The 53,744-nt window shown below is 65.8% G+C and carries 58 protein-coding genes and 1 tRNA gene (1 of these 59 only partly in view); 29 read left to right on the top strand and 30 right to left on the bottom strand.

Annotation, left to right across the window (positions count from 1 at the left end; genetic code table 11):
* Positions 1 to 76: 76 nt before the first annotated feature.
* From KW845_RS23045 to KW845_RS23025, 5 genes are read left to right on the top strand one after another with little or no spacing between them, the layout of a single operon-like run.
* Entirely contained in the window at positions 77 to 553 is a 477-nt protein-coding gene (locus tag KW845_RS23045) for a MarR family winged helix-turn-helix transcriptional regulator (protein ID WP_218371698.1), read from the top strand.
* Complete coding sequence (locus KW845_RS23040; protein ID WP_218371697.1) at positions 550 to 2,601, top strand: FUSC family protein; 2,052 nt, start codon at positions 550 to 552, stop codon at positions 2,599 to 2,601. Before KW845_RS23045 ends, KW845_RS23040 begins: the two co-directional genes overlap by 4 nt.
* The gene (locus tag KW845_RS23035) at positions 2,598 to 2,807 is read left to right on the top strand and encodes a DUF1656 domain-containing protein (protein WP_218371696.1); all 210 of its coding nucleotides are present in this window, start codon (positions 2,598 to 2,600) and stop codon (positions 2,805 to 2,807) included. Before KW845_RS23040 ends, KW845_RS23035 begins: the two co-directional genes overlap by 4 nt.
* A gap of 4 nt (positions 2,808 to 2,811) precedes the next feature.
* Positions 2,812 to 3,690 (top strand): HlyD family secretion protein, encoded by an 879-nt coding sequence (locus KW845_RS23030; protein WP_218371695.1) that lies wholly within the window; start codon positions 2,812 to 2,814, stop codon positions 3,688 to 3,690.
* Positions 3,687 to 5,132 (top strand): efflux transporter outer membrane subunit, encoded by a 1,446-nt coding sequence (locus KW845_RS23025; protein WP_218371694.1) that lies wholly within the window; start codon positions 3,687 to 3,689, stop codon positions 5,130 to 5,132. The genes KW845_RS23030 and KW845_RS23025 overlap by 4 nt, the downstream gene beginning before the upstream one ends.
* A gap of 31 nt (positions 5,133 to 5,163) precedes the next feature.
* On the opposite strand, the gene ypfH is transcribed toward KW845_RS23025, so the two are convergent.
* A complete protein-coding gene (ypfH, locus tag KW845_RS23020) occupies positions 5,164 to 5,874 on the bottom strand; it encodes an esterase (protein WP_218371693.1) in 711 nt (236 codons plus the stop codon).
* Between the two features lie 354 nt (positions 5,875 to 6,228).
* Here ypfH and imuA point away from each other — a divergent pair, with 354 nt between their 5' ends.
* The 3 genes from imuA to KW845_RS23005 are packed head-to-tail and all read left to right on the top strand — an operon-like array spanning position 6,229 to position 11,499.
* The gene (gene imuA / locus KW845_RS23015; protein WP_218371692.1) at positions 6,229 to 6,933 is read left to right on the top strand and encodes a translesion DNA synthesis-associated protein ImuA; all 705 of its coding nucleotides are present in this window, start codon (positions 6,229 to 6,231) and stop codon (positions 6,931 to 6,933) included.
* Positions 6,863 to 8,329, top strand: a complete 1,467-nt coding sequence (locus KW845_RS23010; RefSeq protein WP_218371691.1) for a DNA polymerase Y family protein — start codon at positions 6,863 to 6,865, stop codon at positions 8,327 to 8,329. Before imuA ends, KW845_RS23010 begins: the two co-directional genes overlap by 71 nt.
* Before the next feature lie 11 nt (positions 8,330 to 8,340).
* Positions 8,341 to 11,499, top strand: coding sequence for an error-prone DNA polymerase (locus tag KW845_RS23005; protein ID WP_218372142.1), 3,159 nt, complete (start codon positions 8,341 to 8,343; stop codon positions 11,497 to 11,499).
* Positions 11,500 to 11,526: 27 nt separating this feature from the next.
* On the opposite strand, the gene KW845_RS23000 is transcribed toward KW845_RS23005, so the two are convergent.
* The 3 genes from KW845_RS23000 to hmpA form a co-directional block, all read right to left on the bottom strand.
* Positions 11,527 to 12,774, bottom strand: a complete 1,248-nt coding sequence (locus tag KW845_RS23000; RefSeq protein WP_218371690.1) for a D-amino acid dehydrogenase — start codon at positions 12,772 to 12,774, stop codon at positions 11,527 to 11,529.
* A 182-nt stretch (positions 12,775 to 12,956) separates the two neighbouring features.
* Complete coding sequence (locus tag KW845_RS22995; protein WP_218371689.1) at positions 12,957 to 13,394, bottom strand: Rrf2 family transcriptional regulator; 438 nt, start codon at positions 13,392 to 13,394, stop codon at positions 12,957 to 12,959.
* An 18-nt stretch (positions 13,395 to 13,412) separates the two neighbouring features.
* Positions 13,413 to 14,636 (bottom strand): NO-inducible flavohemoprotein, encoded by a 1,224-nt coding sequence (gene hmpA, locus KW845_RS22990; protein ID WP_218371688.1) that lies wholly within the window; start codon positions 14,634 to 14,636, stop codon positions 13,413 to 13,415.
* A gap of 146 nt (positions 14,637 to 14,782) precedes the next feature.
* Here hmpA and KW845_RS22985 point away from each other — a divergent pair, with 146 nt between their 5' ends.
* Positions 14,783 to 15,244: a GatB/YqeY domain-containing protein gene (locus tag KW845_RS22985; RefSeq protein ID WP_218371687.1), complete on the top strand. Its 462-nt coding sequence runs from the start codon at positions 14,783 to 14,785 to the stop codon at positions 15,242 to 15,244.
* On the opposite strand, the gene dinB is transcribed toward KW845_RS22985, so the two are convergent.
* Positions 15,225 to 16,343, bottom strand: coding sequence for a DNA polymerase IV (gene dinB, locus KW845_RS22980; protein ID WP_218371686.1), 1,119 nt, complete (start codon positions 16,341 to 16,343; stop codon positions 15,225 to 15,227). The two genes, KW845_RS22985 and dinB, sit on opposite strands and share 20 nt — an antisense overlap.
* 94 nt (positions 16,344 to 16,437) lie before the next feature.
* Here dinB and KW845_RS22975 point away from each other — a divergent pair, with 94 nt between their 5' ends.
* Together KW845_RS22975 and KW845_RS22970 are read left to right on the top strand one after the other, a co-directional pair.
* Positions 16,438 to 16,851 carry a PaaI family thioesterase gene (locus KW845_RS22975; RefSeq protein ID WP_218371685.1) on the top strand — a complete coding sequence of 138 codons (414 nt, stop codon included), beginning with the start codon at positions 16,438 to 16,440 and terminating at the stop codon, positions 16,849 to 16,851.
* Between the two features lie 129 nt (positions 16,852 to 16,980).
* Entirely contained in the window at positions 16,981 to 17,259 is a 279-nt protein-coding gene (locus KW845_RS22970) for an acetate uptake transporter (protein ID WP_218371684.1), read from the top strand.
* Here KW845_RS22970 and KW845_RS22965 read toward each other — a convergent pair.
* Positions 17,171 to 17,623, bottom strand: a complete 453-nt coding sequence (locus KW845_RS22965; RefSeq protein WP_255592871.1) for a BPTD_2524 family lipoprotein — start codon at positions 17,621 to 17,623, stop codon at positions 17,171 to 17,173. The two genes, KW845_RS22970 and KW845_RS22965, sit on opposite strands and share 89 nt — an antisense overlap.
* A gap of 143 nt (positions 17,624 to 17,766) precedes the next feature.
* Here KW845_RS22965 and KW845_RS22960 point away from each other — a divergent pair, with 143 nt between their 5' ends.
* From KW845_RS22960 to KW845_RS22945, 4 genes are all read left to right on the top strand, one after another.
* Positions 17,767 to 19,638, top strand: coding sequence for a S9 family peptidase (locus KW845_RS22960; RefSeq protein WP_218371683.1), 1,872 nt, complete (start codon positions 17,767 to 17,769; stop codon positions 19,636 to 19,638).
* 113 nt (positions 19,639 to 19,751) lie between these two features.
* The gene (locus KW845_RS22955) at positions 19,752 to 22,370 is read left to right on the top strand and encodes a penicillin-binding protein 1A (protein ID WP_218371682.1); all 2,619 of its coding nucleotides are present in this window, start codon (positions 19,752 to 19,754) and stop codon (positions 22,368 to 22,370) included.
* 202 nt (positions 22,371 to 22,572) lie between these two features.
* A complete protein-coding gene (locus tag KW845_RS22950) occupies positions 22,573 to 23,745 on the top strand; it encodes a PepSY domain-containing protein (protein ID WP_218371681.1) in 1,173 nt (390 codons plus the stop codon).
* Positions 23,742 to 23,924, top strand: coding sequence for a hypothetical protein (locus tag KW845_RS22945; protein WP_218371680.1), 183 nt, complete (start codon positions 23,742 to 23,744; stop codon positions 23,922 to 23,924). The genes KW845_RS22950 and KW845_RS22945 overlap by 4 nt, the downstream gene beginning before the upstream one ends.
* A 24-nt stretch (positions 23,925 to 23,948) precedes the next feature.
* Here the strand turns inward: KW845_RS22945 and KW845_RS22940 are convergent, their stop codons facing one another.
* Both KW845_RS22940 and KW845_RS22935 read right to left on the bottom strand, forming a co-directional pair.
* Complete coding sequence (locus tag KW845_RS22940; RefSeq protein ID WP_218371679.1) at positions 23,949 to 24,776, bottom strand: aldo/keto reductase; 828 nt, start codon at positions 24,774 to 24,776, stop codon at positions 23,949 to 23,951.
* 120 nt (positions 24,777 to 24,896) lie between these two features.
* Entirely contained in the window at positions 24,897 to 25,649 is a 753-nt protein-coding gene (locus KW845_RS22935; protein ID WP_218371678.1) for an IclR family transcriptional regulator, read from the bottom strand.
* 269 nt (positions 25,650 to 25,918) lie between these two features.
* On the opposite strand from KW845_RS22935, the gene KW845_RS22930 reads away from it, so the two are divergent.
* The 3 genes from KW845_RS22930 to KW845_RS22920 all read left to right on the top strand — a co-directional run bounded on the left by KW845_RS22930 (position 25,919) and on the right by KW845_RS22920 (position 29,274).
* Positions 25,919 to 26,884: a tripartite tricarboxylate transporter substrate binding protein gene (locus KW845_RS22930; protein ID WP_218371677.1), complete on the top strand. Its 966-nt coding sequence runs from the start codon at positions 25,919 to 25,921 to the stop codon at positions 26,882 to 26,884.
* A gap of 109 nt (positions 26,885 to 26,993) precedes the next feature.
* Positions 26,994 to 28,796, top strand: coding sequence for an ABC transporter ATP-binding protein/permease (locus KW845_RS22925; RefSeq protein ID WP_218371676.1), 1,803 nt, complete (start codon positions 26,994 to 26,996; stop codon positions 28,794 to 28,796).
* A 64-nt stretch (positions 28,797 to 28,860) separates the two neighbouring features.
* Positions 28,861 to 29,274 (top strand): Rieske 2Fe-2S domain-containing protein, encoded by a 414-nt coding sequence (locus tag KW845_RS22920; RefSeq protein ID WP_218371675.1) that lies wholly within the window; start codon positions 28,861 to 28,863, stop codon positions 29,272 to 29,274.
* On the opposite strand, the gene KW845_RS22915 is transcribed toward KW845_RS22920, so the two are convergent.
* From KW845_RS22915 to KW845_RS22890, 6 genes are all read right to left on the bottom strand, one after another.
* Positions 29,258 to 29,473, bottom strand: coding sequence for a hypothetical protein (locus tag KW845_RS22915; RefSeq protein WP_218371674.1), 216 nt, complete (start codon positions 29,471 to 29,473; stop codon positions 29,258 to 29,260). The genes KW845_RS22920 and KW845_RS22915 overlap by 17 nt on opposite strands.
* 83 nt (positions 29,474 to 29,556) lie before the next feature.
* Entirely contained in the window at positions 29,557 to 30,663 is a 1,107-nt protein-coding gene (locus KW845_RS22910; RefSeq protein ID WP_255592869.1) for an AGE family epimerase/isomerase, read from the bottom strand.
* A gap of 138 nt (positions 30,664 to 30,801) precedes the next feature.
* Positions 30,802 to 31,014 carry a hypothetical protein gene (locus tag KW845_RS22905; RefSeq protein WP_012249539.1) on the bottom strand — a complete coding sequence of 71 codons (213 nt, stop codon included), beginning with the start codon at positions 31,012 to 31,014 and terminating at the stop codon, positions 30,802 to 30,804.
* A gap of 181 nt (positions 31,015 to 31,195) precedes the next feature.
* Positions 31,196 to 31,420 carry a hypothetical protein gene (locus tag KW845_RS22900; RefSeq protein ID WP_218371672.1) on the bottom strand — a complete coding sequence of 75 codons (225 nt, stop codon included), beginning with the start codon at positions 31,418 to 31,420 and terminating at the stop codon, positions 31,196 to 31,198.
* Positions 31,421 to 31,485: 65 nt separating this feature from the next.
* Positions 31,486 to 32,232, bottom strand: coding sequence for a sulfite exporter TauE/SafE family protein (locus KW845_RS22895; RefSeq protein WP_218371671.1), 747 nt, complete (start codon positions 32,230 to 32,232; stop codon positions 31,486 to 31,488).
* 217 nt (positions 32,233 to 32,449) lie between these two features.
* A complete protein-coding gene (locus tag KW845_RS22890; RefSeq protein WP_218371670.1) occupies positions 32,450 to 32,698 on the bottom strand; it encodes a hypothetical protein in 249 nt (82 codons plus the stop codon).
* Positions 32,699 to 32,788: 90 nt separating this feature from the next.
* Here KW845_RS22890 and KW845_RS22885 point away from each other — a divergent pair, with 90 nt between their 5' ends.
* Entirely contained in the window at positions 32,789 to 33,175 is a 387-nt protein-coding gene (locus tag KW845_RS22885) for a VOC family protein (RefSeq protein WP_218371669.1), read from the top strand.
* A gap of 38 nt (positions 33,176 to 33,213) precedes the next feature.
* On the top strand, positions 33,214 to 33,660 hold the full coding sequence (hpaR, locus tag KW845_RS22880) for a homoprotocatechuate degradation operon regulator HpaR (RefSeq protein WP_218371668.1): 447 nt from the start codon (positions 33,214 to 33,216) through the stop codon (positions 33,658 to 33,660).
* Positions 33,661 to 33,682: 22 nt separating this feature from the next.
* On the opposite strand, the gene KW845_RS22875 is transcribed toward hpaR, so the two are convergent.
* From KW845_RS22875 to hpaE, 3 genes are read right to left on the bottom strand one after another with little or no spacing between them, the layout of a single operon-like run.
* On the bottom strand, positions 33,683 to 34,471 hold the full coding sequence (locus KW845_RS22875) for an SDR family NAD(P)-dependent oxidoreductase (protein WP_218371667.1): 789 nt from the start codon (positions 34,469 to 34,471) through the stop codon (positions 33,683 to 33,685).
* On the bottom strand, positions 34,468 to 35,334 hold the full coding sequence (hpaD, locus tag KW845_RS22870) for a 3,4-dihydroxyphenylacetate 2,3-dioxygenase (RefSeq protein ID WP_218371666.1): 867 nt from the start codon (positions 35,332 to 35,334) through the stop codon (positions 34,468 to 34,470). Before hpaD ends, KW845_RS22875 begins: the two co-directional genes overlap by 4 nt.
* Positions 35,335 to 35,383: 49 nt before the next feature.
* Positions 35,384 to 36,850 (bottom strand): 5-carboxymethyl-2-hydroxymuconate semialdehyde dehydrogenase, encoded by a 1,467-nt coding sequence (gene hpaE / locus KW845_RS22865; protein WP_218371665.1) that lies wholly within the window; start codon positions 36,848 to 36,850, stop codon positions 35,384 to 35,386.
* Positions 36,851 to 37,096: 246 nt separating this feature from the next.
* Here hpaE and KW845_RS22860 point away from each other — a divergent pair, with 246 nt between their 5' ends.
* Complete coding sequence (locus KW845_RS22860) at positions 37,097 to 38,752, top strand: FAD-dependent oxidoreductase (protein ID WP_218371664.1); 1,656 nt, start codon at positions 37,097 to 37,099, stop codon at positions 38,750 to 38,752.
* A gap of 51 nt (positions 38,753 to 38,803) precedes the next feature.
* Here KW845_RS22860 and KW845_RS22855 read toward each other — a convergent pair whose 3' ends face one another.
* A complete protein-coding gene (locus KW845_RS22855; protein ID WP_218371663.1) occupies positions 38,804 to 39,700 on the bottom strand; it encodes a LysR family transcriptional regulator in 897 nt (298 codons plus the stop codon).
* 119 nt (positions 39,701 to 39,819) lie between these two features.
* Between KW845_RS22855 and KW845_RS22850 the strand changes: the two genes are divergently transcribed.
* A complete protein-coding gene (locus KW845_RS22850; RefSeq protein ID WP_218371662.1) occupies positions 39,820 to 40,215 on the top strand; it encodes a 5-carboxymethyl-2-hydroxymuconate Delta-isomerase in 396 nt (131 codons plus the stop codon).
* Positions 40,216 to 40,261: 46 nt separating this feature from the next.
* Here the strand turns inward: KW845_RS22850 and KW845_RS22845 are convergent, their stop codons facing one another.
* On the bottom strand, positions 40,262 to 41,230 hold the full coding sequence (locus tag KW845_RS22845) for a tripartite tricarboxylate transporter substrate binding protein (protein WP_218371661.1): 969 nt from the start codon (positions 41,228 to 41,230) through the stop codon (positions 40,262 to 40,264).
* A 70-nt stretch (positions 41,231 to 41,300) separates the two neighbouring features.
* Between KW845_RS22845 and KW845_RS22840 the strand changes: the two genes are divergently transcribed.
* Positions 41,301 to 42,116: an IclR family transcriptional regulator gene (locus KW845_RS22840; RefSeq protein ID WP_370628278.1), complete on the top strand. Its 816-nt coding sequence runs from the start codon at positions 41,301 to 41,303 to the stop codon at positions 42,114 to 42,116.
* Here KW845_RS22840 and KW845_RS22835 read toward each other — a convergent pair.
* The 3 genes from KW845_RS22835 to KW845_RS22825 are packed head-to-tail and all read right to left on the bottom strand — an operon-like array spanning position 42,113 to position 45,152.
* The gene (locus KW845_RS22835) at positions 42,113 to 42,715 is read right to left on the bottom strand and encodes a 3-phenylpropionate/cinnamic acid dioxygenase subunit beta (RefSeq protein ID WP_218371660.1); all 603 of its coding nucleotides are present in this window, start codon (positions 42,713 to 42,715) and stop codon (positions 42,113 to 42,115) included. The genes KW845_RS22840 and KW845_RS22835 overlap by 4 nt on opposite strands.
* A gap of 29 nt (positions 42,716 to 42,744) precedes the next feature.
* A complete protein-coding gene (locus KW845_RS22830) occupies positions 42,745 to 44,097 on the bottom strand; it encodes an aromatic ring-hydroxylating dioxygenase subunit alpha (RefSeq protein ID WP_218371659.1) in 1,353 nt (450 codons plus the stop codon).
* A gap of 59 nt (positions 44,098 to 44,156) precedes the next feature.
* Positions 44,157 to 45,152, bottom strand: coding sequence for a 2Fe-2S iron-sulfur cluster binding domain-containing protein (locus KW845_RS22825; protein ID WP_218371658.1), 996 nt, complete (start codon positions 45,150 to 45,152; stop codon positions 44,157 to 44,159).
* A gap of 213 nt (positions 45,153 to 45,365) precedes the next feature.
* Here KW845_RS22825 and KW845_RS22820 point away from each other — a divergent pair, with 213 nt between their 5' ends.
* The 4 genes from KW845_RS22820 to hpaI are packed head-to-tail and all read left to right on the top strand — an operon-like array spanning position 45,366 to position 48,456.
* A complete protein-coding gene (locus KW845_RS22820) occupies positions 45,366 to 46,061 on the top strand; it encodes a fumarylacetoacetate hydrolase family protein (RefSeq protein ID WP_218371657.1) in 696 nt (231 codons plus the stop codon).
* A complete protein-coding gene (locus tag KW845_RS22815; RefSeq protein ID WP_218371656.1) occupies positions 46,058 to 46,807 on the top strand; it encodes a fumarylacetoacetate hydrolase family protein in 750 nt (249 codons plus the stop codon). Before KW845_RS22820 ends, KW845_RS22815 begins: the two co-directional genes overlap by 4 nt.
* 30 nt (positions 46,808 to 46,837) lie before the next feature.
* Positions 46,838 to 47,638 carry a 2-oxo-hept-4-ene-1,7-dioate hydratase gene (gene hpaH / locus KW845_RS22810; RefSeq protein ID WP_218371655.1) on the top strand — a complete coding sequence of 267 codons (801 nt, stop codon included), beginning with the start codon at positions 46,838 to 46,840 and terminating at the stop codon, positions 47,636 to 47,638.
* A gap of 11 nt (positions 47,639 to 47,649) precedes the next feature.
* Positions 47,650 to 48,456, top strand: coding sequence for a 4-hydroxy-2-oxoheptanedioate aldolase (gene hpaI / locus KW845_RS22805; protein WP_218372139.1), 807 nt, complete (start codon positions 47,650 to 47,652; stop codon positions 48,454 to 48,456).
* Positions 48,457 to 48,520: 64 nt separating this feature from the next.
* On the opposite strand, the gene KW845_RS22800 is transcribed toward hpaI, so the two are convergent.
* Positions 48,521 to 48,946, bottom strand: a complete 426-nt coding sequence (locus KW845_RS22800) for a hypothetical protein (RefSeq protein ID WP_218371654.1) — start codon at positions 48,944 to 48,946, stop codon at positions 48,521 to 48,523.
* A 164-nt stretch (positions 48,947 to 49,110) separates the two neighbouring features.
* On the opposite strand from KW845_RS22800, the gene KW845_RS22795 reads away from it, so the two are divergent.
* Positions 49,111 to 49,308: a DUF3606 domain-containing protein gene (locus KW845_RS22795; protein ID WP_218371653.1), complete on the top strand. Its 198-nt coding sequence runs from the start codon at positions 49,111 to 49,113 to the stop codon at positions 49,306 to 49,308.
* Between the two features lie 22 nt (positions 49,309 to 49,330).
* Here the strand turns inward: KW845_RS22795 and KW845_RS22790 are convergent, their stop codons facing one another.
* The 3 genes from KW845_RS22790 to KW845_RS22780 form a co-directional block, all read right to left on the bottom strand.
* Positions 49,331 to 49,597: a hypothetical protein gene (locus KW845_RS22790; RefSeq protein ID WP_218371652.1), complete on the bottom strand. Its 267-nt coding sequence runs from the start codon at positions 49,595 to 49,597 to the stop codon at positions 49,331 to 49,333.
* 269 nt (positions 49,598 to 49,866) lie between these two features.
* Positions 49,867 to 50,052, bottom strand: coding sequence for a hypothetical protein (locus KW845_RS22785; RefSeq protein WP_218371651.1), 186 nt, complete (start codon positions 50,050 to 50,052; stop codon positions 49,867 to 49,869).
* Positions 50,053 to 50,531: 479 nt separating this feature from the next.
* A complete protein-coding gene (locus KW845_RS22780; protein ID WP_218371650.1) occupies positions 50,532 to 50,930 on the bottom strand; it encodes a hypothetical protein in 399 nt (132 codons plus the stop codon).
* A 125-nt stretch (positions 50,931 to 51,055) separates the two neighbouring features.
* On the opposite strand from KW845_RS22780, the gene KW845_RS22775 reads away from it, so the two are divergent.
* Entirely contained in the window at positions 51,056 to 51,460 is a 405-nt protein-coding gene (locus KW845_RS22775; RefSeq protein WP_218371649.1) for a hypothetical protein, read from the top strand.
* Between the two features lie 102 nt (positions 51,461 to 51,562).
* On the opposite strand, the gene KW845_RS22770 is transcribed toward KW845_RS22775, so the two are convergent.
* From KW845_RS22770 to pheT, 4 genes are all read right to left on the bottom strand, one after another.
* Positions 51,563 to 51,639: transfer RNA gene (locus KW845_RS22770), tRNA-Pro, on the bottom strand.
* A 77-nt stretch (positions 51,640 to 51,716) separates the two neighbouring features.
* Positions 51,717 to 52,124, bottom strand: a complete 408-nt coding sequence (locus KW845_RS22765; RefSeq protein ID WP_218371648.1) for a MerR family transcriptional regulator — start codon at positions 52,122 to 52,124, stop codon at positions 51,717 to 51,719.
* A gap of 57 nt (positions 52,125 to 52,181) precedes the next feature.
* Complete coding sequence (locus KW845_RS22760) at positions 52,182 to 52,526, bottom strand: integration host factor subunit alpha (RefSeq protein WP_218371647.1); 345 nt, start codon at positions 52,524 to 52,526, stop codon at positions 52,182 to 52,184.
* Between the two features lie 3 nt (positions 52,527 to 52,529).
* A protein-coding gene (gene pheT / locus KW845_RS22755) for a phenylalanine--tRNA ligase subunit beta (RefSeq protein WP_218371646.1) crosses the window boundary here: on the bottom strand, positions 52,530 to 53,744 show its 3' portion. It continues 1,203 nt past the right edge of the window; only the last 1,215 of its 2,418 coding nucleotides appear in the window; the start codon falls outside the window, past its right edge — the gene reads right to left on this strand; it ends in the stop codon at positions 52,530 to 52,532.

Below are 53,744 nucleotides of genomic sequence, written 5' to 3'. Positions count from 1 at the left end.
CAGACACTTGGTAAATATTGCCGGCTTTGTTTTTGGATATTGATAGGATGCTAATAGATAGGATACAATCAATATCATGAACCCGCCTTCCGACTCCCGCCTCATGGCCGCCACGGCCAGCCTGATGGTCTTGTCGCGTGCCTACCGCGGCGCTGCCGATGCTGCCTTGTCTGAATACGGCCTGTCGCAGGCCACGGCATGGCCGGTGATCATTGCCGGCCGCCTGGGCGACGGCGTGCGCCAGGGTGCCCTGGCCGAAGCACTGGGGGTCGAAGGCCCTTCCCTGGTGCGGGTGCTCGACCACCTGGTCTCGGCCGGCCTGATGGAGCGCCGCGAAGATCCGAACGACCGCCGCGCCCGCACCCTGCACCTGACGCCCGACGGCCAGGCCTTGCGCGAACGGGTCGAGTGCGTGCTGGCGACCCTGCGCCGCCAATTGTTCAAAGATGTCAGCGATACCGACCTGGAGGCCTGCCTGCGGGTGTTCGACATACTCAAGACCACCTTGGGTCGGCAGTCGGCCTCGGCCACCGAAGAGGACACCCGGCCATGAAACTGCCCAATGCCGACGAACTGCTCTTCTCGGTGAAGTGTTATGTGGGCGCCATCACGGCGCTTTATCTTTCGTACACCATGGGCCTGTCGCGCCCGTTCTGGGCCATGACCACCGCCTACGTGGTGTCGCAGCCCTGGGCGGGCGCGGTGCGCTCGAAAGCCGTGTTCCGCCTGGGCGGCACCTTCTTCGGCAGCGCCGTGATGGTGTACCTGGTGCCGCGCCTGTCCAATGCGCCCGTGCTGATGATCCTGGCCATGGTGCTGTGGGTGGGCCTGTGCCTGTATATCGCGGTGCTGGACCGCACCCCGCGCTCGTACCTGTTCATGCTGGCGGGCTATACCGCCGCCATGATCGGTTTCCCCAGCGTCACCGATCCCGGCACCGTGTTCGACACCGCGCTGGCACGGGTCGAGGAAATCAGCCTGGGCATCGTATGCGCCACGCTGGCGCACAGCCTGGTGCTGCCGCGCGGCATCGCCAAGCCGTTGATGGCCCGGCTGGACGCCACGGTGCGCGATGCGCGCAACTGGATCCGCGAAACGCTGACGCAGCGCGACGACGCGCGACGCGGCAAAGAACGCCGGGTATTGGCCGAAGACATCACGCTGCTGCGCATGCTGTCGACCCACGTGCCGTTCGACACCGGCAATATCCGCTGGACGGCTGGCGCCGTGCGCGCCATGCAAGACCAGATCGCCGCCCTGACGCCGCTGGTATCGGCCGTGGACGACCGCTTGCAGGCGCTGCAGGACGGCGGGCGCGAACTGCCGGGGCCGGTGGCCGAGGCCCTGAACGATATTGCCGCCTGGATAGACGCCGGACCACAAGCCGAACGCGCCCAGGCCGCCACGCTGCGCGCCGCCCTGTCGCGGCTGGCGCCCGAGATCGGCCCCGCGGCCAGTTGGCGCGACGCCCTGCTGGCCAGCCTGGTGGTGCGCCTGCGCGAACTGGTCGACGCCTATGACCGCTGCCTGGCGCTGCGCCACGATATCCGTGCCGGGCTGGCCGGCACGCCGCGCCACGGCGCCCGTCCTGTCCGCCTGGCCGCCGGCGCGATCCTGCACCGCGACCGCGGGCTGGCTCTGCTGTCGGCCCTGGCGGCCGCCTTGGCCATATCGGTGTGCTGCGTGTTCTGGATCGGCGCCGCCTGGACCAACGGCGCCACCGCCGCCATGATGGCCGCCATCTTCAGTTGTTTCTTCGCCGCGCAAGACAACCCCGTGCCCGGCATCATGCAGTTCCTGGTCTACACGATTTATTCGATTCCGCTGTCGGCCCTGTACCTGCTGGGCATCATGCCGGCCATTCACTCGTTCGAGATGCTGGCGTTGTCGATCCTGCCGGTGGCGCTGGTGCTGGGTGCGCTCATCCCGCGGCCGGCCTATACCCTGCGGGCCATGGCGTTGCTGTTCGGCTTTCTGGGCACACTGGCGCTGCACGACACCCACACCGCCGACCTGGTGTCGTTCGTGGACACCATGGTCGCGCAGATCATCGGCGTGGCCACCGCCGCACTCATCGCGGCAATCTTCCGCACCATCAGTGCCGACCAAAGCGCGCGCCGCATCCAGGCCGCCAACTGGAAAGAACTGGCCGCGCTGGCCAGTGCCAGCCGCGCGCCCTCGCGGTCGGCCTACACGCTGCGCATGCTCGATCGCATAGGCCTGCTGCAGCCGCGCCTGGCGATGGCCAAGCGTTCCGACGACCAACTGGCCGCCGATGCGCTGAAAGACCTGCGCGTGGGCAACGACATCGCCGAATTGCAGCGCGCGCGGCGTGTGCTGCCCGCGGCCGAGAGCGCCATCCGCCCCGTGCTGGGCGGCCTGGCGGGGTTTTTCCGGCAACGCTCGGCAGCCGGCCACAACGCTACCGACTTTCCTGTCTTGCTGGCCGACATCGACCGCGCGCTGGCGCGCGTCACGGCCACGCCGGGCGCCCTGGCCGCACGCGACCGCGCCGTGGTGGCGCTGGTGGGCATCCGACGCGCCCTGTTCCCGCAAGCCCCTGACTATCAGTCCGACATATTGCCGGCGCACGCATCATGATTGGCGAATTCAATTTCTACGGCATTTATTTCCCCTGGCTGCTGGTGCTGGGGCTGGCCACGCTGGGCGTGGCCTGGGCCGTGCGGCGCCTGCTGGCGCGCGCGGGTTTCTATCGGCTGGTGTGGCATCCGGCGCTGTTCGATGCCGCGCTCTACGTCGTACTGCTGTACGGCGTCTACCTGATTTCACCTTACGTACTGAAGTAGCACCATGAATATCCTCAACACGTTGCGCCGCCCCATCGTGGGCAAGTTTCTCGTGACGGCATTGACCGTCTGCGCGGCGGTCTATGCCGGCTGGCACCTATGGACGCACTACGAAGTCGAGCCCTGGACGCGCGATGGCCGCGTCAAGGCTTATGTCGTGCAGGTCGCGCCCGATGTGTCGGGCCTGGTCACCGCCGTACCCATACACGACAACCAGGACGTCAAGGCTGGCGATGTGCTGTTCGAAATCGATCGGGCCCGCTTCCAGCTGGCCTACGACCAGGCCCAGGCCGCGGTGCGCGCCCAGCAAGTGGCGCGCGACCAGGCCGCGCGCGATGCGCGACGCAACCGGTCGCTGGGCAAACTGGTATCGGCCGAAGTGCTGGAACAAAGCCAGGCTCACCTGCAACAGGCCGAGGCCGCGCTGGCCGAAGCCCAGGTGCAGCGCGAGACCGCCAAGCTGAACCTGGCCCGCAGCCGCGTGGTGGCCCCCACTGACGGGCGGGTCACCAACCTGGACCTGCGCGTGGGCTCATATGCCACCGCGGCGCACGCCGTCATGGCGCTGGTCGACGCCAGCTCGTTCTACGTGGAAGGCTATTTCGAAGAAACCAAGCTGGTGCATATCCATGAAGGCGATACCGTGTCCGTGACGCTGATGGGCGAATCGCGCCAGATCCGCGGCCACGTCGAAAGCATTGCCATGGGTATCGCCGACCGCGACCGCAGCACCGGCGCCAACCTGCTGCCCAACGTCAACCCCACTTTCAACTGGGTGCGCCTGGCGCAACGCATTCCGGTGCGCGTGCAGATCGACCAGGTGCCCCAAGGGGTGCGGCTGGTAGCAGGACAGACCGCCACCGTGGAGGTCGACGCATCATGACCCTGCGCCCGCTTCCTGCACTGGCCCTGTCCCTGGCGCTGGCCGGTTGCGCCGCCGTCGGCCCCGATTACCACGTACCCGAGAACGCCGCCGTCAATCGGCCCACGGCCTCGGCGGGCTTTCTGCAAGCCCGCGAGACGGCATTCCGGCAAGACGCCGTGCCGGGCACGTGGTGGCGGCTATATCAAGATCCGGCGCTGGATGCGCTGATCGGCCAGGCGCTGCAAGCCAATACCGACCTGCGCATCGCGGCGGCCAATCTGCAGCGGGCCCAGGCTGCCACGCGCGAAGCACGCGGGCAGCAGCAACCCACCGTGGGCGTGAATGCATCCCCGACGTTCGGGCATGCTTCGGGGGTGCAAGCCGGCGCCCCCGATACCCGGCCCACCGACCGCTGGTCGTATTCCAGCGGCATCAGCGTGGCCTACCAGGTCGACCTGTTCGGCCAGATCCGCCGCGCCATCGAAGCGGCGTCCGGCGACGAGCAGGCCGCCCAGGCCGCCTACGATGCCGCGCGCGTGACCGTGGCGGCCGAAACGGCGCATGCCTATGCCGACATTTGCGCGGCCGGCATGGAACTGGCCTCGGCCCGGCATTCGGTCGACCTGCAGCGCGATTCGCTCGATGCCGTGCAGCAGTTGCAGCAAGCCGGCCGCGGCACCGTGCTGGATGTCACCCGCGCGCGCAGCCAGCTTGAGCAACTGCAGGCCGAATTGCCGCCGTTCCAGGCCAGCCAGCGCACGGCCTTGTACCGCCTGGCCGCGCTGACTGGCCATACCCCTGCCGACATGTCTGCCACGCTGCTCGATTGCGCCCATCCACCGCGCCTGGCGCAGCCCATCCCGGTGGGCGATGGCGCGGCACTGCTGCGCCGCCGGCCCGACATCCGCCAGGCCGAGCGTGCCCTGGCCGCCGCCACCGCCCGCATCGGCGTGGCGACAGCAGATCTGTATCCCACTGTCACGCTGGGCCTGTCCGGCGGATCGGCGGGCCCCGCCTCTATCGTGGGCGAGCGCGGCACATTCAGTTGGAGCGTCGGCCCGCTGATTTCCTGGACCTTGCCCAACACCGGCGCGGCACAGGCGCGCATTGCCCAGGCCCAGGCCGGTGCGGGTGCAGCGTTGGCGCGCTTCGATGCCACGGTGCTGGGCGCCCTGCGCGAAACAGAAAGCGCGCTGGTCACGTACGCGCGCCAACTCGACCGCGATGCCGCATTGCAGGCGGCACGCGATCAAAGCGCACTGGCCGCGAGCCAGGCCGAGCAATTGTTCCGCGCCGGCAAGACCGACTACCTGACCATGCTGGACGCCCAGCGCACGCTGGCCTCCAATGAAAGCGCACTGGCTGCCTCGCAGGCGGCGCTGAGCACCGACCAGATCGCGTTGTTCCTGGCGCTGGGCGGCGGCTGGCAAGACCCGCCCGCCGCCGCCGCGGGCGCATAGGCAAGAGGCAGCCGGTCGATGGGCCGGCCGCTCAATGCAGGGTCGACCCCGCGGGCGGCGCCTGGTTCAAACCCAGCGCGGCCTCCCAACTGCGCAGCGGCACGCAGGTTTGCAGGCGCTCAATGGCACGCCGCATCAGCGCCGGATGCAGCACATGCCCCACGCGGCTGGCCACATCGATCGTGGCATCGCCATGCAGGCTATCGAGCCGCGCCTGGGCCGCCTGGGCATGCGATACCGCCATCACTGCGTCATCGGCGCCATGCAGCAAATGGATCGTGGTGTATTGGGGCGCGCTCTTGGGCAACTGCGCATAGCGGCCAGAAAAGGCCAGCACGCGCCCGGCCAGGCCATCGTGGGCCTGCACGGCTTCCAGCGCCATGACGGCCCCTTGCGAGAACCCCGCCAGCGCGGTGTCGGACTGCAGCAACCCCAATCGCGCCTGCGCCGCCCGGATGTAGTCGACCAAGGCAGGCAAGGCGTGCGCAACGCGTTCGATGCGGTTGCCTTCATCGACCCCGCGCGTCGAAAACCATTGGCGCCCGCGGGCTGCGCCGTCATAGGGCTCGAATCCGGGCGGCACGAGAATAGCGGCCTGCGGAAATGCCGCGCGCAAGGCTTGCGCCAGGGGCTCCATGTCTTGTGGCATGCCGCCCACACCGTGCAGCAGGACAAACAGCTGCTTGATCTCGGTGCCGGAATCAGGATCGGGCAGGAACTCTAGGGCGGCTGCAGTGGACATGCGGGGCTTCCTGGCGTGCTGTGTACCGGGAGTGATTGTAGAACGGTGGACTCTTCAGGCGTTCTGGCCGGGCAAGCGGGCTGTGGCTAATGGTTGAGGCAATGACGCGGAAGGAATGTTGATCGTGTTCCGTTTGCGCCTACAAGTCGCCTCGCCGTCCTGGGCGTGGGGCCGGCGAGGCTGGCAGTGTCGTGCAATGTCGCACAGAAGCAGTCCCGTGTCGCTCGGGACAGGGCAAGGAGAGGAACAACCCCGCAAACCCAGCTCTCCTTCCCCGCTATCAGCCTAGCCATCGCTCTACCGCACCAGCCCCACAAATACTGTATATTCATACAGTATAAATACACCCCCATCATGAAATCCCCCGAACACATCCACCCCGCCCTCTGGCGCGCCACGCAATTGGCGCGCAGCGCCGATCGCGGCGTTCCCACCGGCCATGCCGGGCTGTCCGCCCAGTTGCCCGGCGGCGGCTGGCCGCAGGGGGCGCTGGTCGAACTGCTGTCCCCGCATCCGGGCATTGGGGAAATCCGCCTGTTGCAACCCGCCCTGGCCCAGCTCGACAGCCGCCATGCCATTGCGCTGGTGCAGCCGCCGCACGTACCGCACCTGGCTTGCTGGCAGGGCTGGCGCCTGGACCCTCGCCAATTGCTCTGGGTGGCACCCGAACGCCCGGCCGACGCCTTGTGGGCCGCCGAACAGATCCTGAAGCATGGCAGTTGCGGCGCGCTGCTGTGCTGGCTGCCCCGGGTACGCCCCGAAGCGCTGCGTCGTCTGCACCTGGCCGCCCAGGGCGGCCACACGCTGTGTTTCGTCCTGCGCCCCGCCACGGCCGCGCAGCAGGCCTCGCCCGCCCCCTTGCGGCTGGCGCTGGCCCCCGCGCCGGGCGGGCTGTCAGTGCATATCCTGAAGCGGCGCGGGCCGGCTTGCGCCGAACCCCTGAACATCGTTTTCGAGCCCGCCTCGCCGGCTTCCGTACCGCCTCGCCATGCCCCTCTGGATCACCGTCTTCCTGCGCTGCCTGCCGCTGGACACCGCGCGCCCGCAATGGCCTCGTGACGCGGCATTCGCGGTGCTGGAACAAGAACGCATCGCCGCCCTGACGCCCGCGGCCATGGCCGCTGGCTTGCAGGGCGGCATGCGGCGCGCCGGCGCAGCAGCCATGGCGCCAGAAATCACGCTGCTGGCGCGCGACATCGCGGCCGAAAACCGTGTCCTGCACGAAGCGGCGCTGGCCCTGCTGCAATACACGCCAGAGATCGCCCTGGCCGAACCCGATGCCATCCTGCTGCAGGTCGGCGCCAGCCTGGCGTATTTCGGCGGCCCGCGCGCGCTGCACCGGCGTGTGGCCGCCACGCTGCATGCCATGGGCCTGCATGCCTCGCTGGGCCTGGCGCCTACCGCCCAGGGCGCATGGCTGCTGGCGCGCCAGGCCGCGCCCCGGGCACCGCGCAAGGCGCTGCGGGCGGCAACGCTGGCACGCCGGCTCGACGCCCTGCCTTGCGCCCTGTTGCCCGATGCCCAACCGCGCCTGGACTGGCTGCATGACATTGGCTGCCACACGCTGGGCGCGCTGCGCGGCTTGCCGCGCGCCGGCCTGCAACGGCGCTGCGGCACCGAACTGGTGCGGGCGCTCGATAGCGCCTATGGCGCCACACCTGAATGCCATGCCTGGATCCAGCCCCCGGCGCGTTTCCGGCAACGCCTGGAACTACCCGACTACATCGAGCACGCCGACGCCGTGCTGGCCTCAGCACGCCGCCTGCTCGAACAATTATGTGGCTGGCTGGCCGCCGGCCGGCGCGCCGTACAACACCTTACGCTGGTGCTGGAACATGAACGCGGCCGGCGTGCGCGGCCCCCTTCCGAACTCCCCCTGAGCCTGGCCCAGCCGGCCTGGCAGCAGTCGCACCTGCTGGACTTGCTGCGCGAAAAACTCGGCCGCCTGCAACTCGAGGCACCGGTCATTGCCTTGGTGTTGAACGTGGCTGAAACGGTCGAGCAGCCGGCCGCCAGTACCTGCCTGTTTCCCGAACCCGGCGGCACGCCGGCCGAGCACGCACGCCTGCTGGACCTGCTTAGCGCCCGGCTGGGCCGCGAACGCGTGCTGCATGCGCGGCCCGTGGCCGACCATCGGCCCGAGGCCGCCAATGGCTGGCAAGCGGCGCAAGACGGCGCTGGCGGCCCAGACACCTTGCCCGGACCGCTCGACCGCCCCTTCTGGCTGCTGGACCCGCCCATCCTGCTGCAGGTGGTCCGGCACCGTCCTGCCTATGCCGGCCAACCGCTGCGGCTGGTGCGCGGCCCGGAACGCATCGAAAGCGGCTGGTGGGACGCCGCCCTGACGGTACGCGACTACTTCGTGGCCGAAGACGCCGCCGCCGCACGCTACTGGATCTACCGCGAGCGCGATACCGAGCACGCCCGCTGGTTCCTGCACGGACGCTACGCCTAGGCTGCCGCATGATGCCGTCCCCATCCCTGCCCGGCCTGCTGCCGGCCTATGCCGAACTGCAATGCCTGTCCAATTTCTCGTTCCTGCAAGGCGCCTCGCACCCCGCAGAATTGGTCGAACAGGCCGCTCAACTGGGCTATGCCGCGTTGGCCATCACCGACGAATGCTCGCTGGCAGGCGTGGTGCGCGCGCTCGTCGCGGCCGAGGCGTGCAAATTGCCGCTCATCGTCGGCAGCACCCTGGCCTTGCAGCACACCGCCGATGCTCCTGCCCTGACGCTGGTGCTGTTGGCGCAGAATCGCGAGGGCTACGGCAACCTGTCGGAACTGATCACGCTGGGTCGCTCGCGCGCGCCCAAGGGCGAATACCAGTTGTTTGCAGATGACATCGCCGCGCCCGGCCCGGGCCATGCCCACCTGCGCGGCATGCCCGATTGCCTGGCCATCCTGGCGCCGCCCGATGGCGTCGATGCCGAAGCGCTGGCCCAACAGGCAGCCTGGCTGGCGCGCACCTTCCCTGGACGCGCCTGGGTCGGCCTGGCCCAGTTGCATCACGCGCGCGACGACCTGCATCGCACCGTCGTGCAGCAGGCCGCACAGGCTGCCACGCTACCCATCGTGGCGCTGGGCCGGGTGCAGATGCACCTGCGTTCGCGCAAGCCGCTGCACGACACGCTGGCGGCCATCCGCAGCAAGCGCAGCGTGGCGCAATGCGGCTACGACCTGCAGGCCAATGCCGAACAGCATCTGCGCACCCGCCTGCGCCTGGCGTCGCTGTACCCGCCCGACGCCCTGGCGCAGACGCTGATCATCGCGCAGCGCTGCAAATTTTCGCTGCGGGAACTGCGCTACGAATACCCCGACGAAATCGTGCCCGCCGGCGAAACTCCCGCCAGCTACCTGCGCCGCGAAACCTATGCGGGCGCCCGCGGCCGTTACCACGGCGATGTTCCTGCATCCGTCGTCACCCAGATCGAAAAAGAACTCTCGCTGATCGCCGAACTGGAATACGAACCCTATTTCCTGACGGTCTACGACGTTGTTCAATACGCGCGCAGCCAGAACATCCTGTGCCAGGGACGCGGTTCGGCGGCCAATTCGGTGGTCTGCTATTGCCTGGGCATCACCTCGGTATCGCCCGAGCAAAGCAAGGCCCTGTTCGAACGCTTCATCAGCAAAGAACGCAAAGAACCTCCCGACATCGACGTCGATTTCGAGCACCAGCGCCGCGAAGAAGTCATCCAGTACATCTACAAAAAATACGGGCGGCACCGCGCCGCGCTGACGGGCGTGGTGATCTCATACCGCCCGCGCAGCGTGCTGCGCGACACCGGCCGCGCGCTGGGCGTCGACCTGGGCATCATCGACGCCGTGGCGCGCGCGCACCAATGGTGGGATGGCAAGCAGGCCATGCTGCGCACGCTGGGCGCCTGCGGCCTGGATCCCGAATCCCGCGTGGCGCGGCACTGGGCCGTGCTGGCCGAGACGCTGATCGGCTTTCCGCGCCATCTGTCGCAACACCCTGGCGGCTTCGTGATCTCGCGCGGCAACCTGGCCCGCCTGGTGCCCATTGAAAATGCCGCCATGCCCGAACGCAGTGTCGTGCAATGGGACAAAGACGACCTGGACGCCCTGGGCCTGCTCAAGGTGGATATCCTGGCCCTGGGCATGCTGTCGGCGCTGCATCGCGCGCTGGATTTCGTCGAGCAACGGCGCGGCCAGCCGCTGGCATTACACGAGATTCCCCAGGATGACACCGCCACCTACGAGATGATCTGCAAAGCCGATACCGTCGGGGTTTTCCAGATCGAATCGCGCGCGCAGATGAGCATGCTGCCGCGCCTGAGGCCGTGCAAATACTACGACCTGGTCGTGCAAGTGGCCATCGTGCGGCCCGGCCCGATCCAGGGCGGCATGGTGCATCCCTACTTGCGGCGGCGAAACGGAGAACCGCCAACCTACCCCAGCAAAGAAGTCGAAGGCGTGCTGTTGCGCACCCTGGGCGTGCCCATTTTCCAGGAACAGGTGATGCAGATCGCCGTGGTGGCTGCCGATTTCACACCGGGCGAAGCCGATGCGCTGCGGCGCTCGATGGCATCCTGGAAGCGCAAGGGAGCCATCGACAAACACACCGACAAGCTGGTCGCCGGCCTGCTGAAAAACGGCTATAGCGCCGAATTCGCCGAGGCCATCATCCGCCAGATCGAAGGCTTCGGCGAATACGGTTTTCCTGAAAGCCACGCGGCCAGTTTCGCACTGCTGGCCTACGCCAGTTCCTGGCTCAAGTGCCACGAGCCCGAGGCATTCCTGGCGGCGCTGCTCAATTCCCAGCCCATGGGCTTCTATGCCCCGGCCCAACTGGTGCAGGATGCCCGCCGCCACGACGTGGTCGTGCTGCCGGCCGACGTCGCTGTCAGCGGTTGGGAAGCTGCGTTGGAAGCCCTGCCCGGATCCGCTGCCCGGCCCGCCGTGCGGCTGGGCCTGAACCAGGTGCAGGGCCTGTCGGAAGAGGCCGGACGGCGCATCGAGCAGGCACGCGCCGCGCGCCCATTCGCCGATACGCGCGAACTGGGCCGCCGCGCGATGCTGTCCCGCCATGAGCTCGACGCGCTGGCCGCCAGCGATGCCCTGCACAGCCTGGCCGGCCATCGCCGCCTGGCCAGTTGGGAGGCCAGCGCCAGTGTTCCCAACCGCGACCTGTTGCGCGATGCCGATATCGTCGAAACCAGCACGCCCGCCTTGCCGGCCCCCACCGAAGGGCAGTCCATTTCGGCCGACTACCGCAGCTTGCGCCTGACGCTGCGGCGCCATCCGGTCGAACTGCTGCGGCCACGCTTGCAGGCGTTGCGCTTCGAGCCCGCCGCCGTGCTCAACGATTACCCAAACCGCCGCCTGGCGCGAGCCTGCGGCCTGGTCACCGTGCGCCAGCGGCCGCAAACCGCCAAGGGCACCATTTTCGTCACACTGGAAGACGAAACCGGGCCAGTCAACGTCGTGGTGCGCAATGAGCTCATCGAACGCCAGCGCCGCGAATTGCTGGGCGCCACCCTGCTGGGCGTATACGGCACCTGGCAGAACGTCCAGGGCGTGCGCAACCTGGTGGCGCAGCGGCTGGTAGACCTGTCGGCCCTGCTGGGCGGGCTGTCGGCGCGCAGCCGCAACTTCCATTGAAGCCATGCCCGTTGCCGGCGGCTACGGCTACGGTTTGAAAGGCAAGGCGTCGACAGGCAATTCCAGGCCCGACATCTGCGCAGTCAACAAGGCCGCGCTACCGCATGCCAGCGTGAAACCCAGCGCCCCCTGGCCAATGTTCAGCCACAGGTTGTCGGCTACCCGGCTGGCGCCGATCAGCGGCTTGCCGGTCGGGGTGGCCGGACGCAGGCCGGCCCAGGGCACGGCCTGGCTCAGGTCCAGATGCGGGAAGGCCTCGCTTACCTGGCGCTTGAGCAAGGCAATGCGGGCGGGATCGATATCGGCATCCTGGCTGCCGATATCCACCATGGCCGCGATGCGCAGCATCCGACCCACGCGGGCATAGACAATGCGCCGTTCGTAGTCGGTCACGCTGATGGCCGGGGCCGTATCGTCGTCGGACGCCAGGGGCACGCTCAGGCTGTAGCCCTTCAGCGGATACAGCGGCACGTCCTGGCCCAGCGGTTTCAACAATGCGCGCGAACCCATGCCGGCGGCCAGCACCACCGCATCGGCGCCGATATCGCCGTTGGCGGTCTCGACGGCAACGATCTTGCGGCCGTCGCGGCGCAGTCGCTGCACCGGGCTGGCCATGCGGCATTCGACATTGCCCAGCTCTTTCAGGCGCCGGAACAGCGCCTCGGTAAACTGCCGGCAATCGCCGGCTTCTTCACTGGGGGTATAGACCGCCCCCGCCAGGCTGCGGCCCAGCCCGGCCAGGGCCGGCTCCAAGGCCAGCGTTTCCGCCGCATCCAGCACCCGCTGTTCGGCCCCCAGCCCCGCCTGGTAAGACACCAGCCGGCGGGCTTTCTCAAGCAATTCAGGGTTGCGATAGGCAATCAGCTTGCCATTGCGCACATGGCCGAAATCCAGCTCTTCTTGTTCGAGCAGGTGATGCATCACATCGCGGCTCAGGTACGACAGCGCCTGCAACTGAGCCGTGGACGCCTGCGCCACCGATGCGCGGCACGCCAGCGCAAACTGCAGGCACCACAGCCACTGGTGGGGATCCAGGCGCGGCCGGAAGCGCAAGGGCGAATCGGCACGCAACAGCCAGCCCGGCACGCTGGGCAATACCCCGGGGCCGGCCAACGGCGCCACATAGCTGTAACTGAGCTGCCCGCCATTGGCATAGCTGGACACCGTGGCCGGACGGGCCCGGCTGTCGAGCAGCACGACGTCGTGCCCTTGCCGGGCCAGAAAATAGGCCGAGGTCACGCCGACCACCCCGGCACCGATTACGCATACCCTCATGGAAAACCCTGAATAACGATATAAGAGCCATTCTGGGATGCCGCCCCGCCCCGCGGCAAATGCCAAACTGACGGGTAGCCATAACCTAAGGTTTCTTATCGGTGCTGCCCTGGGGTAAGAGTTGGGTCCTCGCGGCGGGGGCGGTGTTCTTCTGCCGTCGTGATGCGGGCCTGGGGCTGGCTTTACGCGGCGCGGTGCAGGCGGATGATGGCGGCTGACGTTGGCGCGCGTACCAGGTCGGCCAGGGTATGGCGATTCAAGGTGTCGTAGAACACTTGCAGGCTGTCGGCCAGCACGCCGGACAGCCGGCAGGCGCCGTTCAGGGCACAAGGGGGCTCGGCGCAATCGATCAGGGCGCCCTGGTGTTCCAGGGCGCGCACCAGGTCGCCCACCCGGTACGAAGATGGCGCGTGCGCCAGCCGCAGGCCGCCGCCCTTGCCGCGGGTGGTGGCTATCCAGCCTTGCTGGGCCAGGAAATGCACCACCTTCACCATATGGTTGCGCGACACCCCGAAACGCCCGGCGATCTCGGGGATCGTCACGGGCGTGTCGCGGCCATTGTCCTGTGTCAGGTACATCAGGACACGCAGGCCGAAGTCGGTGTATCGGGTCAGTTGCATGCGGCCAGACTATACCGGCTAAGCGCCCGGCCCGCCCGTGCCGAAGACCTCGGCATGGATGCGGTCGGGCTCGACGCCCAGTTCGGCCAACGCCTGCCGCTGCGCGTTCATGAATGGCAGCGGGCCGCACAGGTAATAGTCGGCGTCGGGCAGTACCGCGACATCGCGGATGGCCTGCAAATTCATGCGGCCGGTGTAGTCGTAGTCATGGCCATGCCGGTCATCGGCGGACACGGTCTCGTAATAGATCACCTTGCGCACATTCGGCCACGCCTGCGTCACAGTGTTGATATGCGCTTTCATGGCGTGCACCGAGCGGTCGCGGCAAGCATGTACGAAACGGATCTGGCGACCGTCGTCGCGCGCCACCAGATGGTTCAGCATCGACACCATGGGCGTAAGCCCCACGCCACCGCTGACCAGCACCACCGGCGCGGCACGCTGCTCATCCAGAGTGAAATCGCCCTGCGGCGGCGCCAGGTCCAGCACATCGCCTTCTTGCACGCGGGCATGCAGCAGATTGGATACGCTGCCCGCCGGGGCGCCGGCGCCGGCGACGCCGCCTTCGCGCTTGACCGAGATGCGCAGCCGGCCCTGGCCTGGCGCATCGGACAAGCTGTACTGGCGCGGCTGCATCAGCCCCAGTTCGGGTACGTAGACGCGCAGCGAAATGTATTGGCCGGGCAAATACCCGGGCACCGGGCCGCCATCGGCCGGCACCAGGTAGAACGAGGTGATCTCGGCGCTTTCGGGCACCTTGCGCTCGAGCCGGAAAGCCCGCCAGCCCGTCCAGCCCCCTTCCTTGCCGGCCGACTGCGCATACAGGCGGGCCTCTTCGGCGATCAGCAGATCGGCCAGTTGGCCATAGGCCGCCGCCCACGCCGCGATCAATTCATCGGTGGCCGCCTCGCCCAGCACTTCGCCGATCGAGGCCAGCAGATGCTTGCCCACAATGGCATAGTGCTCGGGCCGTATGCCCAGGCTGACATGCTTGTGCACGATACGCGTCACCACCGGCGCCAGCACCGACGGATCGTCGATATGCTCGGCATAGGCGGCCACGGCCGCCGCCAGCGCCTGCTGCTGCTGCCCACCGTCCTGGTGCCCCTGGTTGAACACCTGCTTCAGTTCCGGATTGTGGCGAAACATGCGGGCATAAAAATGGCGCGTCAGCGCCTCGCCATGGACCTTCAGAACGGGCGCGGTGGCCTTGACCAGCGCGCGGACTTCCTGGCTCAACATGAGTACTGCTCCTTCGTCTGCGAATAAGGCTTTAAACATGTATTTATAATACATCTTAAAGACGCTTCTTGCTGGCGGCGTTTGCGTGGCGCACCGGCAGCCGGTTAAAACATCGGTTCAGCCGCATCCACTACAAAGGTTTTGCCATGAGCAGTACTACGCTCAAGACCCGCTTGTCCGACGCCATCAAAGACGCCATGCGCGCACGCGATTCGCAGCGCCTGTCCACCCTGCGGTTCCTGTTTGCCGCGGTCAAGCAGAAAGAAGTCGACGAACGCCAGGAAATGGGCGACGCCGAAATCACCGCCATCATCGAGAAACAGGTCAAGCAGCGGCGCGAATCGATCGCCGCCTTCGAACAGGCCGGCCGCCTGGAAACCGCCGCCCAGGAAACCGCCGAGCTCGACGTGCTGCGCGAATTCTTGCCGCAGGCCGCCACGCCCGAAGAAATCGAGGCCGCCATCAAGGCCGCGCTGGCCGAAGTGGCCGCGCAAGGTGTCAGCGGCGGCCCCGCCATGGGCAAGATCATGGCGATTCTGAAACCCGCCCTGGCCGGCCGCGCCGACATGGCCGCGGTGTCGCAGCAGGTCAAGCAGCGCCTGGTGTAACCGCCGGCCCCTCCGCCGCATGGCCGAACAGGTCCAGGTCGGCCTGGCGCGCCAGCGCGGCGGAATCGTCGAAATTGCTCATTCCCACTCCTGCCAGCCGGTAGCGCGTGCTTGCCGGCAGGTCGACGCGCGCGCACAGCTGTCGCGCCACCTCGGCCAGGGCCTCGGCCGCGGCGGGTGGACGCGTCAGCGTCAGCGTGCGCGTCAAGATGCGGAAGCGGTCGGTCTTCAGTTTCAGCACCACGGTGCGGCCGACCGCGCCCTTCTTCACCGCCTGGTCCCACACCTTGACGGCCAGCCGCCCCAGCGTCTCGTCCAGCGCATGCAGCGGCTGGTCGATGGCAAAGGTGGTCTCGGCCGAGATCTGCTGCAAGGGAGCATCCGGTTGCACGTCGCGTTCATCGATGCCCTTCGACAGTTCATGCAGCCGTACGCCATAGCGGCCGAAATGGTGCTCCAGCTCGGCCGCCGTATAGCGCGACAGGTCGCCCACGGTCTGCACGCCCAGCGCCTCGAGCCGGCCCTGCATCACTTTGCCCACCCCCGGTACCTTGCGTACCGGCAGGGGCTGCAAGAACGCCAGCACCTGCCCCGGCTTGATGACGAACAGGCCGTCGGGCTTGTCCCAGTCGGAGGCGATCTTGGCCAGGAACTTGTTGGGCGCCACCCCCGCCGACGCCGTCAGGCGGGTTTCCTGCAGAATCTCGCGGCGGATGGCCCGTGCGACGTCGGTGGCCGAGGCCAGGCCGGTCTTGTTGACCGTGACATCCAGATAGGCCTCGTCCAGCGACAAGGGCTCGATCAGGTCGGTGTGGCATGCGAATATCTGGCGCACCTGGCGCGACACATCACGATAGCGGTTGAAATCGGGCGGCACATAGACCGCGTCCGGGCACAGGCGCTGCGCGCGCGCCACCGACATGGCCGAATGCACCCCGTAGCGGCGCGCCTCGTACGAAGCCGCGCACACGACAGAACGCGGCCCTTCCCAGGCCACCACCACGGGCAGCCCGCGCAGCGCCGGGTTGTCGCGCTGCTCGACCGACGCGTAGAACGCGTCCATGTCGATGTGTACGATTTTGCGCGTGGACGATGGCATGGCAGGTACCCGGCGGGCGATACAAACGGCGATATGGCAGAAAAAAGAATATTATGGCGCGCTATCACGCCTCGATTCCAGCCCGCCCGACCTCATGACTTCGCCCGCTACTTCTGATTACTTCGGCCTGACAATCCCGCTGATGAGCCTGATGGGGCTGATCCCGGACAGCATCGGGCCAGACCACGCCCGCACCCGGCTGCCCTGGCGCGAAAACCTGACCAACAGCCGCGGCGATATCCATGGCGGCACCCTCATGAGCGTGCTGGACTTCACCTTGAGCGCGGCCGCCCGCGGCAACGACCCCACCCTGGGCATGGCCACCATCGACATGAACACCAGTTTCATGGCGCCCGGCACCGGCGACCTGGTCATCGAGGCGCGATGCCTGCGGCGCGGTACCTCGATCGCCTTCTGCGAAGGCGAGGTGCGCGGCACCGACGGCCAACTCGTGGCCAAGGCCAGCGCCACATTCAAGGTCATCAAGCGCCGCCCCGGCGGCGACTGACACCGCCCGGGCGCCAGCAGCGTAAGATCGTTCTGATTCCAGCCGTCTGCCACGAAAACAGGCGCCTGCCGCGCTAGTCTCCTGCTCCACCATAAGGAGCAGACATGGCGCCAACAAGCCACCCTCCCATTGCCAACCCGGCCCCCTTTGGGCCTGGCGGGCTTTGCCCTCACCACCATTCTCCTGAATATCGATAACGCCGGGTTCTTCCCATTGAGCGTCATGATCCTCGGCATGGGCGTATTCTACGGCGGCCCGGCCCAACTGATCGCCGGCATCATGGAATACAAGCAGGGCAATACCATCGGCAAACTGGTGGCTAGCGCGGGTCGGGCAGCGTCCAGGCCTCTTCCTTGGGCCGCGGATCGCCCGGCATGTACGCCACGCACGACGGCACGCCATAGGTAATGGCCTCGCGCATGGCACGCAGGGCATCGGTATTCCAGATGCCCCGCCCCCACATCACGATATCCACCTTCGACTGGCGTTCGTCCAGCGCGGCAATGCGCACGCGCGCCACGTCGTCGCCCGTAAACGGTGCCACCACGCGCACCAGGGCGCCGCGCGCGGCGTCATCGAGCTCGCCGTGCACCGTGTAGGCACCCGTGCCGCGCAGGCAGCGTTCGGCCTGCGCGGTGGCGGCGCCGTAGGCATCGCGATAATTGGACTGCGCCGTGAAACTGCCGGATGGCGAGCTGCTGCCGGATATTCCGGTCGAGCATGCCGCCAGGCCCGCGGCGGCCACTGCCGCCGCCACTGCAACTCTGATCATGTTGACTCCCGTGACGTGGCTGCGATTATCTCGCAAACGGCCGCCTGCCCGCCAGTTGGGGCGGGCCCCGGTTCGACGCGGCCGCCCGGCCTGTGGCATGATCGACGGATATCGCCGGGCCCGCCCGGCCCAGGAGACCCGCCTTGCCTCATGCCCCGTCCCCGGCCGCCCGGCCGCCGCGCCACTACCCGCTGAAAGATTTCTTCCGCAATCCCGACCGCGGGTTCTTCCGCCTGGCCGACGACGGCAAGACACTGGGATTCATGCAGCCGGTGGCGCTCGACGAACAGCCGGCCCGCATGAACATCTACGTGCAAGCGCTGCAAGACGGCCGCCCCGTGGACGAACCACGCCGCCTCACCAGCGAAACCGCGCGCGACATCAGCAATTTCTTCTGGAAAGGCGGCGACATCGTGCTGTACCAGAAAGATTTCGGCGGCGATGAGAACTTCCATGTGCTGGCCGTCAACGCGCGCACCGGCACCGCGCACGACCTGACGCCCTACCCTGGCGTGCGGGCCGGCATCGAAGACGACCTGCCCGACGATCCCGATCACGTCCTGATCAGCCACAACCAGCGCGATCCGCAGGTATTCGACGTGTACCGCGTCAACGTGCGTACCGGCGCGGCGGTGCTGGTCGCGCAGAACCCGGGCAATGTGGTGGGCTGGCAAACCGACCATGCGGGCAAGGTGCGCGCCGCACTGACCAGCGACGGGCTCGATACGACCCTGCTGTACCGCGACGACGAGGCCACGCCGTTTCGCCCGCTGATCACCACCGACTACCGCACCACCGTCAGCCCCGCCTTCTTCACCTTCGATGACCGCAAGCTCTATGCCCTGAGCAACCGCGGGCGCGACAAACTGGCGCTGGTCATCATCGACCCCGCCCGGCCCGACGACGAAGAACTGGTGTACGCCACCGACGAAGTCGACCTGGACGCCGCCGGCTATTCACGCAAGCGCCGCGTATTGACCCTGGCCGCCTACCAGACCGACAAGCCGCGCCGTCATTATTTCGACGCCGAGACCGAAGCGCTGTACCGGCAACTGGAAAGCCTGCTGCCCGGCTACGACCTGGCCATCCAGGGCTGGAACCGCGCAGAAGACACCTACATCGTGGCCGCCTACAACGATCGCACTCCGGGGTCGCGCTACCTGTTCCAATGTGGCGCGGGCGTGCTGCACAAGCTGGCCGACATCAACCCGTCGATTCCCGAGGCTGACATGTCGCCGGTACGGCCGGTGCGCTACACCAGCCGCGACGGCCTGGAAATCCACGGCTACCTGACCCTGCCGGCAGGCCGCGCGCCGCGCGGCCTGCCCTGCATCATCAATCCCCATGGCGGCCCCTGGGCGCGCGACGCCTGGGGCTACAACCCCGAAATACAGTTCCTGGCCAACCGCGGCTTCTGCGTGCTGCAGATGAACTTTCGCGGTTCCACCGGCTACGGCCGCCGCTTCTGGGAAGCCAGCTTCGGCCAATGGGGCCTGGCCATGCAGGACGACATCACCGACGGCGTGCGCTGGCTGATCGATCAGGGCATCGCCGACCCGGCGCGCATCGGCATTTATGGGGGCAGCTATGGCGGCTATGCCACGCTGGCCGGTGTCGCCTTCACCCCCGACCTGTACGCGGCCGCCGTCGATTATGTCGGGGTGTCGAACCTGTTCACCTTCATGAACACCATTCCACCGTACTGGAAGCCGCTGCTGGCCAAGATGTACGACATGGTGGGCCATCCCGAGCACGATCACGAGCGCCTGGCGGCCACTTCGCCGGCCCTGCACGTCGATCGCATCCGCACGCCGCTCCTGATCGCCCAGGGCGCCCAGGACCCGCGCGTCAACAAGGCCGAAAGCGACCAGGTCGTGCAGGCCCTGCGCGAGCGTGGCGTCGAGGTCGAATACCTGGTCAAAGACAACGAAGGCCATGGTTTTCACAACGACGAAAACAAGTTCGAGTTCTACGCGGCCATGGAAGCCTTTTTCGTGGAACACCTGAAACCATAAAAAACGGGACATGATCCCGGCCGGAATGGCGATGCGCCCTGTTGGCATGTTTAGTTACGAAAACTAATTGCCCGCGGGCGGGTCTATTCGGTTCTGACCTAGAATCGGCAGCAATGAATACCCCTGAGCACTCCCCCCGCCCCCCTCGCCGGGGCATCAAGCAGTTCCTGCACAAGCGTATCCTGGTCAAGGCCGCCGTGGCCTTGGCCGGCCTGGGCGTGTGCGGCGTGCTGTTCCTGGGCCTGGCCGTGGCGCTGGCCTGGCCCAGCCTGCCCGCGCTGCACGCCATGACCGACTACCGGCCCAGCGTGCCGCTGCGCATCTACACCTCCGACCATGTCCTGATCGGCGAGTTCGGCGAAGAACACCGCAACGTGCTGCGCTTTCCGGAAATTCCCCTGGTCATGAAGCAGGCCATCCTGGCCGCCGAAGACGACCACTTCTACGCACACGGCGGCATCGACTGGATGGGCATGCTGCGCGCCGGCCTGGCCAACCTGCTCAGCATGTCGAAGTCGCAGGGCGCCAGCACCATCACCATGCAGGTGGCGCGCAATTTCTATCTGTCGTCCGAGAAGACCTATTCGCGCAAGCTCTACGAACTGCTGCTGACCTTCAAGATCGAATCCGAGCTCACCAAGGACCAGATCCTTGAGCTCTACATGAACCAGATCTACCTGGGGCACCGCGCCTATGGCTTCGCGGCGGCGTCGCGCACCTATTTCGGCAAACCGCTGGCCGAGGTCACGGCCGCCGAAGCCGCACTGCTGGCAGGTGTTCCCAAGGCGCCGTCACGCTCCAATCCCATCACCAATCTCGACCGCGCCAAGATCCGCCAGCATTATGTGCTGGGCCGCATGCAGGCGCTGGGCTACCTGACGCCCGAGCAGGCGCAGGCCGCGCTGGAACAACCCCTGCTGATCCGCGGCAGCGAAGGCGCGCAGTCCAATGGCTTTGCGGTGCATGGCGAATATCCGGCCGAACTGGTGCGGCAGATCATGTACGGCATGTTCCAGGACGAAACCTATACGCGCGGCATCGACGTCTACACCACGATCGATTCCAAGTCGCAGCAGGCCGCCTATGACGCCGTGCGCACCGGCGTGCTGAACTACACCCGCCGCGCTCCCTACCCCGGCCCCGAAGACCAGGTCGACCTGCCCGACGGCATCGAACAGGACGCGCAGGCGTTCGAAGAAATCCTCGATGGCGTGCAGGAAGAATCGCCCGACAGCGGCGATCTGCTGGCAGGCGTGGTGCTCGCGGCCAGCCCCACCGAAGTCAAGGTGGCACGCAGCGCCAACGAAATCATCACCGTCTCCGACAAGAAAGCGCTGGCCATCGTCGCGCGGGCCCTGGGCCCGCAGGCCGACGACGATATACGCATCCGGCGCGGCTCGGTGGTGTACCTGCACAAGAACGGCGACACCTGGGAAATCGTCAACATGCCCACGCTGCAGGCGGCGCTGGTGTCGCTGGCGCCGCAAGACGGCGCGGTGCGCGCCATGATCGGCGGCTTCGATTTCTATCGCGGCTCGTTCAACCGGGCCACGCAAGCCTGGCGCCAGCCGGGCTCGACCATCAAGCCCTTCGTGTATGCCGCTGCGCTCGAACGCGGCATGACCCCGGCCACCCAGGTATCCGACCTGCCGTTCGAACTGACCGTCCAGCAAACCGGCTCGCGTCCCTGGACCCCGAAGAACGACGGCAACGCGTACGAACCCATGCAGACGCTGCGCCAGGGGCTGTACCGATCCAAGAACATGGTGTCGATCCGCATACTGCAGGCCATCACGCCGCAATACGCGCAAGACTACCTGACCCGTTTCGGTTTCCAGAAAGAGCGTTGGCCCGCCGTCCTGCCGCTGGCCCTGGGCGCGGGCGGCGCCACGCCGCTGCAAGTCGCCAACGCGTATGCCGTGTTCGCCAACGGCGGCTACCAGGTGCCGCCATACCTGATCGACCGTGTCACCGATCGGTCGGGCAAGGTGCTGATGCAGGCGCAGCCGACCGTGGCGGGCGATGCCGCGGTCCGTGCCATCGATCCGCGCACCGCCTGGGTCATGGACGACATGCTGCGCGACGTGGCATCCATTGGTACCGGCGCGCGCGCCAAGCGCACGCTCAAGCGCAGCGACGTGGCGGGCAAGACCGGCACCACCAACGATGCGGTCGATGTGTGGTTCGCCGGCTATACATCCACCCTGACCACCGCCGTCTGGATGGGGTTCGATCAGCCCCGATCGCTGGGTACCAATGCATTCGGCAGCGGCCTGGCGCTATCGACCTGGCTCGATTACATGCAGCCCGTGCTGCAAGGCGTGCCCGAACAGCCGCAGCGCCCCATGCCCGGTGGCCTGCTCGTGCACAACGACGAATACTATTTTTCGGAATTCCCCCCCGGGCAGGCGGTGGCGTCGCTGGACCTGAGCACCGGCGATGCGCTGACCGATTTCCTGAACAATATGCGTCCCAGCGATGGCTCCCCCACCCAGGTACGCCCGCAAGATGCCGCGCCGCAAGGCGGGCTGCCCATGCCGCCCGTGCCGGTACCGCAAGTCGGCCAGGCCGGCCCCCCACCGGCCGTGCCGGCGACGGCATCGCCCCCGCCCGGCAACGGGCGGGGGCCAGGGCCCGCCCCCATCCTGAGCATTCCCATTCCCACGGCGCCTGGCCCGGCCAGCGCCCGGCCGATCACGGCGCCCGGGTCAGTGGAATCGCGGCCGCTCTGAACGCGTCAACCGCATCAACGCATCAAGAAATGCCCGATGTCCGGCTCCGCAAGGAAGCCGGCACCGGCAGGGCCGCATAAGAGGCAGGCACGGGGCAAGCGCGGCCATACGGCCACAAATTCATGCGCAGGGCCCATCATTACGATGAGAATAGATATTGTTCATGATATCGTTCAGGTTTCAGTCAATCTGCGCCCGCCCCATGACCGCTGCAACCACCGTCAAGACCTGGTACCTGGTCCATAAATGGACCAGCCTGGTCTGCACCCTGTTCTTGCTGGTCATCTGTTTGACCGGGCTGCCGCTGATCTTCCACCATGAAATCGAGCATCTGCTCGACGAAGGCAAGCCGATAGCCGAGCTGCCCGAAGGCACGCCCAACGCCAGCCTGGACCAGATCGTCGCGCAAGGTAAGGCGCTGTATCCCGATGAGTACGTCGACTATGTCTTCATCGACGACCACGAACCGCAGGCCTACGTCGGCCTGGTGCCCGAACTGGGCCAGGCAGTAGAAAAAGGCCATGCCGTGCGCGTCGACATGCGCACCTCGGAAGTGCTGCACGACGGCCCGCCGTACGCCGAAGACCGTTTCTCGTTCATGGGCATCATGCTGGCCTTGCACGTGGACCTGTTCGCCGGCCTGCCGGGCGAACTGTTCCTGGGTTTCATGGGCCTGCTGTTCGTGGTGGCCATCGTGTCCGGGGTCGTGCTGTACGGCCCCTTCATGAAGAAGCTGGAATTCGGCACCGTGCGCGCGTCGCGCTCCACTCGCCTGAAGTGGCTGGACCTGCACAACCTGCTGGGCATCGTCACGCTGGTCTGGGCCTTCGTGGTGGGGCTGACCGGCGTCATCAACGAATTGTCCACGCCGCTGTTCCGCCTGTGGCAGTCCACCGAGCTGCCGCGCATCGTGGCGCCCTACCAGGGCCGCCCGGTACCCACCACCCTGGCGTCGGTACAGAACGCCGCCGACACCGCCATGAAGGCGCTGCCCGGCCGCGAAGTATCGTTCATTTCCTTCCCCGGCAACGCCTTCGGCAGCCCGCACCATTACATCGTATGGCTGCGCGGCAACACGCCCCTGACATCCAAGCTGAACAGCCCGGTGCTGGTCGATGGCGTCACCGGCGAACTCAGCGCCGTGGCGCGCATGCCCTGGTACCTGACGGCGCTCGAAGTCTCGCGCCCGCTGCACTTCGGCGACTATGGCGGCATGCCGCTGAAGATACTCTGGACCCTGCTGGACCTGGTCACCATCGTGGTGCTGGGTAGCGGCCTGTACTTGTGGATTGCGCGCCGCAAGGCCACCGATGCCCGCATCGCCGAACTGGTGCGCCGCCACCAGCAAGTCGCCCCGCAACGGAGCCCCGCATGACCCCGCGCAACCGCTTCCTGTTCATCTGGGGCGCGCCCATCCTGATGGGCGTACTCAGCACATTCGGCCTGCTGGCAGCCCTGCTGGGCACCGGCCTGTGGCACTGGGCATCGTGGCTGTCGCTGACGGTGCTGCTGATGGTCATTGCCAAGTATTGGTGGTTCCCCGCCAAGACTTGAGGCCGGCCGCTGCCCCCGGCGCTTTCAGCCGCTGAAGCGTTCGGGGTCGGGCCCCAGGCGCGCACCCTCGGGCAGGTCGTCGATGGCCGTCATGTCTTCGGCCGACAGTTCGAAATCCAGCACGTCGATATTGGCGCGGATGCGCGCTGGCGTGGCCGACTTCGGAATCACGATCAAGCCGTTCTGCAAATGCCAGCGCAGCGTCACCTGGGCGGCCGATTTGCCGTATTTTTCCGCCAGCCCCGTCAAGGTCTTGTCTTGCATGACCGTGCCCTGGCCCAGCGGGCTCCAGGCCTCGGTAGCGATACCCTGCTCGGCATGGAAGGCACGCAGCGGCCGTTGCGCGAACCCCGGGTGCAGTTCAACCTGGTTCACCGCCGGGGTAACGCCGGTTTCGTCGATCAGGCGCTGCAACTGGGCCTGCGGGAAGTTCGAGACCCCGATCGAGCGGGCGCGGCCATCTTCCTTCATGGCCACCAAGGCACGCCACGCGTCCAGGTATTTGTCGCTGCCGGCCACCGGCCAGTGAATCAGGTACAGGTCGACATACGCCAGTCCCAGCTTGCTCAGGCTGTCGTCCATGGCCTGCTGGGCCTGGTCGTAGCCATGCTTGTCATTCCATAGCTTGGTGGTGACGAACAGGTCTTTGCGCCCCACTCCCGAAGCGCGCAGGCCTTCGCCCACGCCGGCTTCGTTGCCGTAGATGGCGGCCGTATCGACCAGGCGGTAGCCGGCGGCCAGCGCCTCTTTGACGCAGCGTGCCGCCTCGTTATTGGCCACCTGCCAGACACCCAGGCCCAGTTGCGGAATCGAGTTGCCATCGTTCAATTTCAGTACGGGTACCTTCGCCATGAGACCTCCGAAAGTCAGTGGGTGGGACGCGGATATGCCCGGCGCTTGGCGGGCTGCATTCTTCGATGATAGCGCCCTGCCCGCCCACCGCCTCAAAACAACCCCTTGCGCAAGGGGGGTTCAGCGCGCCAGCGAATGGCGCAGTATCGAGCTGCAAGACGCTACCAACAGCCGCGCGCACTCGGCCATGGCGCCTTCCATGCGGTGCTTGGGGCCGGCCACCGCAATAGCGAACGTCTCTTTGTTCAATACCAGCGATGCGGCCATGGCCCATACGTCGTCGACGCTTTCGCCACGGGTCTGGAAATAGCCCAGGCGCCGGCCCTGCTGGATGTCGGCCAGCAAGGCCGGCGGCTCGGTCAGCGTGGCGCGGGTTACGCCCTGCAGCGGCCGATCATGCAGCCAGGCCTGGAGCTCCGGGTCTTTCATGCAGCCCAGCATGGCCTTGCCGATAGAACTGGAATGCAGGGGCTTGATTTCACCCGGCCTGGCCGAATAGCGGATCGAATGCGCGCTTTCCACCACCTGCAGGTACACCACCGCATTGCCCTGGCGCTTGCCCAGGATGACCGTCTCGCGCGAGGTGTCGCGCAGGCGTTCGAGCACGGGCGTGATGCGCTCGACGAACGGGTCTTTTTCGACAATATCGCGCGTCACGTCGAACATGCGCCTGGTGGGGTACAGGGCGCGCGGACGTGTCAGGGAATAGAGATACCCCCGCGCAATCAGCGTGCCCACGATGGCATGGCAGGTGCTCTTGGGCAGGCCCGCCAGTTCGGCCACCTCGGTCAGCGACAACGGCCGCTGGCTGGCCTGAAAAGCCTCGTAGATATCGAGCAGGCGTTCAATGGCAGTGACGTTCGTGGTGGGCATATCCGGATCCGGAATGGGGGTTGGGCGCTGACTCAGCCCGTTGGACAAATCGCGCCGGCGCCGGGCCAGCAGGCACGCCGGCGCAATTTGTTCAGAATATCGAATATTTGTCCTTGATGCAGAAAAAAACTGCCTAGAATGCATCCAGGTCCGGGCACTTCGTCTTGCCGACGCGCTTGCCCGGGCTTCTTGCCTGCCGGCCCACTGCCGGGCGGGCCGCAGCATTCCCACGGCCAACCATAAGGCCGCTTCTACAAACGGAGAGACACATGCGATATTTCCCCTGGGCGATCGCCCTGCTTTTATCCGCCACCCTGGCCGCGCCCGCCGCCGCGGCACCCGACTTTCCCACCAAGCCGGTACGCATCATCGTGCCGCAAGCACCGGGCGGCGCCTCGGATACGCTGGCGCGCATCATCGGCCAGCAACTGGGCGAAAAATGGAAGCAGACGGTGGTGATCGAGAATCGCGCCGGAGCCGGCGGCAACCTGGGCATGGAAGCCGTGCTGGCCGCCCCCGCCGATGGCTACACCTTGTTGATGAGCTACGTCGGCACCCAGGCCATCAATGGCGCCCTGTACAAGCAGTTGTCGTTCGACCCCGGCACCGACTTCACGCCAGTGGCCACGCTGGCCACGCTGCCCTTCGTGTTGATCACCCGCCCCGATGCCCCTTTCAAGACAGTGGGCGACCTGGTGCAGGCGGCCAGGAAGGGCAACATCACGTACGGGTCGGCCGGCAATGGCTCGGTCAACCACCTGCTGGGCGAGATGTTCAGCAGTGCGGCACAGGTACCGATGCAGCACGTGCCTTATCGAGGCGCCGCGGCCGCGCTGCAGGACTTGCTGGGCGGCCGCATCGACGTGGTGTTCACCAGCCTGCCGTCAGTGGCCGGCTCGATCAAGAGCGGCGCGGTACGCCCGCTGGCAGTCACCAGCGCGCGACGCGCCGGATCCTTCGCCGACATTCCCACGATCGCCGAAGCGGGCTTCAAGAGCTTCGACGTGAACCCGTGGTTCGGCCTGATGGCGCCCAAGGACACGCCGGCCGACCGCATTGCCCGGATCAACCAGGACGTCAATGCCGCCCTGCGCGACCCCAAGGTGGCCGAGCACTTCGCCGCCCAGGGCGCCGAGCCCTACATCACCAGCCCCCAGGAATTCACCCAGGTGCTGAACGCCGACGTCAAGCGCTGGGGCGAAGTCGTCCGGGCCTCGGGCGCGCAGGTGGACTGAGGCAAGGCCCCTGCGGACGGCGGGGCTTTCAGGCGCGCCCCGGCAAGGTGGCCGATAATGCCGCCTGCACGGGCCTCTTCGAGGCCATGCAGACCTTGCCGCCTTTTCCATGCCCCTGCCTACCGATACGCCCACGCCGCGCGGCAGCATAGCCACGCTGCGCACCCTGCTTCCCTATCTGTGGCCGCCAGGCCGCACCGGCCTGAAAGCCCGCGTCATCATCGCCTTGCTGTGCCTGCTGGTGGCCAAGGCCGCCGTGGTGTACGTGCCGCTGCTGTACAAATCGGCCATCGACGAACTGGGCAAGAACACTGGCGGCGCCATCGTGGTGCCCGTCGGGCTGATCCTGGCCTATGGCGCCGCGCGCGTGTTCTCGCTGCTGTTCTCCGAATTGCGCGACGCCGTGTTCGCCCGCGTGGGCCAGCATGCCATCCGGGCGGTGGGCCTGCAGATCTTCCGGCACCTGCACGCCCTGGCATTGCGCTTTCATCTGTCGCGCCAGACGGGCGGGCTGACTCGCGCCATCGAGCGCGGTACCAAGGGCATCCAGACCCTGCTGTCGTTCCTGCTGTTCAATGTGCTGCCCACCTTCTTCGAAATCGGCCTGGTCTGCGCCGTGCTCTGGAAGATGTTCGATTTCTGGCTGGCGGCCGCCACGGCCCTTACGGTCAGCCTGTACCTGGCCTACACGCTGGTGGTCACCGAATGGCGCACCAAGTTCCGCAGGCTGATGAACGAAACGGATTCCGAGGCCAATACCAAGGCCGTCGAAAGCCTGCTGAACTATGAAACGGTCAAGTACTTCGGCAATGAAGAACACGAGGCGCGCCGCTACGACGCATCGCTGACCCGCTACGAGCGCGCCGCCGTACGCAGCCAGGTCAGCCTGTCGATCCTGAACATCGGCCAGGCGGTAATCATCTCGGCAGGCCTGACGGCAGTCATGTGGATGGCCGCGCAAGGCATCGCCCAGGGCCGCTATACGCTGGGCGACTTCGTGCTGGTCAATACCTACCTGCTGCAGTTGTACGATCCGCTGAGCTTTTTCGGCTTCATATACCGCGAGATCAAGCAGTCGCTGATCGACATGGAACGCATGTTCGAACTGTTGGGCCAGCAGCGCGAAATCGGCGACAAACCGCACGCAGCCCATTTGCGCCTGGCCGGCGCCAGCGTGGAATTCCGGGATGTGGGGTTCGGCTACGACGCCCGCCGGCCGATCCTGAAAGGCGTCAGTTTCAGCATTCCGGCCGGCCGTACCGTGGCGGTAGTGGGCTCGTCGGGCGCCGGCAAATCCACCCTGGCACGCCTGCTGTTCCGCTTCTATGACGTCGAGCACGGCGCCATCCTGATCGATGGCCAGGACATCCGCGACATCACGCAGTCCAGCCTGCGCGCCGCCATCGGGGTAGTGCCGCAAGACACCGTGCTGTTCAATGACACGATCCACTACAACATCGCCTATGGGCGCCCCGGTGCCACCGATGGCGAAGTGCAGGCGGCGGCGCGCCTGGCCCATATCCATGACCTGGTCATGAGCATGCCCGACGGCTATCGCACCATGGTTGGCGAACGCGGGCTGAAATTGTCCGGGGGCGAGAAACAGCGCGTGGCCATTGCCCGCACCATCCTGAAGAACCCGTCGATTTTCTTGTTCGACGAAGCCACCAGCGCGCTGGACACGCACACCGAACGTGAAATCCAGGCCAATCTGCGCGAAGTCAGCCAGGGCCGCACCACGCTGATCATCGCGCACCGCCTGTCGACCATCGCGGATGCCGACGAAATCATCGTGTTGGGCGATGGCCGCATCGTCGAACGCGGCCGCCATGCGTCGCTGCTGGCCCAGGGCGGGCCCTACGCGGCCATGTGGGAACGGCAGCAGGCCCACACCGGCGATCCGTCGGCCTGAGCGCGGGTTTGACACGGTCGGGTATCCTGGCCGAATATCGCTTCCTTTTTCCGGCCGCGCCCGCATGTCCCATACCGCCCCGCCCTGCGCCGTACGCATTTGCGCCAGCACCGCGCTGGTCGACGGCGGCCTGGGCATGAAATTTCCAGCTACCGATGGCATCGGCCCCACCACGGTATTCTTCGTGCGGTACCAGGGCCGCGCCTACGGCTATGTGAACCGCTGTGCCCATGTAGGCGTCGAACTCGACTGGGAAAACAGCTTTTTCACGCGGGCTGGCAATCTGCTGATGTGCGCCCGCCATGGCGCCACCTACCAACCCGATACCGGGCTGTGCGTGGGGGGGCCCTGCAAGCATGGCCGCCTGGCGCCCTTGCAAGTGCAGGAACGCGACGGCGCGGTGTATTGGCTGCCCGGCGAGCGGGTCCGGCCACGGCTCCCGGACGCCCCAGGCCCTGCCGCTACGGCGCCAGCTTGAACCCCAGATCGGTTCCCCACTTATCGGTTTCGCGCAGCCACTTCGCACCGCATTCCAGGCAGCGGAAGTGATCCTCGCGGCAGCCCTCGCGCCCCTTCTGGGTAGGATGAAGAAAACCCTGGTGCCCCAATCCGGCATGCGGCTCGATGCCGGCCAAGCCGGGCGCAATGGCCTGGCACGATATACACATGATGCTCATCGGCAACCTCGCGACCACAATTAGCAAATTGTAAAGGATTTGACCAATTGTTGACGACGATGGCGGCGACGGCGCCCGCGCCCCTAACCGGCGGGCAAGGCGGCGTAGCAGGTTGCCAGGTGGTAAGGCGTCGTCGACGGCATATCGATCCGTGCCAGCGCGCCGTTGGCATCCAGGCACTCGTGCCAGCCTCCGGGATGCAGGAATCGGGTATGCAGGGCCACCGACTGCGCGGCCAGCGCCGGCTCGTCGCCGATGGCCGCCAGATAGCGCGCGTATTCGGCCTGGGCCCAGATGCGTTCGGTGGCGTCGCGCACCTGGCCATCCAGGTCCAAGGCGGCGCGTACGCCGCTGGTGCCGTCCACCACGCCATGCTGGCGCGCCCATCCGCAGCCACGCGGCACGGCAAGCGCCAGCTCCAGGCCGGAAAATACGGCGGGCGCGCTGTCGAGCAGCACGAACCATTCGAACTGATGGCCCGGCTCGATGCGGTTGCCCGGCGTACCCCGCGGGGCTTCGGCAATGCACTGGCTGGGGGCATGCAGGAAGGCATCAGCCACGCCTTGGGCCATGCCGCGCAAGAGTTGCGCGAACCAGGCGGGCTCGGCCACGCGGGCGGCGGCCAGGTAGGCTTCGGTCAGGTGCATCACCGGGTTCTGCGCCGGCCCCTGGCTGACCTGGCGCCAGTCGGCCGACATGGCGGCGTGGTACAGGCCATCGGGGCGCCGAAAGCGCGACTCCACGGTCTCGACCGCCTGCAGCAGCGCCTGGCGCGCCTGGGTATTGCGCGAGCGCTCGAAATACGCCGTGCACGCAAACACCACGAAGGCATGCGTGTACAGGTCTTGCGTGTCGTCCAGCGGCCGGCCGTCGGCGTCGATGCTGTAGCGCCAGCCGCCGTGCCGGTCATCGCGGAAATAGCGCAGCAAGGCCTCGAACAGCCGGTCGGCATGCCGCGCGTGGGCCGGCGCGGGCGCGATGGCGTACACATACAGTTGGCGCGCGCAAGCCATCGCACGATAGCGCTGCGGCGCCACGGGCAGGCCGCTATCGCCGGCCAGCGATTCGTACGGCAAGCCCATGCGTTCGTTGTAGCCCCGCCCGCTCCAAAGCGGCAGGACCACATCGTTGAAGTGCCCGCGCAGGGCGCGGATGGTACTGGAAAGTTCAACGGAAACGGAAGCGGCCATCGATGTATGGCGCGCAGGAGGCGCGCGCCGTAAATGACGAAGCAGCGACGATAACCCGGATTTGTGCCGCAGCCGGGCCAGGTATCGGTTCAGCGTCATGGGCGCGCGCGGCCTGCAAGGTTTCCGCCAGTGGCGTGGTCAGCGGAAGATGTTTTCCTCGACCCAGTTCTGGGCGAAGATTTCTGCGCGATCGCGTGCCTCGTGCAAAGAGGCGCAATCGCCCAGATAGGAAAAGGCGGCATCGACTTCGGTGCCTCCTTCGGCCGTTACCGTCAGCAGTACGCCGTATCCGCCGGTATCCATGGCCGCTGTGGATACGTCGATCAGTACTTCCTGGTCATGATGCTGCATGGCTTCCTCCCAGTCGGTTACTTGTACGCGTGAATCCACGCGTGGCGCTGGCGGGGTCCATTATCAGGTCCGCATGACAATTGGACCCGCAGGCGACACGCAAGTTCATCTTACCCGGAGCGCGGCCCGAACCGATACCCTGGCATCCCCTTAGCCAGTGCAGCGGGGCCTTGGTAAATTCCTAACCGAGATGAATGGCGCCGGGGGCTTCCATGCGCAGGGCCAGGTGCCCCTTGTCGGTCAGCACCAGCCGCTGCTGTTCGCTCTCGCGCACGCAGCGCAGGATCAGCAGGCTGTCGGCCACATGCGCGGGGACTTGGTCGCGCGGCACGCCGGCTGGGTCGCCGTCGGCGACGAACTGCAGCCAATGGGCGAGTTCGCCCTGTTGAATATTGATGCGCGCCATGGTGGGTCCACGATTGAAAAACCTATGGCTACGATAGCATGCGCCATGCCTGCCCCCGGGGCCGTTCAGCGCAGCAGCACGGGCAAAGACGAGGCCAGCAGTGCCAGGCCCGATACCGTCACCATGCCCAGCACAATTTTGCGAAACATTGCATCCGTAACCCCAAGGTAAGCGCGCGCGCCCAGCCAGCCCGGCACCAGCATGGCGGGAATGGCCACGGCCAGCGATGGCCACATGGCGCGCGTAATCACCCCGCTGGCCGCGTACGAGGCCAGGGTCGCCGCCAGCATGGCCAGATTGAAGTTCTGGATGACCGAGCGTTGCGCGTCTTTGTCGAAACCGCGCAAGGTGCACCACAGCGTAGGCAGCACGCCGGTGAAGCCACCCAGCCCGCCCATGATGCCGCCCAGCGCCCCTACCCCGGCATCAGCCAGGCGCCCGCCGGCGGTCACGCGCGGCAACCGGCCGGCCGCCAGCATGAAGGGGCACCATGTCGCCAGAAAGCCGCCTATCAGCGCCTTGAACAGCGCCGGATCCAATAGCGGCAATATCGCGACTCCCACGGGGATGCCCGCCAGGCCGCCAGCCACGAACGGCAGCAGGCGCCTTGCGTCGAAACCGCGCCGCACCGTGACGGCCGCCAGTATCTGCCCGGCCAGGCCGCAGGCCACCGCCAGCACGGCTGCCAGGCGCGGGTCCAACGTCCAGGCCCAGAACGACATGGCCACCATGCCAAACCCGAAGCCGGCCAGGCCTTGCACGAAGCCAGCTACGGCGGCCCCTGCAACAATCAGGACAAGCAGCGTATCCATGGGCGACAGTTCCTCGGGCTGTACAGTTACAGCCGCGGATCGTAACGCCTGAAACGATTTTCCGCTTGCATCGCCAAAAACGCGGGACTAAATTTAAAGCTGCCAGGCGTTCTGACACCCATGCGTGCGAAGCTTGGCAAGAGCGCCCCAGACTCGTCCCGAGATGGGGCGCTCTTCATTGTGCGGCCCCTGATGTGCCGCGCGCCCTGCCCGCCAGTCAGCTGCTATATAAGGGCTCGCCGGCAGCGCCGACCCGCTTGATGCTCTTGAGCACGGACACCGCGCGCTGCTGCGCTTCGGCCAGCTGGCTATAGGGTTCCCAGTCTGGCGCGTGCCATGCGCGCTCGGTATCCGGGCGGCCTTCTTTGTAGGACGCGACCACCAGCCGGTATTGGCCGCCGGCCGACTCAACCACGTCGCAATGAATGCGGTAGTCTCCGATACGCACGCCTTTTGCGATATTCATGAATAGCCACCGGTATGAAAAACCTGGTCATGTATTGACGGTATACGGTACGTGCGACAGCTTTATGACTTCCATTGCCCAAGGACACAAATGATCGATCACCTGGACCACCTGGTGCTGACCTGCACCGACCCGGACGCCACCGTCGATTTCTATACCCGCATCCTGGGCATGCGCCTGGAGACCTTCGGCCAAGGCCGCCAGGCGCTGCGCTTCGGCAACCAGAAGATCAACCTGCACGTGCGCGGCAGCGAATTCGAACCCAAGGCGCACTTGCCCGTGCCCGGCGCGCTCGACCTGTGCTTCATCGCCGATCGGCCGCTGGACCAGGTCATCGAACAACTGGGCGCGGCGGGCGCGCATATCATCGAGGGGCCGGTAGCACGCACTGGCGCCACCGGCAAGATCCGCTCGGTATACCTGCGCGATCCCGACTTGAACCTGATCGAAATATCGCAACTGCAGGCGCCGTCCTGAGCCGCGCCGCACGCCGGGTTCTTGGTAACATCGCGGACATGAACCGCCACTTCCATCATCGCAACCTGCCCCATTTGCTGCTGTATGCGCGCGAGGCGCTGATGGCGCACTTCCGGCCCATCCTGAACCAGGCCGGGGTTACCGAGCAACAGTGGCGCGTGCTGCGCACGCTCAGCGACCTGGAACCCATGGAACCCAACCAGATCGCCGCCAGTTGCCAGATATTGCGGCCCAGCCTGACACGCATGCTGCTGGGCATGGAACAGGCAGGCCTGATTCAACGGGAACGCTCCAGCGCCGACCAGCGTCGGCAAGATATCTCGCTGACGCCCAAGGGGCGCAAGCTCATCGAGCGCATGCGTCCGCTGGTGGACAGGCGCTACGAAAACCTGGAAAAAACCGTGGGCAAAGACCGGCTCGAGCGCCTGTACCGCGACATCGACGCGGCCATCGAACTGGTCAAGCGCGAACCGCCAGCGGTCTGAGGCCGCGCCGGCGGCCACGCCATCAGGGGCGCGGCGGTACCGGCCCGCCCTGGTGGGCAAAGCATCCGACGTCCAGCACGGTGCCGGAAATCGTGGCGGCCGCATCGGACAACAAGAACGCCGCAGCAGCCGCCATGTCTGCCGGCACCACGGGCCGGCCCGCCGCCGATCCCACCGCATTGCGGCCGAACCTCGACGCATCGGCGCCCATGCGGCCCAGGCTCATGCCCGACACGATGCCGCCGCCGCCCGGGATCAAGGTATTGACCCGGACATGCTGGTGGAAGTGGTCGTATGCCATGGCCGCCCCCAGCGCCACCAGGCCGCCCTTGCTGGCGCTGTAGGCTGCCATATTGGGCTTGCCCCAGCCGGCCCCGGAACCGACGTTGACGATGGCGCCGCCGCCCTGGCGGGCCATGTACGGGATGACCTGGCGTGCACACAAGTACACGCCCTTCAGGTTCACCGCCATGATGCGATCCCACAGCGCCTCATCGGTGTCCAGGATGGTGCCCAGCGGGCCGATGGCGGCATTGTTCACCAGGCCGTCGATGCGGCCATAGCGGTCCAGCGTATGGTCCACGACGCGCGCCACGTCTTCGGCGCGCGAAACGTCGGCCTCCAGCAAGTCGGCCTGTACGCCGGCCTGCTCGAGTTCGGCCCGCACCTGCCCGATGCCGTCGCGGGCCGTGCTGGACACCTGCGCCGATTCCAGGCCGAATGCCACGACCCGCCAGCCGGCGCGGGCCAGCCCCACGGTAAGGCCCGCCCCGATACCGAAGGTGCCACCGGTAACGATGACAGTCTTCATTGCGCGGCCCCTTGGCGCGGCAAGGGCAGGATCGCGTTGATCTGCCCCGTGCCGGAACTGGCGAAGTACTCGGTGACGATCTCGGCCGGCTGGTCGTAGGCATCCCAACCCAGCAGGCCCAGCAGCATGGCCGTGTCATGCATGCCGCCCTCGCCTTCGCACAAGTGCGCGTATTCGGGCAGCATCGCGCAGAAGGTCTTCCAATCGCCCTGGCGCCACAGGTCCACCACGCGCAGATCCACCTGGCGAAAGAACTCCCGGCTGATGCTGTGGATGGATTCCTCGGGGCTGCCATTGTCATTGAAACGGTGCGACAGCGACCCGCTGGCCAGCACCGCCACGTTGCTGTCGCTGCGCCCGATGGCCTCGAGCACGGCTTCGCCCAGCCGGCGGCTGTCTTCAAGCTTGTGCCAGGCGCACCAGCCGGCCATCGAGACCACCTTGAAATGGCCGTCCTGGTTCATGTAGCGCATGGGCACCAGCGTGCCGTATTCCAGTTCCAGGCTGTCGATCTCGTGGGCGCGCGTGGCCACGCCGCGCGCATTGGCGGACTCGGCGATCAGGTGGCCCAGCGACGGATTGCCCGGGTAGGCGTAGCGCATGTCCTTGATGAAATGCGGCAGTTCGTTGCTGGTGTACACCCCCGAGAATTGCCCATTGCAGTTCACGTGGTAGCCGGCATTGACCAGCCAGTGCACGTCGAATACCAGCAAGGTATCCACGCCCAGCTCGCGGCAGCGCCGGCCGATGATGCGATGCCCCTCGATGGCCGCCTCGCGGCAGCCCTGGTGCTTGCCGGGCAGTTCCGACAAATACATGGACGGCACATGCGTGACCTTGGCCGCCAACGACAGTTTTCCCATTTTCCTCTCCTGGCTCTTTGCGCCTTTATGCCTGGCGGCCCCAGCCCCGCTACACGCCCCACTTCGGGATGTGATGGCCGCCCATCGATACGCAGACGTTCTTCACTTCGGCGAAGACTTCGTAGCTGTATTCTCCCCCCTCGCGCCCGGTACCGGATTCTTTCATGCCGCCGAACGGCTGGCGCAGGTCGCGCACGTTCTGGCTGTTGACGAACACCATGCCGGCCTCGATGCCGCGCGCCAGGCGATGCGCGCGGCCCAGGTCGTTGGTCCAGATGTACGATGCCAGGCCGTACTTGATGTCGTTGGCCAGCGCCAGGCCGTCGGCCTCGTCCTTGAAGGGCAGCAGGCAGGCCACCGGCCCGAAAATCTCTTCCTGGGCGCAGCGCATGCGGTTGTCCACGTCGGCAAGCACGGTGGGACGCACGAAATTCCCCTGGCCCAGGTGTGCCGGCAGGCCCTGCGGCTTGTCCGGGCCGCCGGCCACGATGCGCGCACCCTCTTGCTCGGCCAGGCGGATGTAGCCGGTGACTTTCTCCCAGTGCTGGCGGGTGATCATCGAGCCGATGTTGGTCTTTTCGTCGGTGGGGTCGCCCACCACCAGGCGCTGCGCGCGCTCGGCGAACTTGCGCACGAAATCGTCGTAGACGCTTTCCTGCACGAAGATGCGCGACCCGGCGGTGCAGCGTTCGCCATTGAGCGAAAAAATGGTGAACAGGGCGGCATCCAGCGCGCGATCCAGGTCCGCGTCATCGAACACCAGCACGGGCGACTTGCCGCCCAGTTCCATCGAGAACTTCTTGATGCCATCGGCCCCGGCAATGATCTTCTTGCCCGTGACAGTTCCCCCGGTGAACGAAATGGCGCGCACATCGGGATGGCGCACCAGCGCATCGCCGGCGGTGGCGCCATACCCGTGCACCACGTTCAGCACCCCGGGGGGAATACCGGCCTCGAGGGCCAGCTGGCCCAGCTGGTCGGCGGTCAGCGGCGACAGTTCCGACATCTTCAGCACCGCGGTATTGCCCAGCGCCAGGCAAGGAGCGGTTTTCCAGGTGGCCGTCATGAACGGCACATTCCAGGGCGAGACCAGGGCGCACACGCCCACCGGCTGATACAGCGTGTAGTTCAGCATCTGGTCGTCCACCGGATACGTGTGCCCGTTCATGCGCACGCACACCTCGGCGAAGAAATTGAAGTTCTCGGATGCGCGCGGAATCAGCTGCTTGCGCGTCTGGGAAATAGGCAGGCCGGTATCCGCGGTTTCCAGTTCGGCCAGGTGCGGTACGTTCTTGTCGATCAGTTCACCCAGGCGCCGCATCAGGCGCGCGCGCTCGCGTGCCGGGGTGTTGGCCCAGCCGGGAAAAGCGCGCTTGGCGGCGGTCACGGCGGCATCGATTTCACGCGCGCCACCGGCCGCGACCTCGGCGATGGCCTCGCCGGTGGCGGGGTTGTAGGTGGTGAAGCGGTCGCCGCTGTCGACTTGCTTGCCGTCGATCCAATGCTTGATGGTCACGAATATTCTCCTTGCGCGTCTGTGCCTGTCGACGGGAATTCCCGTTGCCGTGAAAAAATAATTAACTAGTTAATGATCTATGGTTTGGGACAGGCTGTCAATGCGGCCGAACCCGCCTGCGCAGGTCATTCGATCCATGAACAAACACGATGAATGAATAAAAAACTTTCGATTTATTTATGACCCGGCCCGTGCTGCAATCTTCTTCCACAGCGCCCGCCCCGGCGCGCCACCAGGAGACATTGCATGACGACCCAGCCCACCCAGACCGACGTACTGATAGCCGGCGCCGGCCCGGTAGGCCTGGTGCTGGCCATGGAACTTGCCGCCCGCGGCATCGGCGTCACGGTCCTGGAACCGCGCCAGCGGCTGGAGCCGCCCAACGTCAAATGCAACCATGTGTCGGCGCGTTCGATGGAGATCCTGCGCCGCCTGGGTGTGGCCCATACAGTGCGGCAGGCGGGGCTGCCTGAAGACTATCCGCACGACATCGCCTACCGCACCACCGCCACCGGCCAGGAACTGGCGCGTATTCCCATTCCCTGCCGGCGCGACCGCTACACCGCTACCAAAGGCCCGGACACCGGCTGGCCCACGGCCGAGCCGCCCCATCGCATCAACCAGATCTACCTGGAACCTATCCTGTTCCTGCACGCCGAAGCGCAGCCGCGCATCCGCATCCTGAACCGCGTGGCGCTGCGCGGCTTCGAGCAGCACGAGCATGGCGTGCGGGCCGTGGCCGAACAGGTGGACACCGGCGAACAATTGGACTTCAGCTGTGCCTACCTGGCCGGCTGCGACGGCGGCCGCTCGATGGTGCGCAAACATATCGGTGCCCAATTGCGCGGCGACCCGGTAGTGCAGCGAGTGCAATCCACCTATATCCACGCCCCGGACCTGCTGGCGCGCTTCCAGCACACGCCCGCCTGGGCCACGTTCTCGCTCAACCCGCGCCGCAGCGGCAACATGTATGCCATCGACGGCCGGGAACGCTGGCTGATCCACAACTACCTGCGCGAAGACGAACCCGATTTCGAGTCGGTGGACCGCGACGCCGCCATACGCGCCATCCTGGGGGTGGATGCCGGCTTCCGCTACGACGTCATCAGCAAGGAAGACTGGTACGGCCGCCGCCTGGTGGCCGACCGCTTCCGCGACCGGCGCGTGTTCCTGTGCGGCGATGCGGCCCACCTGTGGGTGCCCTACGCAGGCTACGGCATGAACGCGGGCATCGCCGACGCGGCCAACCTGGCTTGGCTGCTGGCCGCGCGATTGCAGGGCTGGGGCGCCCCCGGCATCCTGGACGCCTATGAGGCCGAGCGCCTGCCCATTACCGAGCAGGTGTCGCACTTTGCCATGAACCATGCGCATGCTATGGCCAGCCAGCGCAAGAGCGTGCCGGACGGCATCGAACAAGCCGGCCCCCAGGGCGAGGCGCTGCGCACGGCGCTGGGCCGCGCCGCCTATGACCTGAACGTGCAGCAGTACTGTTGCGCCGGGCTGAACTTCGGTTATTTCTACGATCGTTCGCCGCTGATTGACTACGACGACGAGCCGGCGCCGGGTTATTCCATGGGTGCCTTCACGGCCGCCACCGTGCCCGGCTGCCGCACGCCGTACTTCGAACTGGAGGACGGCACGCCTCTTTACGATGCGCTGGGCCCGGGCTATACCTTGCTGCGCTTCGACCCCGCCATCGACGCCGGACCGCTGCAGCGCGCCGCCCAGGCCCGCGGCCTGCCGCTGGCCGTGCTGGATGTCGACCGCCGCGACCCGCGCGCCGCGGTGTACCGCCATGCATTGCTACTGTCGCGCCCCGACCAGCACGTTGCCTGGCGCGGTGATGCCCTGCCCGCCGATTCGAACGCCCTGGTGGCGCGGCTGTGCGGCGCCGCGCACTGAACTGCAAGACGACATTCCTGCAAGATGAGACTCGCGGCGCAGCCGCGCCATTCAGCGCGGCTGCGCCAGCATTTCATTGAAGATGCCGATCAGCGCCGTGGCGGCCGGCGACAGCGCGTGCGCCTTGCGTGTCACCAGATACAGGCTGCGCTCGACCGCCGGCTCGTGCAGCGGCCGGGTCAACAGATTGGGATACTGGAACCCGCTGACCAGGTACCCCGGCAGCACCGACACGCCCAGGCCGCGCGCGGTCAAGGCCAGTGCAGTCGACAGGAAGGACACTTCCCAGGCGGGATGGAAATCGATACCGGTCTGCGACATGGCGCTGTCGATCAGCGTGCGTATGCCGTTGCCGTGCCGTACGGTAATCAGCGGAAACTCTCTCAGGTCGCGCCAGCGCAGGCGCTTGCGGATGGCCAGCGGCGAATCGTCGCGGCACACCACGCCAAGCTGGTCGCGCAGCAGCGGCGTCAGCGTAATGCCCGGGGCGCGCGCATCGGGCGTGCCGATACTGAATTCCACATCCTGCTCGAGCACCGGCGCGATCAGCCTGTCGGGGCTCATGTCGTGCATCACCAGGCGGATATCGGGATAGCGCTGTTGAAACTGTTCGATCACCACCGGCATCAGCGTAGCTGCCACCGAAGTGGTCACCGCGAAATGCAGCAGCCCGCGCCGGCGGTCGGCCAGCCCGCGGGCGTTGCCAACCAGCTGATCGACATCGCGCAAGACGCGCTGCGCCATGGCGTAGGCTTCATGGGCGGCATCCGTGGGGCGCAGCGTGCGAGAGGTCCGGTCGAACAAGCGCACGCCCAGCGCCTCTTCCAGCTGCTGCAACAGCACGCTGGCGGCCGACTGCGTCACATGCATGGCTTGCGCGGCCTGGGTCAGGCTGCCCAATCGATAGACGTGGGCAAAGGCCTGCAATTGGCGCAGGGTGGGTGTCATGGCCGGTGCGCCGGCCGGCCGACACGCCAATACAAGACAATCTGCGCGGGCTTTTTCATTGTGGGGCATGGCGGATTTGACTATCATTAACATGATAATCAAATTGCTCGGAGACCGCCATGCCCCATATCTGGATCGAGTATTCCAATAACCTGCGTCCGCGCCTGGACGTGCCCCAGCTGATGCGCACCGTGCAGGACAGCGCCATCGACGACGGCAGCGTGTTCCCCCTGGCCGGCGCGCGCACGCGCGCCATTGCCATTGAAGACTACCTGATCGTCGATGGCCATCCGGACAACACCTTCATCCATGTCACCATCAAGATCGGTCATGGCCGTGACGCCGCTGAAAAACAGCGCGCGGCCGAACGGGTGTTCGCCGCGCTGCGCGCCTACACGGCGCCGCTGATGGCGCTATTACCGCTAGGCCTGAGCCTGCAACTGGAAGAGGCCGACCCGGTACTGAACCTGAAGCACAACAACTACCGCCAATACCTGCAGGCACGCCAGGCCTGAAGCACGGCGCCGCGGCCCGCTGGTGCCGCGGCCTTGTGCCGCCGGCTTATTCGAGCTGGATGCCGGCGTCGCGCGCCACTTTGGTCCAACGTTCGATATCGGTGGAAATGGCCCGGCCCAGCACTTCGCCGTCGGCCGAACCCGTATCCATGCCCAACTGTTGGTAGCGCTCTTTGATCTCGGGTTGTTTCAGGATATCGGCCAATGCGGCATTGAGGGTGCGCACCACTTCAGGCGGCGTGCCCGCCGGCGCCACCAGCGCGCTCCAGATCGGCACGTCGTAGCCGGCCAGCCCCGATTCGGCCACTGTGGGCACATCGGGCAGCACCGGAGAGCGTTCGATGGTGGTCACGGCCAGCGCGTGCAAGCGCCCCGCATTCACCGACGGGATCACCGCGGCGCTGTCCAGGAAGGCCAGGTCGATCTGCCCGCCGGTCAGGTCCACCACCACCGGCCCCGAGCCCCGGTAAGGCACATGGGTGAAGTCCACACCCGCCATCGTCGCCATCAACTCCGCCGCCAACTGGAACGTCGACGTTGCCACGCCATGCGTCAGCGGCATTTTCTGCGACTTCTGCAGCGCGATCAGCTCGGCCACCGACTTCACGTCCTTCAGCTTGGGGCCGGTGGTGATCACCAGCGGGAACTTCGCCAGCAGTGCGATCGGCGTGAAGTCTTTTACCGGGTCGTACGTCAGCCGTCCGGGCTTGTACACCGCCGGGTTCACCGTCAGGCCGCCACTGGATATCACCAGCAGCGTGTAGCCGTCATTGGGCGCAGCCTTCACGTAGTTGGCCGAGATCATCGAGTTGGCGCCGGGCTTGTTCTCGACGATGAAAGGCTGGCCCAGGCGCTTTTCCAGTTCCGAAGACACCAGGCGCGCCAGGATGTCGTTGGTGCCGCCCGGCGCGAAGCCGACCACCACATTGACGGGCTTGTCCGGGTAGGCCGCCGCGGGCAGCGCATGGGTAACGGCCGCCAGGCAGCAGGCCGCAATCAAGTGGGGAAGTCTCATGATGTCTCCTGGAATGCGTTGTGATTAACTTGTTAACTTATTTATGAGATTTAAGTCCATACAATGGACTATGATCAATCTATCGAAAACCCTTACCCAGCCCATTGCCATATCGTCCATGGAAAAAATTCCCGAAGGCGTGCGCGCCGTCGATCGCGCCCTGGCCATCCTGCAAGCCTTTACCCCCGAAGATTTCCAGCTCTCTGCCATCGAACTCGCCCAGCGCGTCGACCTGAGCCGCCCCACGCTGTACCGCCTGCTGTACACGCTGGAAAACCAGGGTTTCATCGTGTCCGAGGGCGATCCCCAGCGCTTCAGCCTGGGCCCCGCGGTGGGCCGCCTGGCGCACATCTGGACGGCCGGCCTGGACCTGCCCCGCCTGGCGCAGCCCGTGCTGCAGCGAGTCTGGGAACAAACCCGCGAAACCGTGGCCTTGTTCATCCCCCAGGGCGAACTGCGGCTTTGCGTGGCCGAACTACCCTGCCCCCAGCCGCTGAGCTTCAAGCGCGGCGTGGGCTACAGTGAAAAAATCGAACGCGGCGCCAGCGGACGCGCCATCCTGGCCTTCTCCGGGCCATCCGGGGCGCAGCTCGCGCGCTACAGCCAGAACCTGGACATCGAGCCCGCCCGCCTGCAGCGCGACCTGGCGCAAGTGCGCAAGAAGGGCTATGCCGAAAGCCACGACGAACTGATCCGGGGCGCTACCGCCGTGGCCGCGCCGTTCTTCGACCAGGCCGGTATGGTGGCCGGCTCGATCGGCGTATTCGGCCCGGCGGTGCGGCTGGACAAGGACCGCGTGGCGTCATTGGCCGCCCTGGTCACCCAGGCATCGGCCGAGCTGTCCGCCCTGCTGGGCCATGCGGGCAAGGCGCCCGGCGCGGCTTAGAAGAACACGGTAAGGTTCTTGGCCAGCAGCACGTTCTGGTCCAGGATGATCTCGCGGCGGGCCAGCTGCCAGGGCCCGCCCGCCTGGCGGCGCAGCGTGTCGTTGCGCTTGCCCACGAAGAAGTGGGTCTCGTACTCGACGCGGTTCTGGTACACCAGAAAGCGCGATCCCACATCGACCTCGCAACCGCCATCGGGCAAGTCGCGTACTGCGTGCACGCGCACATTGCTTACCGTATGGCAGACGCGCGACAGCGGCTCTTCGGCCCAGTGCACGCCCGTCTGGATCTGTTCGACGCGCTTGCGCAAGGTCCACTTGTCTTCGTCGAACCAACTGATGTCGCGGCCCTGCCGCGTGTTCTCGCGCTCGTCATGGGTGCCGAACTTGACGTTGCGGCGGATCGGCATGAAATAGCTGAGATCGTCGGCCAGCGTGGCCAGCCAATCGTCGAAACGCCGCGTATCGATCAGGTCGGCTTCGCGATAAAGAAATTCTTCGACCTCCAGCCGCAGCAGCAAGCGCTGCATGGCGGCCGGCTCGTGGCGGGTGGCGTCGCCGTGCGCCTGGCGCGCCGGCACGGGGGAAACCTGGGTGTTCATCACATGCTCCTGGAATGGCTGCCGGCGGCTCAACCCTGCGTGGGCTGGTACATGGGATCGTTCTTGCCCAGCAAGTCGTCCCAATCCTTGCCCTCCATGTAGTCGCGCCAGCGGTTGTACAAAGCACGCGGGTTCTCTTCGCCCACTTGCAGGCAGACATTGCCCGGCACCGGATCGTTGACGGCCGACTTGCCCAGCGATTGCTGGTAGTTGTACGGGTAGCGCCGCGCGATGGTGCCGCGGCTCGCGGCCGTGGCGTAATTCCAGTTTTCCATGTCGTCCTGTTCGGTCATGCCGGCCGGGCCCGAATAGCGCATGTAGTAGTGGCGCAGGAAATCCTTCACCGCCGGCGGCGCATCCTTGTCCACCAGGAAGAAGCGCCAGACCTCGACGCTGTCGGGCCCGTGCGGGTGCCATACAAAGATCGAGCGCGGCTGGTTGCCGTGAAACGAGGTGTTCGGAAAAATCGTGCCCACGAACGGGCGCAGGCGCGACTTGTCGCCCAGGCGCTTGCGCCGTTCTTCGAAGCACTGGCGGAAGTAAGCCTCGACCTCGGGGTTGTCCTTGAATGACTCCACGTATTCCTGTCCCTCGGGCATGATGGCGCTATGCACGCCGTGGCCCTGCGGGAAGTTGATCCACAAGTGCTTGGCGTGTTCCAGCTCGTTGTCGCGCCGGCCCTTGACATCGGCCTTGGCGCTGGGCCCGATGCCGATCAGGTCCACCGATTTATGGCTGACGTTGTGGTATGTGTCGCCCATGAAATTCTCGGCCGGGAATTTCCAGTTGCACGGGATGATCCACTTGGTGATGCCGCCAAAAACTTCCGAGCCCCCCTCGCGGCCATCGCGGCAATCCAGCGCCAGGTCCAGGTGCTCTTTGGCATCGCCCAGGTAGGCCAGGAAATCAGGCGCTTCCGGATCCCAGTTGGCCCAGATGGTGCCCTTGTAATTGCACAGTTTGGGCGGCTCGATCAGGCCCCAGTCGGCCTTTTCCATGCAACCTTCGTAAATGGTCTTGTACATGGGCACGCCCTGCAGCTTGCCGTCGAGCGTGTAGCTCCAGGCATGGTAGGGGCAGGTAAACAGCGACGTATTGCCTTCGTCGTACAGACAGACCTTCATGCCACGGTGGCGGCACGAATTCAGGAACACGTGGATCTGCTGCTTTTTGTCACGGCACAGAATCACCGATTCCTCGCCCATGCGCGAGGCGAAATAGTCGCCAGGATTGGGAATCTGGCTTTCATGGCCGACAAACTGCCACACCCGGGGAAACAGTTTTTCCAATTCGTCGCGATACACGCCTTCCTGGAAGAACATGTCCCGGCTGACCAAGCCCTTTTTCAGGTCCACATAGTGTTCGTAAGTCTTGCCGCTCATTCAGGCCTCCATTGAAATCAACAAGAAGCACGCACCTGGCGGTACGCGCCATATCTGGTTCAACTGAATCTTTCGCACAGCACGTCGGTCCCCGCCGCGCCGGCCTTGACCACCGATTGCCGCACCGCTTCCACCATGGCGGGCGGACCGCAGACGTAGGCGCGCGTATCGGCGGCAAGCGCCATGGCCTCGATCAGGTCGGTGACGCGGCCGGCATGGCAGCCGGCCGGCGCGTCGTGCTCGGCGGCCCAGTGCACCTGGGCGCCGGGAATGCGCGCCGCCAGCTCGGCCAGTTTGTCGCGGGCAAACAAGTGGGCGCCGCTGCGTGCGCCGACCACGATGTGCAGGGGCGCCTCTGGCGCGGGCGAGTCCGCCAGCACCTGCAGCATCGACATGATGGGTGCCAGGCCCGTGCCGCCGGCCACGAACAGGCGCGGACGTGCTTCGTCACGCAGGAAGAACGCGCCGCGCGGCGCTCCCACGCTGATCTCCTGTCCGATGTCCACCTGGCCCAGCCAGCCTGAAAAGCGCCCGTTATCCAGTTCGCGCACATAGAAACTCAGGCAGTCGGCGCCCGGTGCATTGGCCATGGAAAAGGCGCGCGTCCAATCGGCCTGCGGCGGCCCCAGGTGCACATACTGCCCCGGCAGGAAATCGGGGGCCTGCTCCAGCGTCACGTCCAGCCGCAATGTCTGCGCCGCCACGCGCTGCACCCCGGCAATACAGCCCCGCGCGGGCGCCGCCTGGGCCGCCATGCATTCGGAGAACTCGTACGGAAACTCGATCACGCAGGGGCCATCCAGCGAACTCACGCACGGCAGGATCGCGCCGCTGGCGCGGTCTTCGTCCACCAGCGTGTATCGGTCGTACTCGCCCAGGCTGACCGACCCGGACAGCAGCGAGGCCATGCAGGTGCCGCAGTTGCCTTCGCCGCAATCGGCCAGCAAGTGATAGCCGGCCTGCTCGGCGGCCGGCACCAGCCCGGCGCCCGGCTCGGCATCGAAGCGGCGCGACTCGCCGTCGGAAAAAATCAAGGTGATGGCGTGGCGGTGCATGGGAAATCTCTCGTCAATGGCAGCATGTCCGTCTGATGGACTGAATTCTCATTTTTTATTCTTCGCCCTTTGCACGATGCTTGTCAAGCCCGGGGTGCCACTTGCCAGCACGCGGCAGTTTCCGGATAATAGATAACATGTTAATAATATGCAGGGACTAGCCTGCAGGTACCACGGCCGACGCGACAGCACGCATCGCCCCAAGGAGACCCCATGACCCGTTCGTTTTCTTATGCGGCGCTTTGCCAGCCCCCCACGGGCGAGCAGCCGCGCACCGTGGCCGGCGTGCTGCTCAACGACGCCGATGCGCTGGCCGCCTTGGGCGACGCCGTCAATCAGGCCCCGTACAAAGCGCCGCCGCGCGCGCCCGTGCTGTACATCAAGCCAGCCAACACCTATGCCGCCGATGGCGACGATATCGCCCTGCCCCCCGACGCCGGCACCGTCGTCGTGGGTGCCTGCCTGGGCATCGTGTTCGGCCGCACTGCCAGCCGCGTGGATGCCGACCATGCGCTCGACTACGTGCAGGGCTATCGCATCGTGGCCGATCTGTACGTGCCCCATGCCAGCTATTACCGGCCTGCCATCAAGCAGAAATGCCGCGACGGGTTCTGCCCCATGGGGCCGGTCGTGCCGCGCAGCCAGGTGGCCAACCCCGACGACCTGGATATCCAGGTGTCCGTCGACGGCCGGGTGGTGCAACATGCATCTACCCGCAACTGGGTAAGGCCCGCCGCCCGCCTGATCGCCGATGTCACCCGTTTCATGACCCTGCAGGCGGGCGACGTGCTGCTGGCCGGTATACCCGCGGGCGAGCCGCAGGCGCGCGCGGGCCAGCAATATGAAATCACCATCGGCAAGCTGGGCCGCCTGGCCAATCGCCTGGTCGCCGCGCAGGAGCTCCAGTGAAACACGCCCGCATCCGCTACCAAGGCAATATCCACCTGGCTACCGAGCATGGCGGCACCGGGCTGCGCCTGGCCGACGGCCGCACCGTGGCGCAAGACCAGGTCGAATGGTTGCCGCCCATCGAGCCGCGCACCACCTTCACGCTGGCCATCAACTACGCCGACCATGCCAAGGAACTGGCCTTCAAGGCCCCCGAAGAACCGCTGGGCTTCCTGAAGGCGGCCAATGCTTTCGTCGGCCATCGCGCGCAGACTCATCGGCCCGCCGATGTGGCCATGATGCATTACGAGTGCGAACTTGCCGTGGTAATCGGCAAGTCCGGCCGCAACATCCCTCGCGCGCATGCCTACGAACACGTGGCCGGCTACACGGTGGCCAACGACTATGCGCTGCGCGACTACCTGGAAAACTGGTACCGCCCCAACCTGCGCGTCAAAAGCCGCGACACATGCACGCCCCTGGGCCCCTGGCTGGTGGATCGCGACGACATTCCCGACCCCATGAACCTGATGCTGCGCACCACGGTGAACGGCCGGGAAACCCAGCGCGGCAACACGCGCGACATGGTCTTCGACGTGCCCGCGCTGATCGCGTACTTCAGCAGCTTCATGACGCTGTCGCCTGGCGACCTGATCCTGACCGGCACGCCCGATGGCATCGTCAACGTCCTGCCCGGCGACGAAGTCGTCACCGAGATCGAGGGCGTGGGCCGGCTGGTCAATACCCTGGTGGCCGAACCCGCCTGATCCCCTTATTCATTCACCCGGAACACGCCCATGCTCGACGCATCCACCATCGAAGCCCTTGCGGCGCGCCTGCACCAGGCCGAACGCAGCCGCACCCAGGTCCGCCAGATTTCGCTGGACCACCCCGAAATCACCATCGACGATGCCTACGCCGTGCAGCGGCAATGGCTGGAACTGAAAATCGCCGAAGGCCGCAGCATCAAGGGCCACAAGATCGGGCTGACCTCGCGCGCCATGCAGCAGGCATCGCAGATCGACGAACCCGACTACGGCACCCTGCTCGATGACATGTTCTTTGGCGAAGGCGATATCCCGGCCCAGCGATTCATCGTGCCGCGGCTGGAAGTCGAATTGGCTTTCATCCTGGCCAAGCCTTTGCGCGGCCCGGGCGTCACCCTGACCGACGTCTACAACGCGGTCGACTATGTGGTGCCGGCGCTCGAGATCATCGATGCCCGCTCGCACCAGATCGATCCCGATACCAAGCGGCCGCGCAAAGTATTCGACACCATCGCCGACAACGCCGCCAACGCGGGCGTAGTGCTGGGCGGACGCCCGGTGCGCATCCACGAGATGGACTTGCGCTGGGTAGGCGCCATCATGTCGCGCAACGCGGTGGTAGAAGAAACCGGCCTGGCCGCAGGCGTGCTGAACCACCCCGCCCATGGCGTCGTGTGGCTGGCCAACAAGCTGGGGCCGCGCGGCGTCACGCTCGAACCCGGGCAGGTGATTCTGTCGGGCTCGTTCACCCGCCCGGTATTCGCGCATCCCGGCGACACCTTTGCCGTCGATTACGGCCCGCTCGGCTCCGTCAACTGCCGATTCGTATGACACCAGCCCCCATGGACATCCTGACCAATCGATTCAAGCGCGCCCTGCGCGTCGGGCACCCGCAAATCGGCCTGTGGGCCGGCCTGGCCAATGCCTATACCGCGGAAATCTGCGCCGGCGCCGGCTTCGATTGGCTGCTGCTCGATGGCGAGCACGCGCCCAACACACTGCAAACCCTGCTGGGGCAGTTGCAAGCCGTAGCGGCCTACCCGGTTGCGCCAGTGGTGCGCCCGCCCTGGAACGACTTCGTCCAGATCAAGCAGATACTCGACGCCGGCGCGCAGACCTTGTTGGTGCCCATGATCCAGTCGGCCCAGGAGGCCGCCGCCGCCGTGGGCGCCATGCGCTATCCGCCGCATGGCATACGCGGCCTGGGCAGCGCCCTGGCGCGCTCGTCGCGCTGGAACCGCATTCCCGGCTACCTGCAGCGCGCCAACGACGAAATGTGCCTGTTGGTGCAGATCGAGACGCCACAGGGCGTACAGGCGCTGGATGACATCCTGGCGGTGGATGGCGTAGATGGTGTATTCATCGGGCCTGCCGACTTGTCGGCCAGCATGGGGCACTTGGGCAATCCGGGCCACGCCGATGTCTGCGCCATGATCGACGATGCGATCGTGCGCATCGTGCAGGCAGGCAAGGCCGCCGGCATCTTGCATGCCGACCCCGCGCAAGCGCGCCACTACCTGGAACTGGGCGCCACCTTCGTGGCCGTGGGCGTGGACGCCACGCTGCTGGCCCGCGCCACGGAAAAGCTGGCTGCGGACTTCAAGGGCCAGGCACCTGCCGCGCCTGCGTCAGGCAGCGGCCCCTACTAGCTTCCACGCCCCTGCAGCAGGTGTGGCTGGTGCCAGGCATCCGCGGGTGCTGGCACCGTATTCATCAGGAAGCGCCGCTGGTGCGCGGCACGGCGGGCGTCGTGGTGGCCGACGTGCCCGACTCCATCAGCTTGCTGGCGCACAGGCCGGCGGCGCCGTCCACTGGCGCCTTGGCATCGGCAAACGTCACCCAGCCGCCTTTTTCGATCATCGAGTCGCGCTTCCACGAATCGGCGCCCTGCAGTGCGGCCAATGCGGCCTGCGCATCGGGCGCGGCCATGAAGCGGTGCACGCAAATGCCTGCCGCCAGTTGGGCCACGGCCGTTTCGGTAGAAGCCTCGGCCTGCTTGACAGCGGTGCTTCCGGTTACCCAGCCGCCGGCGCTGAAGCCGACAATCATCGTCAACACTGCTGCGCCCACGCAGGACCATAGCCAGATGGTTTTGCTCGGTTTGTAGTCGCTCCAGGCCTTCATAGGGCTATTGGACATATCGTTCTCCTTGGTGGTTGCGCCGATCAGAAAACTCACGGCGCGACCCACTGTAGTGCAGTTGGCGCTTCAAGGTAGGACGGAATTACCCTTACTTGATGTAACAGCCCCAGGGCATGGTGCTTGCTGGTATCCATGGCAACTGACCTTGCAAGGAGATTTCCATGAACGACAATTTGCACGACCGGGGCCCGCGCGATCGGTCACGCGTGAACATCGACGAAGAATGGGAACGCCATTACTGGAGCCAGGAACTCGGCATCACCGTCGAGCAACTGCAAGAAGCGGTGCACCAAGTCGGTCCTTCTGTAGAAAACGTGCAGGCGTACTTGGCCACGCCCGCTACGGGACGCACCACGTAGCGCCCGGCTCGAAGCGGCGCGATCACGTTTTGAACAGGCTGGCTATGCGAGCCTTCACGACAGACTCGTCAAAGGTTTTTTGAACCAGATCCCGATTCAAGACCTTTTGGCGCGCATCGTCGGGAAGCTCGTCCCACAAGCTCAGGACCGAAGCCCCCAGGAACGCAAGAATGCGTCGCTCGGAGTCCTCTAGCCGCTCTATGGCAAATGATCTGGCCAGCTCGGCAATTTGCGAACCGCCTTCGTTATCCCAGCGATCTTTCGCGGCTCGGTCACTTGGCTTGGGCATGGCGATCTCCTGGAGCATTTCAATTTATTCAGTGTATAGCTGGTTGCCCAGCGATTGTTTCAATTAACCATTAGGCAATCCAGTAACGACGGCGCACCCTGGGCCAGGGCAAGCGCCCGACAAACAGCAAGAGCAGCAAACGCAGCAACAGAAGGACGACGCGGCAAGCAAGACGGCTCAAGCCGAGCCGAACAAACCGTCCGCGTGATGATCGGCCTGCGATAGGAAGTTGACGGAAATGGCCACGCACTGCCCATGAATACGTTACTTCAGCCTTCGATGAGGCCCTCTAGAACTCTGCGCCCTGCTTCCCGCGCGTCATCCTCGGTAGCGAAATCCTCATCCGAGAAGTCGACCTGGCCGCGCGTGCCCGGAAATTCCATCGTGGTGATGCGCCACCGGTAACGACCCGCGTCCTCGACGACCTCAAATGCGTATCTCTGCTCGTTTGCCATGATCCTGCTCTCCTGGGTTCAGCCCGGCAACGCAACCGACGAGCTGCGGGTACAGGCTCGCGATGGCGCGAAGCCTTCGTGCGCACCTGCCAGGATCGCACGAAGGCTGGCGCCATTTTTGCTATGAAAGCAGGAAGGTTGGTTGTCCTGCCTCGTCAATCGCCCAGACCGAACGCAAGACAGCCCTCGCCTCGTGCTCAGCTTCATCCTGGACGATGAACACCCGGGCTCGGGGTAGCTGCCATACTCGTTCCGCCATTTCGGCGTCCTTGGGTCGGGTCGTGATTTCGAGCTTGAATAGCCCCGTCGATAATTGGATGACGTCACAATGGACATTGTGTCCGTCTACCAGCCTACCTTTTGACATGTCCATATGGCTCTCCAAAAGGTGTGCCACAAGTTCTATAAGTGGCAAATCTCTTGTAGCACGGCGAGCCGGAGGCGGACACGAAGTATTTCGTGCCCGCATCGCAGGATTCTTACCCTTTGCAGGCTTGCATGCCTGCCAGGAAATTCGCGCGCAGTTCATCAATGTTGTTGAAGCTCTTCGAATAGAAGAGCGTGCCGGTGCTGCCGTTCTCGGACCGAGGCTCGAACTCGGTCAGGTATACGGTGCGAGTGCCGTTGGTGGCATACAGCCGCCATGCCTCCCACCGATCGCCAAATACCTGCATGCGCAATTCCGGCTTGCTGTCGCCCACCGAAGACGTCTTCTCAAGGTACGGCCTGACACATGTCGCAAGCGCCTTGGGCGCCAGATCGCTGTTGCGGCTTTCCCGCCCGTCAGTGTCGGCCTTGAACTCAGAGATAAGGTTCGACGAGCAGCCCGTCAAGGCCAGCAGGCCCCCCAGCGCAAGCAGTGCCAGTTTGTTGGCCATAACCGTCCTTTCTGTGTGGGTCGCAAGGACGTGATCATAGCGTCCCCGGGGTGCTTGCGCGGTTTTCTTCACGCGGAGGAATATGATTGAAGCCTTGCAACAGCAACTACCCACCGAGACTGACCATGCCTGAAAACCCGTTTGAAAGCGGCCCCACTCCCGCCCAGCAGAGCAACACCCCCGAGCAAGGCAATTATCTCATCCTGATTTCTGCATCGAAAGACAATCTCGCTCTGGCTCAGCGCTTGGTGAAGAACATCCAAAACCGCATTGACGGCAATGCGGCTCCGTTGTGGATCGACTCAAAAGGAATTGGGGTGTTCGCGAAAACTTTTCTGGTCGCCCATGAAATTTGGCAAGAGGCCTTCCGCGATATGGGTGATGTCGGCGCTCACGAGACCAAGGACGTTCTCGTCCTGAAAATCGGCGACGACTGGGCAGCACGCAAAGAGGCGCCAACAACCAACTGGTTGACCATTAATGCTGGTGCTCCCCGGCTCGCTTCACGTCGCGTGGGCAAGCCTCGCTGAATTCACTTGCCCAGTAATAGTAATGCGCCCCAGCCACAAAACCACAACGCCACAAAGAGAAAGGCCGTTAGTGATTACTATCACTAACGGCCTTGGAACTGCTGGTCGGGACGGCGGGATTCGAACTCGCGACCCCTTGCACCCCATGCAAGTGCGCTACCAGGCTGCGCTACGCCCCGAAAGAAGAAGAGTATATCAGAACTGAAAAAAACCTGCACCGTACGGGGCAGGTTTTTGCGTACCGAAAAAGCCGGATTCAGCGCGCGTCGTTGCCGGTGGGCTGCGTGCCCAAGGCCTCGGACAGCATGGCCGACACGTTGCCCAATTCGGCGCGCAAGGCCTGGATCTCGGCACCGGTCAGGCGCACGGCGGCGTCCTGGTCGTGCGGCGTATCACGCGCATCGCCCAGCCGGTTGCGTGCGCCGCTGATGGTGAAGCCCTGCTCATACAGCAGCGAACGGATGCGGCGGATCAGCAAGACTTCGTGGTGCTGGTAATAGCGGCGGTTGCCGCGGCGCTTCACCGGCTTGAGCTGGGTGAATTCCTGCTCCCAGTAGCGCAGCACGTGCGGCTTGACGCCGCAGAGGTCACTGACTTCGCCTATCGTGAAGTAACGTTTGGCGGGAATGGGAGGAAGCGCAACGGTGGGTTCGGGACGAGTCATGGGAAGATTTTATGCCGTGGTGCGTCATGAGCCGATAACAATTGCCGACAAAGCGTATCACTCCCCGCCGTCGTCTGCACCCGATGCGGGTTCGGCTTGCTCGACCACGCTCTTCAATTTCTGGCTGGCATGGAAGGTGACGACGCGCCGTGCCGCGATGGGGATGGTCTCGCCCGTCTTGGGGTTGCGCCCGGGACGCGGCGGCTTGTTGCGCACCTGGAAATTGCCGAAGCCCGACAGCTTTACCGAATCGCCGCGCGCCAGGGCATCGCGGATTTCTTCGAAGAATGTATCGACAATATCTTTGGCTTCGCGCTTGTTCAGGCCAACACGCTCGAACAGCAATTCGGCGAGTTCGGCCTTGGTCAGGGTACGCGGCTCGGCAAGCATAGTAGTCCCCATGGTTCAAGTACGCTGGCGCGCGCCGTGGGCATCGGCCAGCGCCTGGTTGATGCGGGCCAGGCAATCGGTGACGCGGGCTTCGTCCAGCGTGACCTCAGTGTCCTGTAGCCAGAAACGGAACGCAAGGCTTTTTTCAGTGGCCGGGCGGCCCTCTTGCGGCTTGTCGCGCCATACGTCGAACAGGCGGGCATCTTGCACCACGGCCAGTTGCGGGTCGGCTGCGATGGCAGCAGCCACCGTGTCCAGCATGGACTGGGCGCTGACCGACAGGCCCACCCACAGCGCCAGGTCGCGCACCACCACCGGCTGGCGCGACAGCTCGCGCACTTGCGGCAGGCGCCCTTGCGACAGTGCCTCGACCTCGAGTTCGAATACCACCGGCGGGTGCGGCAGGTCGGCCTGCTGCGCCCAGCGCGGATGCAGTTCGCCGATCCAGCCCACCGCCTGCCCATCCAGGTCGATGCGGGCGCTGCGGCCGGGATGCAGCGCGGGATGGCCGGCAACCTCGAAACGCAACTGGGCCGCACGCGCGCCGAACAGTGCCTGCACGTCCATTTTCACGTCGTAGAAGTCCACATGCCGCGTCGGCACGCCCCACTGCTCTTCGACTGCCGGGCCCCAGGCCGCGCCGGCCAGGCGCAGCGGCTGGCGCACGCCCGCCACGTCGAGCGGGCCGTCTTGATGCGCGGCATCGCGCAGGAACACGCGTCCCAGCTCGAACACGCGCACCCGCGATTGCTTGCGGTTGGCGTTGTAGCGAATGTTGGCCACCAGGCCCGCGATCAGGCCGGAACGCATTACCGACAAATGGCTGGCAATGGGATTGAGCAGCCGCACAGGATCGTCGTTGCCGGCGTAATCGCGTTCCCAGTCGGCCTCGACGAAGCTGTAGTTGACGACTTCTTGATAGTCTTGCGCGGCAGCCAGGCGGCGCAGCGCGTGCGGGCCGCGCCGTTGCTCGGGCTGAGAGAACATCTGGGCGCGCGCCATCGGCGGCACGTCGGGCAGGCGCTCGAAGCCGTAGATGCGGGCGACCTCTTCGATCAGGTCCTCTTCCAACAACAGGTCGAAGCGGTAGGACGGCGGCTCGACGATGAAATCGTCGCCCTCGACCCGAAACGGCAGGCCCAGGCGGGTGAATATCTGTGCGACCTCGGCCTGCGGCACGGGCACGCCCAGCACGCGGTGGCAGCGCGACAGTCGCATGCGCACCGGCTC

The sequence above is a fragment of the Bordetella sp. BOR01 genome (genome assembly GCF_019218885.1).
GTDB lineage: Bacteria > Pseudomonadota > Gammaproteobacteria > Burkholderiales > Burkholderiaceae_B > Bordetella_A.
Note: the sequence above shows the minus strand (reverse complement) of the source record. Positions and strands in the feature narration are given on the sequence as shown.

What these genes read in the sequence shown, in the direction of transcription:
- KW845_RS23010 (WP_218371691.1), top strand. Translation starts at nt 6,863, where the DNA reads ATGCCCCTCTGGATCACCGTCTTCCTGCGCTGCCTGCCGCTGGACACC.
- KW845_RS23005 (WP_218372142.1), top strand. Translation starts at nt 8,341, where the DNA reads ATGCCGTCCCCATCCCTGCCCGGCCTGCTGCCGGCCTATGCCGAACTG.
- imuA (WP_218371692.1), top strand. Translation starts at nt 6,229, where the DNA reads ATGAAATCCCCCGAACACATCCACCCCGCCCTCTGGCGCGCCACGCAA.
- KW845_RS22825 (WP_218371658.1), bottom strand. Translation starts at nt 45,152, where the DNA reads ATGCACCGCCACGCCATCACCTTGATTTTTTCCGACGGCGAGTCGCGC.
- KW845_RS22890 (WP_218371670.1), bottom strand. Translation starts at nt 32,698, where the DNA reads ATGAATATCGCAAAAGGCGTGCGTATCGGAGACTACCGCATTCATTGC.
- KW845_RS22930 (WP_218371677.1), top strand. Translation starts at nt 25,919, where the DNA reads ATGCGATATTTCCCCTGGGCGATCGCCCTGCTTTTATCCGCCACCCTG.
- KW845_RS22780 (WP_218371650.1), bottom strand. Translation starts at nt 50,930, where the DNA reads ATGGCCAACAAACTGGCACTGCTTGCGCTGGGGGGCCTGCTGGCCTTG.
- KW845_RS22885 (WP_218371669.1), top strand. Translation starts at nt 32,789, where the DNA reads ATGATCGATCACCTGGACCACCTGGTGCTGACCTGCACCGACCCGGAC.
- KW845_RS22785 (WP_218371651.1), bottom strand. Translation starts at nt 50,052, where the DNA reads ATGGCAAACGAGCAGAGATACGCATTTGAGGTCGTCGAGGACGCGGGT.
- KW845_RS22835 (WP_218371660.1), bottom strand. Translation starts at nt 42,715, where the DNA reads ATGAACACCCAGGTTTCCCCCGTGCCGGCGCGCCAGGCGCACGGCGAC.
- hpaD (WP_218371666.1), bottom strand. Translation starts at nt 35,334, where the DNA reads ATGGGAAAACTGTCGTTGGCGGCCAAGGTCACGCATGTGCCGTCCATG.
- KW845_RS22790 (WP_218371652.1), bottom strand. Translation starts at nt 49,597, where the DNA reads ATGCCCAAGCCAAGTGACCGAGCCGCGAAAGATCGCTGGGATAACGAA.
- KW845_RS22985 (WP_218371687.1), top strand. Translation starts at nt 14,783, where the DNA reads ATGAGCAGTACTACGCTCAAGACCCGCTTGTCCGACGCCATCAAAGAC.
- KW845_RS22910 (WP_255592869.1), bottom strand. Translation starts at nt 30,663, where the DNA reads ATGGCCGCTTCCGTTTCCGTTGAACTTTCCAGTACCATCCGCGCCCTG.
- KW845_RS22850 (WP_218371662.1), top strand. Translation starts at nt 39,820, where the DNA reads ATGCCCCATATCTGGATCGAGTATTCCAATAACCTGCGTCCGCGCCTG.
- KW845_RS22995 (WP_218371689.1), bottom strand. Translation starts at nt 13,394, where the DNA reads ATGCAACTGACCCGATACACCGACTTCGGCCTGCGTGTCCTGATGTAC.
- KW845_RS22900 (WP_218371672.1), bottom strand. Translation starts at nt 31,420, where the DNA reads ATGGCGCGCATCAATATTCAACAGGGCGAACTCGCCCATTGGCTGCAG.
- dinB (WP_218371686.1), bottom strand. Translation starts at nt 16,343, where the DNA reads ATGCCATCGTCCACGCGCAAAATCGTACACATCGACATGGACGCGTTC.
- KW845_RS22905 (WP_012249539.1), bottom strand. Translation starts at nt 31,014, where the DNA reads ATGCAGCATCATGACCAGGAAGTACTGATCGACGTATCCACAGCGGCC.
- KW845_RS23045 (WP_218371698.1), top strand. Translation starts at nt 77, where the DNA reads ATGAACCCGCCTTCCGACTCCCGCCTCATGGCCGCCACGGCCAGCCTG.
- KW845_RS22830 (WP_218371659.1), bottom strand. Translation starts at nt 44,097, where the DNA reads ATGAGCGGCAAGACTTACGAACACTATGTGGACCTGAAAAAGGGCTTG.
- KW845_RS22855 (WP_218371663.1), bottom strand. Translation starts at nt 39,700, where the DNA reads ATGACACCCACCCTGCGCCAATTGCAGGCCTTTGCCCACGTCTATCGA.
- KW845_RS23000 (WP_218371690.1), bottom strand. Translation starts at nt 12,774, where the DNA reads ATGAGGGTATGCGTAATCGGTGCCGGGGTGGTCGGCGTGACCTCGGCC.
- KW845_RS22950 (WP_218371681.1), top strand. Translation starts at nt 22,573, where the DNA reads ATGACCGCTGCAACCACCGTCAAGACCTGGTACCTGGTCCATAAATGG.
- hpaH (WP_218371655.1), top strand. Translation starts at nt 46,838, where the DNA reads ATGCTCGACGCATCCACCATCGAAGCCCTTGCGGCGCGCCTGCACCAG.
- KW845_RS23030 (WP_218371695.1), top strand. Translation starts at nt 2,812, where the DNA reads ATGAATATCCTCAACACGTTGCGCCGCCCCATCGTGGGCAAGTTTCTC.
- KW845_RS23035 (WP_218371696.1), top strand. Translation starts at nt 2,598, where the DNA reads ATGATTGGCGAATTCAATTTCTACGGCATTTATTTCCCCTGGCTGCTG.
- KW845_RS22840 (WP_370628278.1), top strand. Translation starts at nt 41,301, where the DNA reads ATGATCAATCTATCGAAAACCCTTACCCAGCCCATTGCCATATCGTCC.
- KW845_RS22975 (WP_218371685.1), top strand. Translation starts at nt 16,438, where the DNA reads ATGACTTCGCCCGCTACTTCTGATTACTTCGGCCTGACAATCCCGCTG.
- KW845_RS22775 (WP_218371649.1), top strand. Translation starts at nt 51,056, where the DNA reads ATGCCTGAAAACCCGTTTGAAAGCGGCCCCACTCCCGCCCAGCAGAGC.
- KW845_RS22940 (WP_218371679.1), bottom strand. Translation starts at nt 24,776, where the DNA reads ATGGCGAAGGTACCCGTACTGAAATTGAACGATGGCAACTCGATTCCG.
- KW845_RS22915 (WP_218371674.1), bottom strand. Translation starts at nt 29,473, where the DNA reads ATGAGCATCATGTGTATATCGTGCCAGGCCATTGCGCCCGGCTTGGCC.
- KW845_RS22845 (WP_218371661.1), bottom strand. Translation starts at nt 41,230, where the DNA reads ATGAGACTTCCCCACTTGATTGCGGCCTGCTGCCTGGCGGCCGTTACC.
- KW845_RS22760 (WP_218371647.1), bottom strand. Translation starts at nt 52,526, where the DNA reads ATGGGGACTACTATGCTTGCCGAGCCGCGTACCCTGACCAAGGCCGAA.
- KW845_RS22800 (WP_218371654.1), bottom strand. Translation starts at nt 48,946, where the DNA reads ATGTCCAATAGCCCTATGAAGGCCTGGAGCGACTACAAACCGAGCAAA.
- KW845_RS22955 (WP_218371682.1), top strand. Translation starts at nt 19,752, where the DNA reads ATGAATACCCCTGAGCACTCCCCCCGCCCCCCTCGCCGGGGCATCAAG.
- ypfH (WP_218371693.1), bottom strand. Translation starts at nt 5,874, where the DNA reads ATGTCCACTGCAGCCGCCCTAGAGTTCCTGCCCGATCCTGATTCCGGC.
- KW845_RS22860 (WP_218371664.1), top strand. Translation starts at nt 37,097, where the DNA reads ATGACGACCCAGCCCACCCAGACCGACGTACTGATAGCCGGCGCCGGC.
- KW845_RS22795 (WP_218371653.1), top strand. Translation starts at nt 49,111, where the DNA reads ATGAACGACAATTTGCACGACCGGGGCCCGCGCGATCGGTCACGCGTG.
- KW845_RS22875 (WP_218371667.1), bottom strand. Translation starts at nt 34,471, where the DNA reads ATGAAGACTGTCATCGTTACCGGTGGCACCTTCGGTATCGGGGCGGGC.
- hmpA (WP_218371688.1), bottom strand. Translation starts at nt 14,636, where the DNA reads ATGTTGAGCCAGGAAGTCCGCGCGCTGGTCAAGGCCACCGCGCCCGTT.
- hpaR (WP_218371668.1), top strand. Translation starts at nt 33,214, where the DNA reads ATGAACCGCCACTTCCATCATCGCAACCTGCCCCATTTGCTGCTGTAT.
- hpaI (WP_218372139.1), top strand. Translation starts at nt 47,650, where the DNA reads ATGGACATCCTGACCAATCGATTCAAGCGCGCCCTGCGCGTCGGGCAC.
- KW845_RS23025 (WP_218371694.1), top strand. Translation starts at nt 3,687, where the DNA reads ATGACCCTGCGCCCGCTTCCTGCACTGGCCCTGTCCCTGGCGCTGGCC.
- KW845_RS22765 (WP_218371648.1), bottom strand. Translation starts at nt 52,124, where the DNA reads ATGACTCGTCCCGAACCCACCGTTGCGCTTCCTCCCATTCCCGCCAAA.
- KW845_RS22935 (WP_218371678.1), bottom strand. Translation starts at nt 25,649, where the DNA reads ATGCCCACCACGAACGTCACTGCCATTGAACGCCTGCTCGATATCTAC.
- KW845_RS22925 (WP_218371676.1), top strand. Translation starts at nt 26,994, where the DNA reads ATGCCCCTGCCTACCGATACGCCCACGCCGCGCGGCAGCATAGCCACG.
- KW845_RS22920 (WP_218371675.1), top strand. Translation starts at nt 28,861, where the DNA reads ATGTCCCATACCGCCCCGCCCTGCGCCGTACGCATTTGCGCCAGCACC.
- KW845_RS22945 (WP_218371680.1), top strand. Translation starts at nt 23,742, where the DNA reads ATGACCCCGCGCAACCGCTTCCTGTTCATCTGGGGCGCGCCCATCCTG.
- KW845_RS22895 (WP_218371671.1), bottom strand. Translation starts at nt 32,232, where the DNA reads ATGGATACGCTGCTTGTCCTGATTGTTGCAGGGGCCGCCGTAGCTGGC.
- KW845_RS22965 (WP_255592871.1), bottom strand. Translation starts at nt 17,623, where the DNA reads ATGATCAGAGTTGCAGTGGCGGCGGCAGTGGCCGCCGCGGGCCTGGCG.
- KW845_RS22820 (WP_218371657.1), top strand. Translation starts at nt 45,366, where the DNA reads ATGACCCGTTCGTTTTCTTATGCGGCGCTTTGCCAGCCCCCCACGGGC.
- KW845_RS23040 (WP_218371697.1), top strand. Translation starts at nt 550, where the DNA reads ATGAAACTGCCCAATGCCGACGAACTGCTCTTCTCGGTGAAGTGTTAT.